Annotated in this window: 39 protein-coding genes and 1 pseudogene (1 of these 40 only partly in view); 24 read left to right on the top strand and 16 right to left on the bottom strand. The window is 71.0% G+C overall.

Annotated features, from left to right (window positions below):
• Together P3T34_RS39825 and P3T34_RS39820 are read right to left on the bottom strand one after the other, a co-directional pair.
• Positions 1-486 (bottom strand): hypothetical protein (locus tag P3T34_RS39825; RefSeq protein WP_280664039.1); only part of this gene is annotated, 486 nt, incomplete at its 3' end.
• Positions 487-523: 37 nt separating this feature from the next.
• Positions 524-2314, bottom strand: a complete 1791-nt coding sequence (locus P3T34_RS39820; RefSeq protein ID WP_280664040.1) for a hypothetical protein — start codon at positions 2312-2314, stop codon at positions 524-526.
• A gap of 288 nt (positions 2315-2602) precedes the next feature.
• On the opposite strand from P3T34_RS39820, the gene P3T34_RS39815 reads away from it, so the two are divergent.
• Both P3T34_RS39815 and P3T34_RS39810 read left to right on the top strand, forming a co-directional pair.
• Positions 2603-2848 carry a dTMP kinase gene (locus P3T34_RS39815; RefSeq protein ID WP_280664041.1) on the top strand — a complete coding sequence of 82 codons (246 nt, stop codon included), beginning with the start codon at positions 2603-2605 and terminating at the stop codon, positions 2846-2848.
• Between the two features lie 69 nt (positions 2849-2917).
• A pseudogene (locus tag P3T34_RS39810) lies at positions 2918-3767 on the top strand (transposase); the annotation flags it as partial.
• Here P3T34_RS39810 and P3T34_RS39805 read toward each other — a convergent pair.
• The gene (locus tag P3T34_RS39805) at positions 3746-4045 is read right to left on the bottom strand and encodes a transposase (RefSeq protein WP_280664042.1); all 300 of its coding nucleotides are present in this window, start codon (positions 4043-4045) and stop codon (positions 3746-3748) included. The pseudogene P3T34_RS39810 and the gene P3T34_RS39805 overlap by 22 nt on opposite strands.
• 1391 nt (positions 4046-5436) lie before the next feature.
• On the opposite strand from P3T34_RS39805, the gene P3T34_RS39800 reads away from it, so the two are divergent.
• The 3 genes from P3T34_RS39800 (at position 5437) to P3T34_RS39790 (ending at position 7427) form a co-directional block, all read left to right on the top strand.
• Positions 5437-5826: a transglycosylase SLT domain-containing protein gene (locus P3T34_RS39800; protein WP_280664043.1), complete on the top strand. Its 390-nt coding sequence runs from the start codon at positions 5437-5439 to the stop codon at positions 5824-5826.
• Positions 5827-5901: 75 nt separating this feature from the next.
• Entirely contained in the window at positions 5902-7200 is a 1299-nt protein-coding gene (locus P3T34_RS39795; protein WP_280664044.1) for a helicase associated domain-containing protein, read from the top strand.
• Entirely contained in the window at positions 7197-7427 is a 231-nt protein-coding gene (locus P3T34_RS39790) for a helicase associated domain-containing protein (protein WP_280671762.1), read from the top strand. The genes P3T34_RS39795 and P3T34_RS39790 overlap by 4 nt, the downstream gene beginning before the upstream one ends.
• Before the next feature lie 67 nt (positions 7428-7494).
• Here P3T34_RS39790 and P3T34_RS39785 read toward each other — a convergent pair whose 3' ends face one another.
• The 3 genes from P3T34_RS39785 to P3T34_RS39775 form a co-directional block, all read right to left on the bottom strand.
• Positions 7495-8133, bottom strand: coding sequence for a hypothetical protein (locus P3T34_RS39785; protein ID WP_280671760.1), 639 nt, complete (start codon positions 8131-8133; stop codon positions 7495-7497).
• Positions 8130-8264: a hypothetical protein gene (locus P3T34_RS39780; protein WP_280671758.1), complete on the bottom strand. Its 135-nt coding sequence runs from the start codon at positions 8262-8264 to the stop codon at positions 8130-8132. Before P3T34_RS39780 ends, P3T34_RS39785 begins: the two co-directional genes overlap by 4 nt.
• A gap of 230 nt (positions 8265-8494) precedes the next feature.
• Entirely contained in the window at positions 8495-8980 is a 486-nt protein-coding gene (locus P3T34_RS39775; RefSeq protein ID WP_280671756.1) for a ricin-type beta-trefoil lectin domain protein, read from the bottom strand.
• Between the two features lie 200 nt (positions 8981-9180).
• On the opposite strand from P3T34_RS39775, the gene P3T34_RS39770 reads away from it, so the two are divergent.
• From P3T34_RS39770 to P3T34_RS39760, 3 genes are all read left to right on the top strand, one after another.
• Positions 9181-11535 carry a tetratricopeptide repeat protein gene (locus tag P3T34_RS39770; protein WP_280671754.1) on the top strand — a complete coding sequence of 785 codons (2355 nt, stop codon included), beginning with the start codon at positions 9181-9183 and terminating at the stop codon, positions 11533-11535.
• A gap of 510 nt (positions 11536-12045) precedes the next feature.
• Complete coding sequence (locus P3T34_RS39765; RefSeq protein ID WP_280671752.1) at positions 12046-12735, top strand: helicase associated domain-containing protein; 690 nt, start codon at positions 12046-12048, stop codon at positions 12733-12735.
• Between the two features lie 685 nt (positions 12736-13420).
• On the top strand, positions 13421-14338 hold the full coding sequence (locus tag P3T34_RS39760; RefSeq protein WP_280671750.1) for a hypothetical protein: 918 nt from the start codon (positions 13421-13423) through the stop codon (positions 14336-14338).
• Between the two features lie 304 nt (positions 14339-14642).
• Here P3T34_RS39760 and P3T34_RS39755 read toward each other — a convergent pair whose 3' ends face one another.
• From P3T34_RS39755 to P3T34_RS39735, 5 genes are all read right to left on the bottom strand, one after another.
• Positions 14643-15539, bottom strand: coding sequence for a PIN domain-containing protein (locus P3T34_RS39755; protein WP_280671749.1), 897 nt, complete (start codon positions 15537-15539; stop codon positions 14643-14645).
• A gap of 322 nt (positions 15540-15861) precedes the next feature.
• Positions 15862-16254: a hypothetical protein gene (locus tag P3T34_RS39750; RefSeq protein WP_280671748.1), complete on the bottom strand. Its 393-nt coding sequence runs from the start codon at positions 16252-16254 to the stop codon at positions 15862-15864.
• Positions 16251-20786 (bottom strand): DEAD/DEAH box helicase, encoded by a 4536-nt coding sequence (locus P3T34_RS39745; RefSeq protein WP_280671747.1) that lies wholly within the window; start codon positions 20784-20786, stop codon positions 16251-16253. Before P3T34_RS39745 ends, P3T34_RS39750 begins: the two co-directional genes overlap by 4 nt.
• Positions 20787-21091: 305 nt before the next feature.
• On the bottom strand, positions 21092-21511 hold the full coding sequence (locus P3T34_RS39740; protein WP_280671745.1) for a hypothetical protein: 420 nt from the start codon (positions 21509-21511) through the stop codon (positions 21092-21094).
• A gap of 288 nt (positions 21512-21799) precedes the next feature.
• Positions 21800-22678: a hypothetical protein gene (locus tag P3T34_RS39735; RefSeq protein WP_280671743.1), complete on the bottom strand. Its 879-nt coding sequence runs from the start codon at positions 22676-22678 to the stop codon at positions 21800-21802.
• 698 nt (positions 22679-23376) lie between these two features.
• Here P3T34_RS39735 and P3T34_RS39730 point away from each other — a divergent pair.
• Positions 23377-24975, top strand: coding sequence for an IS1634 family transposase (locus tag P3T34_RS39730; protein ID WP_280671741.1), 1599 nt, complete (start codon positions 23377-23379; stop codon positions 24973-24975).
• Between the two features lie 320 nt (positions 24976-25295).
• Here the strand turns inward: P3T34_RS39730 and P3T34_RS39725 are convergent, their stop codons facing one another.
• The 3 genes from P3T34_RS39725 to P3T34_RS39715 all read right to left on the bottom strand — a co-directional run bounded on the left by P3T34_RS39725 (position 25296) and on the right by P3T34_RS39715 (position 29005).
• Entirely contained in the window at positions 25296-26894 is a 1599-nt protein-coding gene (locus P3T34_RS39725) for an IS1634 family transposase (protein WP_280671741.1), read from the bottom strand.
• A gap of 307 nt (positions 26895-27201) precedes the next feature.
• Positions 27202-27756 (bottom strand): GNAT family N-acetyltransferase, encoded by a 555-nt coding sequence (locus P3T34_RS39720; protein WP_280671739.1) that lies wholly within the window; start codon positions 27754-27756, stop codon positions 27202-27204.
• A gap of 10 nt (positions 27757-27766) precedes the next feature.
• Positions 27767-29005, bottom strand: a complete 1239-nt coding sequence (locus P3T34_RS39715; protein WP_280671737.1) for a hypothetical protein — start codon at positions 29003-29005, stop codon at positions 27767-27769.
• 351 nt (positions 29006-29356) lie between these two features.
• Between P3T34_RS39715 and P3T34_RS39710 the strand changes: the two genes are divergently transcribed.
• The 12 genes from P3T34_RS39710 (at position 29357) to P3T34_RS39655 (ending at position 42904) form a co-directional block, all read left to right on the top strand.
• On the top strand, positions 29357-30835 hold the full coding sequence (locus P3T34_RS39710; RefSeq protein ID WP_280671735.1) for a DNA polymerase subunit beta: 1479 nt from the start codon (positions 29357-29359) through the stop codon (positions 30833-30835).
• Between the two features lie 5 nt (positions 30836-30840).
• On the top strand, positions 30841-31914 hold the full coding sequence (locus P3T34_RS39705) for a hypothetical protein (RefSeq protein ID WP_280671731.1): 1074 nt from the start codon (positions 30841-30843) through the stop codon (positions 31912-31914).
• Positions 31915-32281: 367 nt separating this feature from the next.
• Positions 32282-33172 carry a hypothetical protein gene (locus P3T34_RS39700; protein ID WP_280671728.1) on the top strand — a complete coding sequence of 297 codons (891 nt, stop codon included), beginning with the start codon at positions 32282-32284 and terminating at the stop codon, positions 33170-33172.
• A 34-nt stretch (positions 33173-33206) separates the two neighbouring features.
• Positions 33207-33827: a hypothetical protein gene (locus tag P3T34_RS39695; protein ID WP_280671726.1), complete on the top strand. Its 621-nt coding sequence runs from the start codon at positions 33207-33209 to the stop codon at positions 33825-33827.
• A 38-nt stretch (positions 33828-33865) separates the two neighbouring features.
• Complete coding sequence (locus P3T34_RS39690) at positions 33866-34126, top strand: hypothetical protein (RefSeq protein ID WP_280671724.1); 261 nt, start codon at positions 33866-33868, stop codon at positions 34124-34126.
• On the top strand, positions 34123-35205 hold the full coding sequence (locus P3T34_RS39685; protein ID WP_280671722.1) for a conjugal transfer protein: 1083 nt from the start codon (positions 34123-34125) through the stop codon (positions 35203-35205). The genes P3T34_RS39690 and P3T34_RS39685 overlap by 4 nt, the downstream gene beginning before the upstream one ends.
• Before the next feature lie 27 nt (positions 35206-35232).
• On the top strand, positions 35233-35535 hold the full coding sequence (locus P3T34_RS39680; protein ID WP_280671720.1) for a hypothetical protein: 303 nt from the start codon (positions 35233-35235) through the stop codon (positions 35533-35535).
• The gene (locus P3T34_RS39675) at positions 35532-36155 is read left to right on the top strand and encodes a hypothetical protein (protein ID WP_280671718.1); all 624 of its coding nucleotides are present in this window, start codon (positions 35532-35534) and stop codon (positions 36153-36155) included. Before P3T34_RS39680 ends, P3T34_RS39675 begins: the two co-directional genes overlap by 4 nt.
• 3 nt (positions 36156-36158) lie before the next feature.
• On the top strand, positions 36159-38705 hold the full coding sequence (locus P3T34_RS39670) for an ATP-binding protein (RefSeq protein WP_280671717.1): 2547 nt from the start codon (positions 36159-36161) through the stop codon (positions 38703-38705).
• Entirely contained in the window at positions 38702-41098 is a 2397-nt protein-coding gene (locus P3T34_RS39665) for a hypothetical protein (RefSeq protein WP_280671716.1), read from the top strand. Before P3T34_RS39670 ends, P3T34_RS39665 begins: the two co-directional genes overlap by 4 nt.
• Positions 41098-42258, top strand: coding sequence for an NlpC/P60 family protein (locus P3T34_RS39660; protein ID WP_280671714.1), 1161 nt, complete (start codon positions 41098-41100; stop codon positions 42256-42258). The genes P3T34_RS39665 and P3T34_RS39660 overlap by 1 nt, the downstream gene beginning before the upstream one ends.
• A 301-nt stretch (positions 42259-42559) precedes the next feature.
• The gene (locus P3T34_RS39655) at positions 42560-42904 is read left to right on the top strand and encodes a hypothetical protein (RefSeq protein WP_280671712.1); all 345 of its coding nucleotides are present in this window, start codon (positions 42560-42562) and stop codon (positions 42902-42904) included.
• A gap of 152 nt (positions 42905-43056) precedes the next feature.
• Here P3T34_RS39655 and P3T34_RS39650 read toward each other — a convergent pair whose 3' ends face one another.
• Both P3T34_RS39650 and P3T34_RS39645 read right to left on the bottom strand, forming a co-directional pair.
• Positions 43057-44265, bottom strand: a complete 1209-nt coding sequence (locus P3T34_RS39650) for a pentapeptide repeat-containing protein (RefSeq protein WP_280671710.1) — start codon at positions 44263-44265, stop codon at positions 43057-43059.
• A gap of 266 nt (positions 44266-44531) precedes the next feature.
• A complete protein-coding gene (locus P3T34_RS39645; RefSeq protein WP_280671709.1) occupies positions 44532-44711 on the bottom strand; it encodes a hypothetical protein in 180 nt (59 codons plus the stop codon).
• A gap of 351 nt (positions 44712-45062) precedes the next feature.
• Here P3T34_RS39645 and P3T34_RS39640 point away from each other — a divergent pair, with 351 nt between their 5' ends.
• The 3 genes in view from P3T34_RS39640 to P3T34_RS39630 are tightly spaced (at most 12 nt apart) and all read left to right on the top strand, a layout consistent with a single transcriptional unit that may run on beyond the window.
• Complete coding sequence (locus tag P3T34_RS39640; protein WP_280671707.1) at positions 45063-45527, top strand: hypothetical protein; 465 nt, start codon at positions 45063-45065, stop codon at positions 45525-45527.
• A complete protein-coding gene (locus P3T34_RS39635) occupies positions 45524-47716 on the top strand; it encodes an ATP/GTP-binding protein (RefSeq protein ID WP_280671705.1) in 2193 nt (730 codons plus the stop codon). The genes P3T34_RS39640 and P3T34_RS39635 overlap by 4 nt, the downstream gene beginning before the upstream one ends.
• Before the next feature lie 12 nt (positions 47717-47728).
• Positions 47729-48377, top strand: the 5' portion of a protein-coding gene (locus tag P3T34_RS39630) for a replication-relaxation family protein (protein ID WP_280671703.1). Its footprint extends 302 nt past the window's final position; 649 of the gene's 951 nt are visible here — the first part of the coding sequence; the start codon lies at positions 47729-47731; the stop codon falls past the right edge of the window.

The raw sequence follows: 48377 nt of genomic DNA, 5'->3' as shown, positions 1-48377 counted from the left end.
GGCACCGCGCGGCGCGACGGTGATGACCACCTCTGAGCCGCTGATCGCCATCGTCGCGCTGTAGTCCTGGACGTCGCCGCCGTCGCCGGGTGTGTAGGCCCCGAGCAGGGAGCCGAACAGCAGCGGGTCGCCCGGCTCGGTCGGCAGCACCTCCAGTGCCCGCTCCGCCGCCCTGTGCAGGGCCTGAGAGTCCAGGGAGCGGCAGACCTCGTGCAGGTCCTTCAGCTCGCGGGCGTCGAAGCCGTTCTTGAACGTGCTCTGCGAGTAGGCCCGCACCAGACTGCGGTAGCCGACGTCGCCGCGCTCCAGCATCTCGACCGGGAGGTCGTTGAAGACCTCCATCACCTGGCTGCAACTCCACAGCGCCAGCGCGGCCACCGTGGCCGGGTCCTCCCCGAGTTCCTCCAGCAGCTCCTCACGGCATCCTGAGCCCCGGAGTCGGACGTGTCGGCGGACCCGCTGCGTTCCTGGGTGCGGCCGCGCCACGGACCACCCCGAGGCCGGTGGGACGGAACCAGTCGTTCTAAGGGCGCAGCTTCTCCAGCGCGGTGTTGATCAGGCGTGCCCTGGGAGCGGGCAGGTGGGTCGTGGCGTCTTCGCTGGCTGTCGGGTAATCGCGGGCTTGCAGGGCGGAGATGATCTCGGCGGTGGCCTTCACATGGAGGTCCCTGGCTGCGTAGCCGAGCACAAACGCCCCATGGTCAAGGTGGCCGGTTTCTCTCAGGTGTGTGATCAGCTCGACGAGGTCCCAGGGCTTAGCTCCTGCGGTGGCGCCGTTGAGCAGGGCGCGGGCCACGTCGTTGTGACCTGCCGCCAGTGCTTCGTTGACGGCGTCGGTCACTTCGTGGAAGGGCCGCTTCATGCCTACATGGGTCAGGAGAATTCGTGCTTCGGAGGAGTAGCCCTCGGCTTTGATGCGTTCGGTCAGCTGGACGGTCTCCGCGGTCGGCCAGTCGGATGCCGCCCTACGCAGGAGGTCACGGGCTTCGTCGTCGTGGCCGCTTTCCCGCAGCTGTGTGGCGATCTGCTCCGCTTGATCCAACCGCATGTGCCGGAGCAGGAGCAGCATTCTGTTGCTGGCGCCAGCGCCGTGCTCGCTGAGGTGTGCGATCAGAGTCGCGACCTCTTTCGGAGGGCGTGCTGCCGTGCTGAGCAGCAGATGGTCATACGGGTTACCGAGCTTGATCACTGTTTGATCGGTGGCCAGTTCGAGCAGCTGGCTCAGCGGCAGCTGGAGGGCAGCCTGGTCCAGGAGCTCGGTGAAGTCGTTGGGACCGAGGGGAGGGTCGAGCGACTGGATTCGCCGCACGTATGCCGCTGCCGACGGTGCGGGCGGTGCTGTCCTGGTCGCGCGCTGGGCGAGCCAGGCTCCGAAACGGCTGGCCTGCACGGCGGTGTTGTCCGGTTCTGCGTCGCTGGTGGCGGGGTTGTTCGGGTTGTCCGATACGGCTTCCACGACAGCGGGGGCGTGCATCACGTCCCAGGATGTGAAGGCGGGCTCACCCAGGGCGCCACGGGCGTCCTGGGTGAGTTGGTCGCCGGTGTCGTTGACGTGGGCGGCCTTGTCGAGGGACTGGGCGATGTCGTCGAGGAAGGCGATGTCGTTGTCAGGGGTGACCAACGCGCTGAGTTGACCCGGTTCGGGTTCGTCGGCCCCGGCGGTGGACTTGAGGTGGTGGACCTCCGCGCGCAGCCGGTCGATCTCACGGCTGGCCTGGTCGACGAGGTCGAGCGCTTCGCGTTGCTTGGCCTCGGCCCGATCCTTCTCCCGCACGGCCCGCTGCCGGTGCTCCTCGGCCTGGGCGAGGCGGCGGCGCACGTCCTGCTCCTGCCGCTGAGGGGCCGTGGGGTGGGTGTGCAGGCGGTCGGCCTGGCGGGCGAGTTCGCCGATGCGCAGGTTCAGCCGGCCGATCATCTGCAGGAGCAGGATGACGAGGTGGCCGGCGTTGGCCTCGGCCTGGCGGCTGCTGGCCAGGGCCTGTTGGGCGTGAATGAGCTGGTTCTGAACGTCGATGGTCTGCTGCTGGGCGAGGACCAGTGCGCCCTTGTCGCCCGCCGGGGGGAAGGCGGTGCTGACCGGGGTGGGGGTGCTGCGCAGCTTGTCCCACAGGGGTCGGGCCTGCTCAGTGAGCCGTGCTGCGGCTTGGGAGTCGTGGGAGCAGATGTCTGCGACGGCTTCGACGAAGTCCCAGCGTGGGGTTCGGCCGGCCAGCCAGTCGGAGACGGTGGACTTGGCGGGTACCCGGTGGTCGGCGAAGTGCTCGGGGGTGAGGGCGTCGAGGAGTTCGTCGACCCTGAGGCTGGCACCGCGCACCCAGGTCCGCAGGAGTTCGGCGATGGCGTTCGCCTCGGTGCTGGTGCCCTTCAGCGGCCCCCAGGGCCGGCCGCCCGCCGGTGCGCTCTGTTCTTTGGGCAGGGCCCCTCCTCTCCTCAGACCGCGTCATTCGTCGGTCAACCCGGCTTGTTCGGCTCCGGTCCGGTGGACAACCCTCCGGCGTGGCTGTGGCCATCCCATCAGAGGCATCGTCGTGATGCCGCCGGTTTCGCGGCATTGGCCGTGCGGGGTGCGTACGGGTCGACTTCCCCTGATTCGGAGCGGTACATGCCGACATTCCCTTTCCCGCTGGGCGGCCGGGCACTGGGGCCCGTGCAGCGGGTCCTGCTGGTCGCGTTGACGGTGCCGGTGCTGGCGGTGGTGACCGTGGCAGCGGTGCCCGCGCTGGTGGTGCTGCCGTTCCTGCCCGGCGGCACCGACCGGGCGGTGCGGCTGATCCGCTCTCATGTCGCCTACGCGCGGACGCTGCTGATGTGCAGCGGACCGGCCCCGGCGAAGCCGGGCCCGGGTTAGGCGCAATGCCGGTGACTTTAGGTTGCTCCTGGCTGGGTGATGGTGGTTCTGGTGGTGGCCAGTTGCGGGTCCGTGGCCGTCCTCGCACGTGCCCAGCAGGACGCCGTCTGGGACCGCACCCAGGCCGGCAACAAGCTCACCGCGCACCTGCGGGCGTACTACCCCGGCTATCTGACCGCTGTCGGCCATCGCCGCGAGGGGATCTTCCACCCCATCGCCCGGGTTCTGCTTGCCGCAGCCCCTACTCCTGAACGGGCCTCCCGACTCACCCGTCCACAGCTACGAGCTCTACTGAAGAAGGCCGGCCGCAAGAACACCATCGAAGCAGAAGCCGACCGGCTCCACGCGGCCCTTCGCATTCCCTAGATGCGCCAACTCCCCCTGGTCGAGCAGGCCATGGGCCGACAGGCGCTGGCCCTGCTCCGTCAGTTGGAAGCCGCTTGCGAGCGCCGAGGACCTCGCCGAAGCGTCGACGCTTGCCTTCGAGACTCACCCCGACGCAGAGATCATCACGAGCTTCCCCGGCCTCGGCCCGCTCAGCGGCGCCCGCGTCCTCGCCGAAATCGGTGACGACCGCTCCCGGTTCACGGACGCCAGAGGGCTGAAGGCGCACGCAGGCGCGGCCCCCGTCACGAGGGCCTCAGGCAAGAGCATGGCGGTCCTGGCCCGCAGGGTGAAGAACCAGAGGCTGGCCTCCGTCGGATACATGTGGGCCTTCGCCGCCATGGCCCACTCAACCGGCGCGAGGGCCCACTACGACCGCAGGCGAGCAACCGGGGAGCGGCACATAGCCGCCCAACGCAACCTCTTCAACCGCATGATCGGCTGCCTCCATCACTGCCTGACCCGACGAGTCCCCTTCGACGAGGCTGTCGCCTTCCCTCCTTCCCCAGGGCCTCACCTGGCACTGGCTGCTTGACACCTTTTCGCATCGGATGTCTTCTTCCCGCCGTCGAACCCCCGGCTCGCCGCTGGCACGGACGCCGCCCCCTTCACCGACTGGGAGTCGATGATCCCGGCGGTCGGCTCCGGATCACGGCCCGCCTCCTTCCGGACCCGGTCGCGCAGCCGGTCGTGGAACTCGGCGACCAGGCCCGTGTCACGCCAGCGCCTGAAGAAGGCGTAGACGCGGTCCCACGCGGGAAAGTCCGCAGGCACCGCCCTCCAGGCGATGCCGCCCGCGACCAGGTCGCGCACAGCGTCGACCAGCTGCCGTGGCAGTAGCCCTCAGGCTGCCCGCCGCGGCCCTCCAGCCAGGCGGGCACGGGCATCGCGTCGCGCACGACGGCCCATTCCGCGTCGTTCATGTCCGAGGGGTATCTCGGACGCCTGTGCGTGCGGTCCCCGGCATTCCCAAACCGGTGAGCGAGGCAATCACACGACAGGGGTGCAGAGTTGGACGACAACGGCGTAGACACGGGAGACTGCAGCACCAGGGGCCTCCTGTTGCTCGGCTGGATTCGACACCCACGAGCTGTGCGGGAGGCCCCACTTTCATGCCCTGCTGATCAGAGAATCACCCGACCGAGTTGGCAGACTCGAACTCACGCCCACGAAGTTCGATAGAGCAACGGCTAGTTACTCCTGGTCAGGCTGGCCAAGCGTCCAGCCGCTGATCGCGGTGATCGGCCCGCGCCAGGTCGCCAGGGGTGTGAGTGGTGCGGCCGGACCGGCGAACTCCCCGTTCACCGAGTGGGACAAGACCCTCGGGGACGCCCGCCTCTGCGCGGCCATCGCCGACCGAATCACCTTCCACTGCACCGCCGCAGACCATCAGCAAGCGGCGCGCGCCCAAGAACCGATGCGCGCGGCAGGGCGCCCCGAGGATGCTCACGCGGATCCGGACCGGTTCCCGGCCGCCGGGGCCATAGCCGGCGGCCTGCCGGTCGTCGCCGGCCAGGGACATCGAGGCCGGCGCGGGTCGAGAGCGATGCGCAGGGGCGGGTCCGGCCGGGCGGCGGCGAGCCGCTGGTCCGGGGCCTTCGCGGGCGCGCCCGATCAGCGGTGCGGGTCTTCGGCGACCGGGCTGCGACCGAACACGTGTCGGCGCCACCACACGGTCACAGACAGCCATCACGATGTGAGCTGGATCCCCTTGAGGGGGCTGCCGGATCGGGGTGGCCCGTGACGGTGCTCACGCGTCCCGGGCGCCCCCTACCCTCCCTAGTAGGCCACCCGTCGGCTCCGGCCACCGCACCCGCCCGGCTGCTCGCCGCCCCCGCCGCGCTCCCGCGCCTACGGCCGAGCCTCCACTGTTTTCGCAGCTCAAACCGGTACAAAACGCCCAAAAAAGCATGCCCTGCCAGGTTTGACCGCCCGGACGACGAGCAGCCGGCCCGCGCGCGAGCGGCGTGTTCGCCCCACCCCGCTACGACGCCGCGTCGTAGCGGGCACCCCTTGGAGCCAGCCGCCGACCCCGCTAACAATGGCCCAGTCGCCAGCTGCGGCGGTGGTCCGATCCACTCCCGCAACTCCCGTACGGCAGTCACCACCCGTGACCGCCCCGGTGCCGACTCCCGCCCGCCGGGCCCCACCGGGCCCGCCGAACCGCGGGGCGAGGCGCCCCCACGATTGAGGTCGAACTCCACATGCCCGTGATCTCCACCCGCATGCGCAAGTCCGTCGCCCTGCTCACCTCCGCCGTCGGCATCGCCGCGATCGGCGCCTCCATCGCCCCGACCGTCGCCTCGGCCCAGACGCCGCAGTCGCTGGCCGCGAACATCGTCCCCGCCGGCCAGCTCGCCTCCTTCGACCAGATCATCAGCCACGAGAGCGGCTGGAACGTCACCGCGACCAACCCGTCCTCGGGCGCCTACGGCCTGGGCCAGGCCCTCCCCGGCAACAAGATGGCCTCCGCCGGCTCCGACTGGCAGACCAACGCGGGCACCCAGATCAAGTGGGCCTACGACTACATGAACAGCCGCTACGGCAGCCCGAACCAGGCCTGGGCCTACTGGCAGGTCCACCACAACTACTGACCGGCCACTCCCACCGATCCGCCGCTCAACCACCCACCCCACGACCCACGACGGACGCCACCGCGGCCGAACAGGGTGCTGTGGGAGCAGGCCCCGGCGCTGCACCCGCAGCCGGAGCTGATCGGGACGACGTGGCTGGAGGCCGAGCACACCTCCGCCGAGCGGCGGGCCTTTCTGGCCACCTTCGCCTCGTTGGTCGGGGAGGACGGGTGGCGGCTGCTGCGGTACATCCTCGCCTCGGTCAAGGTCTTGAGCGAGGGCGTGGACACCTTCGACTGCGACGCGGTGTTCTTCGCCGACGTGCGCGGGTCCATGGTCGACCTGGTCCAGGCCGTCGGGCGGGCGCTGCGGATGCGCCCGGGCAGCGGCAAGATCGCCACCATCGTCGTGCCCGTCCTGCTGGGGGCCGGCGAGAGGGGCGACCAGCTGCTGACCTCCCGGGCCTACGACGGGCTGTCCAAGATCCTGATGGCGCTGCGCTCGCACGACGCGGCCGCCATCGAGCGCCTGGCCATGCCGCAGTCCGAGACCCGGCCGCCCAGGGAGCCGAAGCACGCCGGAGAGCCGGAGGAGCGCCGCTCCGCCGCCGGGGAGGCGCAGCAGCTCCAGTTCTCCACCCAGCGCGACCCCGCCGTGATCGCCGCGTTCATCCGCACCCGGGTCTTGGAGCCGGAGCGGGCCGAGTTCCGGCGGGGGCTGGAGGAGCTGCTCGCCTACCGGGAGAAGTTCGGTGACGTGAAGGTGCCGTACGCCTACCGGGCGCCGTCTGGGCACCGGCCGGGCGTGTGGGTGGCCGATCAGCGCCGGTATCGGGCTGCCAATGTGCTGGATGCCGAGCGGGTCGCGCTGCTGGACGAGCTCGGCATGGTGTGGTCGGTGTTCGACACGGCCTTCACCTGCAACTTGACCGCGGTGGCCGGCTACGCGGCCGAGCACGGCCACGCCTGCCCGCCCAACGAGGCCGTGTGGGGCGGGCGCCCGGTCGGGACCATCATGAAGAACCTGCGCACCGCCCAACGCCGCACCGAGACGCTCCAGCGCCGGGCCGAGGCCGGGGAGGAGGGCCTGGACTGGGCGGGGGCGCTGACCGCCGACCGCAAGGCCGCCCTGGACGCCATCGACCCGGCGTGGTGCCCCACCTGGTCGGTGGAATGGCAGCGGAACTTCACCCTGGCCTGGCGCCACATCCAGGACGGCGGGACGCTGGCGGGCGCGGAGCCGGGCGGCATCGTCGCCCAGGGCGAAAACCTCGCCGCCTGGGGCCGCGCCCAGCAGACCGGCTGGGACACACTCGCCCCCGCCCAGCAGTGGGCGCTGGAGCACGTCTCGGACTCGAGCCGCTGCCCGCCGAGCAGCTCTCGCCCGCCAAGGTGACGCATGCCGAGAAGGAGGCCCGGAACCTCGCCACCGCCGCCCAGTACCGCGAGCGTGAGGGGCACCTGAACGTACCCCGCACACACAAGGAGACCATCCTCCTGGACGACGGCACCACCGTGCAGATCGGGCTCGGGCTCTTCGTGGAGAACTCCCGACGCAGGCGCGCCGACATCCCCACCGACCGCACCACCCGACTCACCCAACTTGGCATGCGCTGGGAGTAGCCGGGCGCAGGAGCAGGCCGGGTTCGGTGTACGGGTCGGTCGCGTGGGTTCTCCCGCAGGCGGGCGGTCAGGAACGGCGGAACCAGCGGCGGCACGGCCGCGGAACGCCGAGGGCGGTTGTCTCGAACGGGTCGGGCCTGGCGTCGTTGCGGACCGTTGCCAGGCCGAGGTCGTCCAGCTCGGCGATGGTGTGCGCGTGCGCGACGGGGTGCAGCGGGACGACGGCGACCTCGGGGTAGGACAGGTGGCGCAGAGCCTCCTCCCGCAGCAGGGCTCGCAGCAGGTGGTTCGCGACCGGGCCGGGCGGATCCTCGTTCACGGCGACGTGCAGCAGGAGTTGAGGTTCGGGGGAGTCCGGCCAGTGGGCCAGGGATAGCCAGGCGGCGCATACCGCTGGGAACCCGGATACCCGGCGGGTCAGCGCTTCGTGCAGGGCCTGGGCATCCGGGCCGGTGGCCGGGGCGAGCCGCAGCCGGTCGTTGGGAAACTGTCCGCCCAGCGTTCCAGCCGCCAGGCGGGGCAGGCGGGCCTCACCGTGCCGGGAGCGGAGCACCAGTTCGACGGCGCCGGTTCCTGCCAGCATCATCATCAGCCCGGCCGCGTCGCAGTACGAGGTGCCGACGGCCGCCGGCACGTCCCGGCCCAGTCCCGCGTCGGCGAACCCGAGCAGGATGCGCTCGCCTGCCGGGTTGCTGCCCGTGATCACCTGGCCGGGGGCGGCGATCGGACGTACATCCCGCCGTCGAACAGCGCAATGAACACGTCCATGGCGACGGAATCCTCCTCGGCGGACTGGTCGAGGAGCTGGGCGAGGTGCGGGTTCGACGGTGCGATCACGGACGGAGTCCAGGTGCCGTCCGGATCCGGCCCGGCGCTAGGTTCGCAGTGCCGGGCCGGATCCGCTGTCAGGGCGACTGCTCCCGCATGCGGGTCAGGCCATCGGTGGTCCCCAAGCTGCCGAAGCTAGGGCATCGCGGCTGCCGAAGCGCTCCGCCGAGCCCGCCGCACGGTCGAGTTCTCGGCTCTGCTGACCGCCATCGCCGCCCCCGGTCACCTCATGACCTCAATCAGTGGATCAGCGCCCAGGTCTGGTAGTTGTTATTGAAGTTGCACGGCGATCCCCAGGCCAGGTTTGTTTGCCCAGAGTCCAGACACTGCCCCTCGTACTTGTTGTAGAAGTAGTTGTTGCCGTTGGGGGAGATCGACCACTGCCACAGCTGTTGAACGTTCGAGTCGTCGCACCCCTCGGTGCCCGTCACCGGTCCGGAGGAGAGGTCGTTGACGGCGAGGCACCGGCCTGTCTGGACGTCAACGAGCTGGTACGAATCGTTGTAGGGCGCGATGTGCCACTGCTGGAACCCGCCGCCGTTGCAGGGAATGTGGTAGATCTGCCCCCCGTAGTTGGAGTCCAGACAGGTGGTGCCCCCGGTGGGGGTCCAGTTCAGCAACTCTCCGGTTCCGGAGTTGGCCTGAGCCTGGCTTGCCATGCCCATCATCGTGCAGGCGGTGATCACAGCCAGGGCGGCAGCCTTGAAGCCGATTTTCTTGATCACAGTCGTCCTTTCGATCGTCGGGGAGTCGGGAACGGGCTCGCTAGATGGCAGTACGCGCCATGACTTCGGGCACTTGCGACCTGCGGCCCGCTCATTACGGTGCCGCGTCGGCGACGATGGTGGCCAGCTTCCCGGACTTGTCCGGACGCTAGACTCGCTCACGCCGACCAGGGGGGTGGCAGAGATTGCCGGGGGGAAGCATGGCCGAGCTGCAGGTCAGTGGGATTCCGGATCCCGCCATGGCCGCGGATCTCGCGGAGTTCATCGGGCTGTTGGACCGGCTGCGCGTGTGGGGCGGCAACCCCTCGTTCCGGACCGTGGCCAGCCTTGTCGGGCCACTGCTGCGCCCGCCGCAGCCGGTGTCCAAGTCGACGATCGCCGACATGTTCCAGCCTGGCCGGCGCCGCCTGAACCAAGACCTGGTGGTCGCCGTCGTCCGCGCCCTGGGCCTGGACGAGCGCGCCGTCGACCAGTGGCGCAAGGCCTACGTGCGAGTGCACGCCCAGGCCAAGACCCGGCCCCGCGGGCACCTGGCTCCCGCCGAGCTGTCAGCGGACCTGATCGACTTCACGGGCCGAGCGGCAGTGGTCGAACGCCTGCTGGCCCTGCTCGATGAGAGACCTGCGAGACCGGTGGGGCCGGTCGTCCTCACGGCGATCAGCGGCCAAGGGGGCGTGGGCAAGACGTCCTTGGCGATCCACGTCGCGCACCGCGTCGTCACGCGGTTCCCCGACGGGCAGTTGCAGGCCGACCTGCAGGGCGCGGGTCCCGTGCCCGTAGCCCCTCACGACGTCCTCGGCCGCTTCCTGCGGGCTCTGGGCATGGCGCCGGAGAGTATCGCCGGTGCCTTGGAGGAGCGCGCGGCCCAGTACCGGAGCATGCTCGCGAAGCAACGTGTGCTGATCCTGCTGGACAACGTCAGGGACGCCGCGCAGGTGCGCCTGCTGCTCCCGGGTGCCGGTTCGTCGGTCGCGCTCATCACCAGCCGCAGCTCGCTGGCCGGCCTCGACGGTGCGAACCGGGTCACCCTCGGGGCCATGGACGAGGAGGACTCGCTCCGTCTGTTGACCCGGATCGCCGGAGAGTCGGCGGTGAATGCCAGCCCCGAGGCCACCGACGACCTGTTGCGCCTGTGCGCCGGCCTGCCGCTGGCCATCCGGATCGCCGCGGCCCGACTGGCGACCGAACCGGCTCTGACCGCCCGCCGGTTGGTCGCGCGTCTCCACGACGAAAGCGCGCGCCTCAACGAGCTCCAGGTCGAGGACCGGGCTGTCCGGGCCACCTTCGCAGTTGGCTACGACAGCCTAGGCCCCGCAGCCCGGAACGCGTTCGCCCTCCTGGCCCTGGTTCCGGGCCAGACGGTCTCGCTGCCCGCAGCGGCAGCCCTGCTCGACGGCAGTCCGCAGTCCACCGAGGAGGTACTGGCCGAACTCCTCGACGCCGCGCTACTGGAACCGGCAGGCCCAAAACGCTACAGGTTCCACGACCTGATCAAAGTCTTCGCGGTGGAGTGCGCCCACGATGCCTTCGCGGACGCCGACGGCAACCTCCGCAGCCACTCCGAGGCGGCCGTGGACCGACTACTGGAGTGGTACCTGCACACCGCCGTGGAAGCCGCCACCGCCATTCACCCCAACCGCCGCGCTGTAGAACGCGACCCGATCCCGCCGGGCCGCGTCAGCCTGACCTTCACCGATCCCGCGACAGCCCTGGACTGGGGGGACCGGGAGCAGGCCAACCTGACCGCCGCCGTCCACCACGCCCGGAGAACCGGACGCCACCGGCAGGCCTGGCAACTGGCGATCACACTGTGGAGCCAGTTCCAGGTGCGCAGCGCCTGGGCCGACTGGATCGCCACCCATGAACTGGCCCTGGAGAGCGCCGCGGAACTCGGCGACACGGCCGCGCAGAGCTGGATCCTCAACTGCCTTTCCCCTGCCTACCAGGGAGTAGGCCGCTACCAGGACGCGATCGGCAGTCTGGAGCGCGCCCTCGACATCCGGCTCCAGACCGACGACCTGCGAGGCGCGGCATCCTGCCTCATCAACATCGGCTTCATCCGGGGCGAACTCGGCGAACACGACCAGGCGATCACCGCCACCCGCCGCGCCCTGACTATCTACCAGGAGCTCGGCTTCCGGGCCGGGCAGATGCTGGCCCGGATCAACATCGGCGAGCTCGACTCCCGACGCGGCAAGCCCGAAGACGCCGTCGAGCACTTCCAGCGCGCGCTGGCGGACTCCATCGAGATCGGCGACCGCTACCAGCAGGGAAAGATCCTCGCCAACCTCGCCGCAAGCCAGCTCGCTCTGGAACGTCACGGCGAAGCAGCGCAGCACGCCACGCAAGCAGCCGCCCTCTGCAAGGAACAGGGGAACCGCTTCGACGAAGCGACCTCCTATCGCACCCTGGGACTCGTCGCAGCTGCAAAGGGGCAGAACCGGCTGGCAACCACCGACTTCAACAGGGCCATCGCCATTTTCACCGAGCTCGAGGCACCGGAAGCCGAGGAAACCCGACGCATTGCCGATCGGGTCACCGGTCGGCAATCCTGACAGCGATACCGGTGTGTGGCCACCGGCCCTGGTGACGCGGCGGATGGAAATCAGTCCGGCCTCCGCTATCAGCATCGGTCTGCTCTGCTCAGGAGGTCGCGAAGCCGAGCACGGCACGCTCCTCACTGAGGCGAAAGTACAGCCGCACCGCGCGCTGAACGTCCTCGCGCACAGCCCGGCTCACAGCCCAACCTCCCGGGGGGGCTGCCCCGCAACACCCGCAGCGGCGACCGGTCCAGAACCACCCAGTAGCGGCGAATGTAGCCGTCCTCCACCTGCCGGACCCGGTTCACCCGTGCCCGCCAGAGCGCGAACGCCGACGTTGAGCGGGAGGAGTTCCGGCGGGGCCTGGAGGAGCTGCTCGCCTACCGAGAGAAGTTCGGCGACGTGAAGGCGCCCTACGCCTACCGGGCGCCGGCTCGGGGTGTGGGTGGCCGACCAGCGCCGCTACAAGGCCGCCGGCGTCCTGGACCCGGAGCGCGTCAAGGAGCTGGAAACAACGTCGCCGCGGTGGCCGGGTACGCCGCCGAGCACGGGCACGCCTGCCCGCCCACCGAGGCGGTGTGGGGTGGGCGCCCGGTCGGGGTCATCATGAAGAACTTCCGCACCGCCCAGCGGCGCACCGAGGCGCTGGAGCGCCGCGCGGAGGCCGGCGAGACGGGTCTGGACTGGGCGGGGGCGCTGACCGCCGACCGGAAGGCCGCGATCGACGCGATCGACGCGGCGTGGTGCCCGGCCTGGTCAGTGGAGTGGCAGCGGTGCTTCGCCCTGGCCTGGCGTCACGTCCAGGGCGGCGGGAAGCTGGCGGGCGCGGAGCCGGGCAGCGTCGTGGCCCAGGGCGAGGATCTCGCCGGGTGGGCTCGCGTGCAGCAGGTCGGCTGGGACCAGCTCGGCCCCGCCCAGCAGTGGGTGTGTGAGCACGTCCTGGGGCTGGAGCCCCTGGCGCCGGAGGAGAGGCCGGTGGGGAAGGTGACGCACGCGGAGAAGGAACGGCGGAACTTGGCCGCTGCCGCCCAGTTCCGGGCTCGTGAGGGGCACCTGACCGCCCCTCGCAAGCACAAGGAGTCCTTGGCCCTGCCGGACGGCAGCACCGTGCTGCTGGGGCTGGGGCTGTTCCTGGAGAATTCCCGGCGCAGGCGCGGTGACATCCCCGCCGAGCGCGCCGCACGGCTCACCGAGCTCGGGATGCGGTGGGAGTAGGCGGGCGCCGGGGCCGGGCGGCGGCCAGGGGGGCTGGAGCCCCGGCCGCCGCGACCGTGGCCACAGTCATCACGCGGCGCGAACGGACCTGTCCGGCGACCCCAAAAGGTCTTCCGGCAATGCGCTGGAGCTGCAACCCTTGGTCCATGACTGACCAGAATGATGCCTCGCTGGGGCTCTGCAGCTACTGCGACGACGACGCTATCGAGGCGCTCCCGCAGCTACGGATGACCGCCCAAGACCCGGTCCCGCCTCGACTTCCGGTGTGTGTGCTCCACCGGCGCCTAGTCATCGACGGTCACCCCGGCCCACGCGTGCGATGACGGTCCAGTGATCAAGGGCTGGTTGGCTCAACACAGGCTGAACGGACTTGCACTCAGATCGGCTGGGACAAGATCGGACCCGCCCAGCAGTGGGTGTGCGAGCACGTCCTGGGGCTGGAGCCGCTGCCCGAGGAACAGCGGCCGGCGAGAAAGCTGACGCACGCGGAGAAGGAACGCCGCAACCCGACGGCAGCACACCGTACAGGGCGGGCGCGGGCTGATCCTGGAGAACCGTCGGCGCAGGCGCAGCGACATCCCCACCGAACGCGCCCAGCGCCTCACCGAACTCGGGATGCGCTGGGAGTAGCGGGAGCAGGTACGCGCCGTCGGCAGTTGTCAGCGGCGGAGCATACAGTCCCGCCATGAGTGCCGCGCGTCCCCTCCCCCACTACCTGCCAGCCGCTTTCATCGGGGGGTTCGGCATTCCGAACCCTCGTCGCCCCGGCGGCCGTTATGCCGGCGTGTGCATGCGACGGTGGGACGCGGAGACCGTGGTGGGGCCGCTCCCGGCGGAGAAGGTCGCGGCCGAGTTCGGCCTGTACGACGTCGAACGACCAACTCCGTCGCTGCCCGCCGACTTCGCCGACAAGCTCTGGGAGCAGTACGAGGGGGCGCTGCCGGCAGCGGCCGTCGCGCTGGAGTCGGACGGATTCACCGCGCAGCACTGGGAGGCGATACTGCTGCATGTCCAGGCGCAGTCCATACGCCACCCCGACTTTGACCGTGTCGCTACCGCGCACCTCGGGGCCGGGGTGGCCCGGGACGTGATCCAGGAACAGCGGCAAGTCACACACCGCGAGTCTCGGCAGTTGATGAGCCGGGCCCGGTTCGCGGTGGTCCGCCGGGGTAGCCGCGCGCCGCGCTTCCTGATCAACGACAAGGGCTTCACCTCGTTCCTCGACTTGGAGTTCGGAGCGCGCAGTGTGCTGTTCCCGCTGACGGGCAACGTCGCCGTTCTAATGGTCGTTGACGCGGCCCGGAAGGGCGATGACTACGAAGCCGGACCGTACGCGGTGCGTCGGCTCAATCCGAAGGCGCTTAGGTTCGTCAACGGGGCGTCGTGGGGCCAGACGAACACGAGGGCCGTCTTCGGTCACCCCGACGATGAGCAGACGCTCATGGGACTGCGGCGCACTGGTCAGCTGGCCCGGCTTCCGCTTCTCGGCCCGTACCAGGGGAACCGCGAACCGGGCCTGCTGGACTGGGCCTTCGCTTCCGCCGAGATCCGCATCCTGCGTGAGCGCTGGCTTGCAGGCTTGGGCCTGTCTCCCTCCACCTGAGTAGCCAGCGCCGCATGCCTCAAGAGTCAGCACGCGAGCCCGGCGGCCGCGCCCAGGACCCTGCCGCGCCCAGCAGTCGCGCCCCGACCACACACCGGGCAAAGCACCCATCCGCCCCATCCGCCCACGCCAAGGCACACGACGGCACCCGCGACAGCCACCAGCAGGCCGCCAGGGCGGGAACCAGGACTCCCCAACCACCGGGGCTGGGAGTCAAGACGACCGGTCACCCACCAGGCAGCCGCCAGCCCCGACCAGTGGGCCGGCCTTCACTGCCTGACCGGCGGGCGCCCTTGGCGTCTGGTCAGATCTGGGTGGGCGGCACGGTGGTCATCGCGGTGCCGGGCTTGCGGTAGTGCTCGGGCAGGCCGATCACCGTGAGGTTCATGTGCTGGGCGCGCAGCCGCATTCCGATGTCGTCGGTCAGGACCCGGGCCTCGCGGTGGAGGTTTTCCAGGTCGGCGGCGCAGCGCAGGATCGCCAGGTCGGCGTCGGTGTCGCGGTGGTCGGTGTCGAGCCAGACCTCCAGAGTCGCCTCCCCGGGGCGCAGTTCGACCGGCGTGCCAGGCTGGCTGTTCTTCAGGACGCGCTCCAGGTAGCGGATGGCGGTCGCCGCCTTCTTGGCGAGCGGCCCGTCGCCGTACTTCTGGCGGTCCAGTTCGTCCAGGACCCGTAGTGGCACGACGAGGCGGGTGAGCGGCACGTCCTGGCCGTCCTGCTTGAACAACTCCCGCCATCGCACGTCGCCGGGCTGGGCCCAGTGGTTGAGCATGTTGGTGTCGTACACGACGGGCAGGCCGGGGCGGCCGGCGAGCTCCTTCAACGCGCGCAGTTGCTCCTGGGCGTTCTCCAGTATCTGGATTTGCCGGTCGACCTCCGCGGCCATCGCCGTGTTCCGGGCTCGGATTTCGGCGGTCAGGGTCTCGCGCATGCCGGTGGTCTGGTTCAGCAGGGGGTTCTGGGCGAACTCCAGCACCTTGGGGCTTCCGAGCTGCAGGAGGTGCCAGTACGTCTCGGACCGTAGGTCTCCGGCGAGGTCGGGTTCCGCGAACGCGCAGTTCAGGGTCGAGTGGGTGTCCTCGACGGCCTTCGTGTAGTCGCGGAAGTAATCCTGCGAGCTGCGGGCGTTGGTCCAGGCGCTGTGCGCGTCCCGGAGGGCGTTCTCGGCGTAGTCCAGGGAGATCCCCGGCTTCAGTCTCATGCCGAGATCCTTCCAGGGCAGGGTGCCCGGGGCCGCCCGTTTTTCGATTGCGGGAGCGGGGGGTGCAACGCGAGCGCGTTGCAGCCCCGTGTGGCGCTCTGAGTGGGCTAGCGGTGCAAGGTCAGATGTGCAACGTGCCTTCCGCGTTGCAGCGCGTTGCACGGGCTCCGGCATCTGACGGTGCACCAGCGACCGGGGAACTTTCGGCGTGGAGCAGCCGGATATACCACCAGGGGTCGTCGGGTTCCCGGCCTTGGCCAGACGGCGCTCGCGGCCGGTGGGCTTGGGCAGGGTGATCGCCGGGCGGCCATTCGTGCGGCGGCTATCCGGGCACGGTGCTATCGGAGGTCTCTCGGGTTCGGAGCCGGGTGCGGAGGTCGGCGATGTCGAGACCGAGCCGTTCGGCGATCTCGGGCAGCCGGGGCTGGGGTACGAGGGCGGCGATGCGGATGGCGTCGTCGGTCCGCACGCATTCGAGGGCCTCGCCTGTGAGGAGGTGGCTTCGTGCCTGCGTTGCGGCATCGCGGATGAGGGCGACGAGCTGCTCCTCAGAGGGCGCCGGGGTGGGCGGCGGTGGCGATGGAAGTGCCGCCGGTCGCTGGTTGTCGGGGATTTCGGGGGTGCGGTCGGGGATGAGCGGGGGCTCGGCGACTTCCCGGTACCAGGCCCAGGCGTGGTGGGCGGTGACGTGGTGTTTCCCGGCGGGTGTTGTCATCGGTGGGCTCCCAGGGCGATCAGGTCACAGATCTGGTCGTCGGTCAGCTCGGTCAGCGCCGAATAGCCGTCGGCGAGGACGGCGTCGGCCAGGGCGCGCTTGTGTCGAAGCAGATCGTCCACCCGGTCCTCGAGGGTGTTCTCGGTGATGAGGTGGTGGACGGTGACCTGGCGCTGTTGGCCGAGCCGGTGGGCGCGGTCCACGGCCTGGCTCTCCTTGGCGGGGTTCCACGGGCGGTCGTAGAGGACGACGTGGCTGGCCTGGGTCAGGGTCAGACCGCTGCCGCCGGCCTTGACCGTCATGACCATCACCTTGCCCGAGCTGGCCTGGAAGGCGTCGATGATCCGTTGGCGTTCCCGGCCCACGGCGAGGTCCCCGCTGAAGTACAGGGGGTCGAGGCCGTGTCCGCGCAGGTGATGGACGAGGTGGCGGGCCATGGTCCGGTACCGGGTGAAGACCAGGGTGGACTCGTGCGGGCTGGAGAGCAGGGGGAGCAGGTCGTCCAGGGCCGCGAGTTTGCCGGAGCGGGCCGCCGCTTGCTGCGGGTCGTAGTCGTCGCCGTCCGTGGCCTCGCCGAGGAAGTGGCTCGGGGCGTTGCAGATCTGCTGCAAGTTGTTGAACAGGGCCAGCAGCAGGCCCTTGCGGGGGGCGCCCTCGGCGGAGCGGATCTCGCGGAGTGCGGCGGCGGCGGTCTGCTCGTAGAGGTCGATCTGCTCGGGAGTCAGGCTGACGATCCGGGAGCTCACGGTCTTCGGGGGCAGCTCGGGCAGGATTTGCGGGTCGCTCTTGAGGCGCCGGAGCATGAACGCCTGGAGGAGGGCGGTCAGGCGGGAGGAGAGGGTTCGGTCGGTGATGTTCTCCTCGATGGGGATCGCGAACTGCTCGCGGAAGGCGCGGAAGGTGCCGAACAGCCCCGGGTTGAGGAAGTCCATCAAGGCCCAGGCGTCGCCGAGATGGTTCTCGACGGGGGTGCCGGTGAGGGCGATGCGGCGGGCGGTTTTGATGCGCCGGATCGCCTGGCTGGTGCCGGCCCGGTGGTTCTTGATCAGCTGGGCCTCATCGGCGACGAGCAGGTCGAAGGGCTGCTGGGCCAGGAGGGGGGCGTCGCGGCGCAGGGTCTCGTAGGTGGTGATCACAATGGTGCGGGAGGTCGCTCCGGCGAGGGTGCGGTCCGGGCCGTGGTAGCGCAGGGTCGGGACGGAGGGGGCGAAGCGGTTCACCTCACGTTCCCAGTTGATCATGACGGAGGCGGGGCAGACGATCAGGGTCGGGCCCTGAGCCTCGCGGCCGAGGTCACGCCGGTACAGGTGCAGTGCCAGGGCGGTGAGGGACTTGCCCAGCCCCATGTCGTCCGCGAGCAACGCGCCGAAGCCGGCGTTGGTGGTGTTGGCCAGCCACGTCAAGCCCTGGCGCTGGTAGTCGCGCAGTGTGGTGGTCAGCCCGCCGGGCGCTGGCACCTGGCCGCTGCGGGATCCGCTGCGCAGGAACGCGACCAGGTCTGCGAGCGCCTCCTCGGGTTCGCATTCGAAAAGCTGCCCGTCGACGTTGATCTGCCCGGTGAGCGAGGCCCGCAGGGCCTCGCCGGAGGAGACCGGGGGCATCTGCCGGTCCGCGGCGCGCTTGGCGCTGTCCTCGTCCACCAGGACCCACTGCTCGCGGACCTTGGCCATCGGCACCATGGATTGAGCGAGGGCGTCCATCTCGCGGCCCGTCAGGTCGGCGCCGTCCACCGACAGCTGCCACCGCCCGTCCAGGACGTCGTCGAAGGAGAAGCCGGGCCGGGCGGATCCCGGAGGGCCCGGCCGGCGCTGCCCGAGCACCACCCGGGTGCGCAGCCGCTCGCTCCACTCGTGCTGCCACTCCACCGTGAGTCCGAGCCGCTCCAGCTGCTTCTTCGCCGCGCCCCGCAGCACCACCGCCTCGGCGGCCCGCAGCGTGAACGTGTCCGGAACCGGGCGTTCCAGCAGCCTCCCGATGGGCGGCCACAGCTGGGTCAGGCGCCGCAGGCGCCGCCGCAAGAGTGCCTTCAGCTTCGGGTCGGCCACCGCAGCCGCGGGCGACCAGGTCCGCGTCAGCCCGTCCGTGGGGTCCCGCCGGCGCAGGCTCAGGTCGGCCCACAGCAGCTCCGTGTCGCCAGGGCTGTCCTTCTTCGGTGCCCTGACCGTCAGCACCATGTCCAGGACCTCGGCCTGCGACCGGCCTTCCTCGGCGTCATCGGCCCACTGGGTGAGCGCGCTGGTGTGCTGCTGCTGGGGCACCGCCGCCGTGAACGGGCCACTGCCCAGGACGGCCGGGGTGCCCGGGCCGCGGAGCATCGCCTCGGCGACCGCGTCCAGGCCCGCGCGCACCGCCGTCCTGGGTGCCCACAGCCGCTGAGGCTTGATGTCGGCGACAGCACCGCAGTGCGCGGGCGGGACCATCGCCTGCCGCAGCTGCCGCGCCCGGGCCTTCTCCTGCGCGGTCAGCGGGCCCGCCCGCCACACGTCCGTCCCGTCCGCGTCCAGCGTCGGGTAGACCCGGCCTTGGGCCATCACCTCCAGTCCGAGCCGGATCACCTGACGCCACACCGTCACCGAGGGCGACTCCTTCTCCCGGCCCTCCTCAGCGGTCAGGACGTTGGCCAGCAGCCGCACCGGCACCTGCCAGCACTCCACCTGCACCGGGCCGATGGCCGCACCCTGCTTCGGCAGAACCAGAGTGGCCGTGCACACCTGCATCGGCCGGGAGCAGGAGGCGCCCACCGGCAGGCCTTGCGGCCGGTAGACCAGGAACCGCGCGGCGGCCCCCTGGAGATCGACCGTCAGCTCCGCCCCCTCCCGCAGCACAGTCGCTAGCTCCGCCCGGGCTTGCCCGACTTCCTCCGGCAAGGCGACCGGCCCCGCCGGGCCGCACCGCAGCCGCTCGCCCGGACCGGTGGCCGCCTGCGCGGGCGCAGCGGTGGCTACCGTCGGCGCCGTCGGCTCGTGCGCGGTGGCCAGCGCCTCCACGAGCGCCGCGGCTGCGGTCTGCTGCGCCGCGCGCTTGGACGCACCCGCCCCGTCGCCAACGATCTCCTCCCCGAGCACCCCCAGCGTGCTGCGCACCCGGCAAGTGATGCGAGCGGTGAACCCGGCCACCGGGTCGTGCACCGGATCGCTGATGTCCAGCCTCGCGATGGCCCCGGCGGTCTTGAGGTCGTTGAGGACCATCAGCGCGGTCTTGCCCGGGCCCGCTTGCACAGGCACCCGGCCGTACCGGACGGCGGTGCGGCCACGGATCGCGGCCACGAGCTCCTTCGCGGCCTCCGCCCGGGCGCTGGCACGCCCCAACGCCCGCCCGGTGCCGGAGAGGACATGTCCGTTGCTGGTGCAAGCCGCTACACACACGTACTGAGGCTCCAGCCCGGTGATGCCGGGCCCCTCCTTGAACACCAGGTCATGGATCACGCCCGCCTTCACCATGTCCTGCAGCTTCTCGGCGGGACCGGGCTCCTGCGGTGTGGCACCGCCAACGGCCGGTGCGGGCACCAGGCCCCGTGGGGCCTCCAGCGGCAGTTCGGCCAAGTCAGCCAGAACCTTGAGCGCCAGCGCGGTGCGCGCCTGACGCTTGTTCGGGTACCAGCCGCTGTAGAGGTCGAGGGCCTCATCGTCGATCACCGCACGCAGCCGAGACCGGAACAATACGGACCCGCCCTCCTGCTGATGCTCGGTGAAGCGCGGGGCAGGCAGGCCCCGCGCCGCTTGGTAGAGCGTCAGCAGCGTCACGGCGGCCCCCGCCTCAGCGGCGGCCGCCCGCAGCGCCGCCTTCCGGGCCGGCTCCCACATCGGCGACACCGCGGTGAACAACACGGCATACAGGTCACGGGGGATGAGCGCCCCGGCAGTGATCCGCGAAGCGACCTCCGCCACCTCGGCGGGCGCCACACGCGGCTGCGCCAGGGTGTGCTGCAGCCGGGTCGCGAACGACTGGTCAGCGGCTTGGGCCGGCGTTCCGGCGGAGTACCGGGCCGCAGGTACCCATGCCCTCGCGGCAGGGGTCTGGACGACAGGCTCAAGGCCGCTCATGTGCCCGAGCAGGCTCACAGCGGCGTACTGGTGAGCGGCCTTCTTCGTCGTCCGGCCCGCCACAGCGCCGTAGACCCTGCCCTCGGGCAGCTCCCATCCGGCCTGGGCTGTGAACACCCCTGACTCCGCAGGCTCCACATCGCCCACTACCAGGGAACCACTGCCGGGGGTCTGACCGTGCGCATGCAGGACGGCGGTCGCGACCTCCGGACGCGCCCGCACCAACGCCCACGCGGCGGCCACGGCACCGTCGGCCGACGCGAACAGGGGAACCTGAAGGAGCAGCATCCGCAGCTCCTTCACCCCCAGGCGCCCGTCACCGGCCCGGACGGCTGCCTCAGCCGCCACCTCTACGGACAACATCCGGACAGCGCACGCCTTCTCCAGGATCCGCGCGAAGACCAGGGGGTCAAGCGCAGCGAAGTCCACCCGGGCCCCGGACGCCGGGCGCGGGACGGAGGCAGACTGGGTGGGGGACGGAGTCGTCATGGATAGCCTTCGAACAGACCGGGATGCGGCCAGGACATGCCAGATCAGCACCTGATCGTGGCAAACCACGCCCGGCCAAGTCGCCGACACGAACCCTCGACCCCGGGGAAGTACCTGAACGTGTCCCCCTACCGCCGCGTTGTTGACGTCTCGGTCAGCCGGCACGGAGCGCCTCGCGCCTCAGGCCCGTACGAGGCACCGCTGCCACAACTGCTCGCCGCCTACGCGGAGCAGGTGACGGTCCGCTTGACCTGTCCCGCGGTCGGCGGCCTACCTCTGCGGCGATGCCTGGTGGGGCCCCCGGCCTACACCGCAGAACTGCCTGTCATCATCGCCCGCATCTCGTGCAGAGTGGCGGCGGTACGGGTGTAGGCGGCAATCAATCGGACGACTCGCTCGGGGTCATGGATTTCGAAGCGCTCCTCGAGCACGTCTGGAGAGCAGACAAGGAAGGCCGGGCCCGGGGTGCCATCGGCCAACGACCGGGCGGCCAAGTCGATGGTGACGTCCAACGCGGGCCAGCGGTAGGAAGGCCCAGGTCCGGGCCACTCGGCCAGGGTGAAGCCGGCGGTCGGCCCGTGGTGAATCACGTCAGCGAGGGTCCGGCGGTCGCCCATGTGGTCGGGATGGGGTGGTGCGTCGTTGCACCATGACGGGCAGGTGAATAGCCGCTGTCCGTCCGGGCCCGTCGAGGGCGCTTTCAACGTGGCGATGTCGATCGTCATGGTGGAAGCATCGGCCAGGGTGGCGCACCCCGCGATGCCCGGTACGAGTGAAACGAGTCCGCCGATCCCGCGCCGATCGGCCCAGTTGGTGGTCGACGGTGGCCGATGGTGCGGCACCCGCCCGCCGACCTGCTCTTCCGATAGCTGAGTCAAAGCGAGTGTGAGACTCCAGCCCGTTGTGCCAGCGGCGGGACAGCCGCTGGCGTCGGAGCGGCACTGGCGGGTGGACGTGCCGATTGCGTGGGCAGGGGGATCCCCGCCATCGCTGCCAGTCGCCCGCAGTGCTGTTCAGCGGCGACGGCCAGGGCAACCAACGCCAGCACGTTGTTGCCCTCGAAGCGCCCCGAGGCGTGGGCGGCATCGGCCAGCGCTCGCGCGCCTTCGGCGGCCTGGTGGTAGGGCTGTACGCCCGAGGTGGGGCCGGCCGGGGGGGTCGGCTGGCGGCAGCGACTGCCAGGCCCGGCGCAAAGCGGCGACCCGCGGGTGCTGGGAGCCGATCAGCTCCCGTCCCATCGCGGAGCCGCTCCAGACGAGGAAGGCGCTGACGATCCGTCGGGAACCGGCGACGGCCGTGCGGCGCCCGGAGTAGCGGGGAGCGATCCGTTCGACCCGGTCCTGACGGGCGGCGACGACGACCGCGGCCTCCCGCAGGTCCTGCTGCCGGACGGTTGCCAGGTCTGCCGGGCGGCCCAGCGCGCTGGACGCCAGCCGGTCGGCCTGTCGACTGAGGTGTCGCAGGCCGCGCCAGGCTGGCGTTCCTCCGGCCCCACGGCGCGTCAGTTCGGCAGCCATGTGGGATGCGCTGCGTGCGATTGATCGGCAGGCCGCTGCTGACAGGGCCACCCTCCAGTGGGCCGCCGCCAGGCGGGTCTCCGCTCCGATCGCGTCGCTGACGGCGGACCACACCCCCAGCGCCGCAGTGTGAACGGACTGGATGCGGGCCCAGGCCGGCAGCGTCAGGTACCACCCGGCGTGCTTCTCGATCTCCCGAATCGAGCGGGTCAGCTCGTCCAGGCGCTGCGGCTCCGCCTCGCTGAGATCGGCGGCCGAGATCTCCTCCGCAACATCCAACGTCTCGCCGAGCGCCGTCAGGCTCAGCGCTACCTTGCGGGCGGCTTGGTCATCAGCACCTGCCTGATCGCGCAGTGCGGCTTCAGCGTCTGCCACGGTCTGCCGCCACAACTGCCGAACGGACCAAGTGGGCGCCGGTGCCAGCCGGGGCGGGATCGTCGGCGCAGTCGTCGGCATCGGGGGGATCACCGGCTTCGGCAGAGCTGGTGCTGTGCTTGCGGCAGGCGCGGAGGTACCTGGCAGCTCGGCGACTTCTGCGACGTCCTGCTCGCCGTGGGCGCCGTCCGGACCCGTGTGGGTGGCGAGCAGGTAACCGTCGTTCAGGCTGGTCAGGGCTGTCCAGGCCGCGCGCCGGGATCCCCATGGCGCCAGAGGTCCCCGGGCCCGCCGCGCTGGCAGAGAGCAGCCGCAAACTGCGCGTCGCCCGGTGGCCGCAAGGCCAGAGCGAAGCGCCGCCGAAGGCGCCCTTGACTGACCGGACCAGCCGCACACTCAGCCGTCGGGCGGCCCGTCACGTCCCCGACCCGGGTGGGGAATTAGGTGATACTGATCATGCAGATCGTGGGGAATTGCATGACCGCTGACACGACGGGCTCCACCGGGCTGTCCGGCCTGCCGAGCAACACGCGGGGCTGGCGAGACTAGCCCCATCCTCCGCACATGACACGTTCGGGTGAATGGTCGGTATGACCGGTGCTTGGGGGCTGGTTGTTCGCTTTGATGGGGGCGTGCCGATATCTCGTTCGCGTCGTTCCCGGGTTCAACGTCCTCGTCTGACGGTGGAGTTGGCTCCCGTGGTGGAGAGGCGTCTGGGCGCTCTGCCTGCCTCTGCCGAGTTTCTGCGCCGGCTGGACGTGGCCGGGATCATCGACGAGCTGTGCCCGATCCGGGATCTGGCCCACCTGACGCACGGGCAGGTCATCGAGGTCCTGGTCGCCAACCGGCTCTCGTGCCCGACGTCGATGGTCCGGGTGGGCGACTGGGCGCGCAAATGGGCCGTCGAGGAGGTCTTCGGCGTGGAGCCCGCACTGCTGAACGACGACCGGCTCGCCCGGGCCCTGGACGCCATCGCACCGCGCCTGGAGGAGATCACCGGCTCGGTCGGCGCGCAGGCCATCGCGGAGTTCGGCATCGACGTCGGGCAGCTCCACTGGGACATGACCTCGATGTCCATGTTCGGCGCCTACGAGGACCAGGAGGACGGATTCCCGCAGGTCAAGTACGGTCACCCCAAGGACCGGCGGGTCGATCTGAAGCAGATCCAGGCCGGGCTGGCCGTCACCCGCGACGGCGGCATCCCGGTCTTCCACCGCGCCTACGACGGCGGCGCCGGCGAGGTCGCCCAGGTCGTCGGCGCGATGAAAGCCCTGCGGAAGATCGCCGACCGCAAGGACTTCCTCCTCGTCGCGGACTCCAAGCTGGTCTCCCACCCGAACATCACCGCGTTGCTGGACGCGAAGGTCGACTTCATCGCCCCGCTCCCGGCCGCCCAGGTGGACGCCGGTGTCTACGCCGCTCTGGACGTGGACCGCGCCGAGCCGGTCAACTACGTCAACGACCGCGACCGCGAGCGGAACACCCCTGCCGACCAGCGCGAGTCTTACCGGGTCCTGGAAGACGTCCACGTCATGGCCGGGCCCCGCAAAAGCGATCCCGTGCACCGGCTGCGCAGGGTCCTGGTCCACTCCACCGGCAACGCCAAGGGACAGCGGGCCGCCCGCACGAAACGCCTGGCCAAGGCCACCGAGGACCTGGACAAGCTGCAACGCTCGGCCGGCGGGCGGTACTACAACACCGCGGCCAAGGTCGAAGCCCGGATCGGTGTCATCGCCAAATCCCGCCGGGTCGCGAACTGCCTGCACACCACCGTCACCACCGACGAGGACGGGCGTCCGTCGCTGGGCTGGACCTTCGATCAAGCCGTCCTGGATGCCCAGGCCGCCGCCGACGGCTGGTACGCGCTGGTGACCCGGCTCACCGCCGAGCAGGCCGACGCCGCCGAAGTGCTCCGGCGCTACAAGGGCCAGGGCGTGGTCGAACGCCGCTACCACGACTTCAAGGGGCCCCTGGCCGTCGCACCGATCTTCCTCGAGAACAACCGCCGCATCACGGCCCTGATCACCGTGATCTGCCTGGCCCTGCTGGTCTTCTGCCTGATCGAACGCCAGGTCCGCCAGGCCCTGGGCCCCGAGCAGACCATGTCCGGCCTCTACCCCGACAACCGCAAGGTCCGCCCCACCGGCCGCATGATCTTCTACCAGCTCGACAGTCTCATGCTCCGACCCGGCACCGCCACCAGCCCACCCACCATCCTCATCAGCCGAGGAGTCGAAGCACACCTGCTCGAACTCCTCGGCATCGACGAAACCCGCCCCCGCTGGCTGGAGACCTAAAACCCCACGTGCGAAGTCACCGACTAGCACCAGCGGGTCGTGGAGGCCGTACGAGCAGGCGGCGAGACCGAAGCGCCCTGAGCGACGGGGTTGGTTTCATGGTGTGGTGAACCGTTGGTTTCATGGTGTGGTGAACCGTTGGACCGAGGGTTGGTCCGAGAGTTGGAGCCCCCTCTCGACTGGATCGCTCAAGTCCGCAGGTCGCGCCGGGTGGGCAAGCCCTCCCGGCGCGACGACACCTCTTCTCCGCGCGATAGCCGCGTGACAGAGGGCCCCATGGAGGACAGCAGCGGCTAGTCGGTGACTTCGCACGTGGGGTTTTAGGTCTCCAGCCAGCGGGGGCGGGTTTCGTCGATGCCGAGGAGTTCGAGCAGGTGTGCTTCGACTCCTCGGCTGATGAGGATGGTGGGTGGGCTGGTGGCGGTGCCGGGTCGGAGCATGAGACTGTCGAGCTGGTAGAAGATCATGCGGCCGGTGGGGCGGACCTTGCGGTTGTCGGGGTAGAGGCCGGACATGGTCTGCTCGGGGCCCAGGGCCTGGCGGACCTGGCGTTCGATCAGGCAGAAGACCAGCAGGGCCAGGCAGATCACGGTGATCAGGGCCGTGATGCGGCGGTTGTTCTCGAGGAAGATCGGTGCGACGGCCAGGGGCCCCTTGAAGTCGTGGTAGCGGCGTTCGACCACGCCCTGGCCCTTGTAGCGCCGGAGCACTTCGGCGGCGTCGGCCTGCTCGGCGGTGAGCCGGGTCACCAGCGCGTACCAGCCGTCGGCGGCGGCCTGGGCATCCAGGACGGCTTGATCGAAGGTCCAGCCCAGCGACGGACGCCCGTCCTCGTCGGTGGTGACGGTGGTGTGCAGGCAGTTCGCGACCCGGCGGGATTTGGCGATGACACCGATCCGGGCTTCGACCTTGGCCGCGGTGTTGTAGTACCGCCCGCCGGCCGAGCGTTGCAGCTTGTCCAGGTCCTCGGTGGCCTTGGCCAGGCGTTTCGTGCGGGCGGCCCGCTGTCCCTTGGCGTTGCCGGTGGAGTGGACCAGGACCCTGCGCAGCCGGTGCACGGGATCGCTTTTGCGGGGCCCGGCCATGACGTGGACGTCTTCCAGGACCCGGTAAGACTCGCGCTGGTCGGCAGGGGTGTTCCGCTCGCGGTCGCGGTCGTTGACGTAGTTGACCGGCTCGGCGCGGTCCACGTCCAGAGCGGCGTAGACACCGGCGTCCACCTGGGCGGCCGGGAGCGGGGCGATGAAGTCGACCTTCGCGTCCAGCAACGCGGTGATGTTCGGGTGGGAGACCAGCTTGGAGTCCGCGACGAGGAGGAAGTCCTTGCGGTCGGCGATCTTCCGCAGGGCTTTCATCGCGCCGACGACCTGGGCGACCTCGCCGGCGCCGCCGTCGTAGGCGCGGTGGAAGACCGGGATGCCGCCGTCGCGGGTGACGGCCAGCCCGGCCTGGATCTGCTTCAGATCGACCCGCCGGTCCTTGGGGTGACCGTACTTGACCTGCGGGAATCCGTCCTCCTGGTCCTCGTAGGCGCCGAACATGGACATCGAGGTCATGTCCCAGTGGAGCTGCCCGACGTCGATGCCGAACTCCGCGATGGCCTGCGCGCCGACCGAGCCGGTGATCTCCTCCAGGCGCGGTGCGATGGCGTCCAGGGCCCGGGCGAGCCGGTCGTCGTTCAGCAGTGCGGGCTCCACGCCGAAGACCTCCTCGACGGCCCATTTGCGCGCCCAGTCGCCCACCCGGACCATCGACGTCGGGCACGAGAGCCGGTTGGCGACCAGGACCTCGATGACCTGCCCGTGCGTCAGGTGGGCCAGATCCCGGATCGGGCACAGCTCGTCGATGATCCCGGCCACGTCCAGCCGGCGCAGAAACTCGGCAGAGGCAGGCAGAGCGCCCAGACGCCTCTCCACCACGGGAGCCAACTCCACCGTCAGACGAGGACGTTGAACCCGGGAACGACGCGAACGAGATATCGGCACGCCCCCATCAAAGCGAACAACCAGCCCCCAAGCACCGGTCATACCGACCATTCACCCGAACGTGTCATGTGCGGAGGATGGGGCTAGTCGGCGACGCTTTGGCCGTGGAGTGGGTGGGGGTGCCCGTGAGCGTGTACCGCTCGTCGGCGCGGCGGTACTGGACAGCCACCCAGACCTGATGGCCCGGGAAGTCGGTGGTGATGACGGTCAGCTCACCGGTGCCGACGCCGCGCTCACCTGGCTAGAAGGCCGTGCGAAGAAGTAGCAGGTCTAGCACCGGCCCATCCGATCCAGCTTGGTACGGTCCGGCGTACTGATAGCCAAGGCGGTGGTAGAGCCGCTGGGCGGGCCGGTCGCCGGGCATGGCCAGCAGGGAAACCCACTGCGGCCGGAGTGCCTCAAGCAGGGCGCTGTGCAGTCGGGTGCCGACTCCCTGGCCCTGCCATCCAGGCCGGACCGCGAGCTCGCAGATCCCGGCGAGTGAGTCGGTGGTGCGCGCCTCCAGGGGGATGGACGGCAGCAGTTCCTCGCCGTACCAGTACGCCGGGGCGCAGCGGAAGCCGTAGCCGAAGCCGACGATCTGGCCGTCGACGTAGGCGGCGATCAGCGTGAATTCGTCCCGCCGGGCGTGGCCGGCGATCTGGCGGCGCAGTGTCTCGGACGTGAAGCCGGCTTGGGCGACGTCGTCGTGGTCGGCGTGGGCCTCGGCCCAGATGTCGGTCAGTGTGTCGGCCAGCACGGCGGCGTTGCCGGCGCCGTATCGGCGTAGGACCACGGGTGTGGCGGGGGCGCTCATGGCTTCCTCTTCAGGCAGCGGGGACGGCGGCGCGGTAGGCGTCGAGGTAGTCGGCGACGGTGGGCACCTGGCGGTGGGCTTGCAGTGTTCCGGCGATGTCGCGCAGGGAGCGGATCAGGCGTGCGGATTGGACGTCGGGCAGGTAGGCGAGGGTTCGGCGGGCGGCGTCGGTTGCTGCGTCGAGGTCGGGGTTGGGCTTGTTCGCATGATGGAGTGCGATGTCGGCCGTGTATAGGGAGCGGTTGCGGGTGTGGTCGGCGCCGAACAGCAGGACGGCCTGTTCGGCTCCGGCGCAGGCCCGCTCGTGCTGGCCGAGGTCGGCGCGGCAGAGCGACTCCAGGCCGGCCAGTTCGGCGGGGACGTAGAACTCCAGCCAGTCGGGGTCGGAGTCGCTGGGGCCCTTCGAGTAGAGGTTGTAGGCCCGGACCAGGGCGTCTTCGGTGAGTGTGCGGTCTCCCTGCAGCGCCCAGCCGCGGGCCTCTCGCATCGCCAGCAGTGAGGACCAGCGGGGGGAGCCGAGGCGTGCCGCTGCGCGTTGGGCGACCTGGGCGGTGCCGACGGCTTCGCGGGGGCGGCCGGTGGCGTGGGCGAGCAGGGACAGGCAGGCGAAGGCGTGGGCCTCCAGGCCGGGGTCCTCGGCCTGGCGGGAGCTGGCGAGCGCCTCGGTGTACAGGGAGCGGGCGTCGTGGATGCGGCCGGAGTCCAGGGCGAGCCAGCCGGCCGCGACGGAGAGAGCGCCGGTGGCCGAGTGGAGGTTGCGGCCCATGTCCTCGCTGTAGCGGCCCTGGCGAAGCCAGGTGTGCGCGGTATGCAGTGCGGTGGCGGCCTGGCGGCCCAGTTCGGCGGAGCCGTGCTCGCGGTCCTGCGCGTACAGGGCGCGCTCCGCTTCGAGGACGGCCTGCAGGTGGTCGCCGCCCAGCGCTGGGCTGGCGCTCGCGGTGTCCTGCGCGACGGCTGCGAGCAGGGCGGCTCCGGCACTGAGAAGGAGGCTTCGTCGCCGCATGTCCTGGTCGCCTCCCGTCGTCTGATTGGTTGTCCGGGTCCGTGCCCCGCGTGGTGCGGGCGGTGTGAAGCCGAGCTCGGTGATGGTCCGGCCGGTGACCTGGTGGAGCAGACGCCGGTGCTTGGGGCGCGGGCAGGCGGTCGTGCCGTCCTCCCAGGTGGCGATGGTTCTGGGACCGAGCTCGGCGGGGTCGCCGAACTCGATCGACTTCTTCACGAGGAATTCGGCGGCTTCGCTTCGGCCCATCTGCCACTCGTCCTCGCGAAGTCGCCGGAAAACGTCGTTGGGTCTTCCCATCCCGGGGCCCCCGAGCTGCTGGCGTGCCTGACCGTCATCCCTGACGGTAGCGAAGCGGACACGCTTGGCAACAGGGTTGCGGCATCGGAAATTGCCGGTCAACTCGCCAGTTTCATCCCAATTTCCAGTCCCTCTGACATCGCTTCAGCTCGCCGGACAGCGCTTCTCTGATGCCACGTACCCGGCGGCGATCCGCCGGTGCCGACCGCCATGTCGGGCGGTCACCCATCGGAGCGTGACCCGCCTGCCGTCTGATCGGCTGCCATCACGGGCGGGTCGAAGAGACCCTGGGGGATCTCGATGCACAAGCACGTCGTCATCGCGGGCGCCGGACCGGCCGGGCTGGCCTGCGCCCGCGCCATCGTCTCCGCGAACTCCGGCACGGACATCCTGCTCCTAGAGGCCGGCCGCCCCTACGATCACCGCCCATGCCCCGTCGACAGGGGCTTCAAGTGCACCGGATGCGCCGGGCTGTGCAACGTCGTCAGCGGATTCGGCGGCTCCATGCACTACGGCGACGGCGCCAAGCTCAGCCTGCTGCCGTCCGGCAGGCGCCTCGTCCCGCACCTGGGCGCCGACCGCGCAACGGAACTGTGCGACACCGCGTTCTCCTGGCTGACCGAACCGCTGGCCACCAAGCCCCCCTTGATGGGTGAGAACCTCACCGACAGGGCGATCCACGCCTTCGCCACGAACCACCTGCGCATCCGCGAGTACCCGGTCGCGGTCCTCGGCGAGAGTGACCTGCGCACCGTCATCGGAGGCTGGCACGACCTGCTGGCACCCGCCGTCGAGCTGTGGCACAGCGCCGAGCTGGCTGCCGCGAGGCCCAACGGTGACGGCCTGGCGCTCACCGTCCGCACCGCCCGCGGCGAGCAGCAGGTCACCTGCGACCACCTGGTGCTGGCCACCGGAAGGCGCGGCGTCACCTCCACCACCGCCCTGCTGCAGAACCTCGCAGTGCCGACCGATCTGCCGGACATCTCGATCGGGGTGCGCCTGGAGATGGCCGCCGAGCTGCTGGAGGCGATCGGCGAGGAGCACCCCGATCTCAAGGTCTCCCAGCTCGACCACGCCCAGAAGATCAAGTCGTTCTGCTTCTGCGGCGGCCCCAACGGCGGGCGCATCAAGCTGACGAACTACCAGGACGCCTTCGGGGAGTCGATCATCACCCTCGACGGACACGAGACCACCGAGCGCGAGCGCGGCAACCGGTCGCTGGCGTCGAACTTCGGTCTGCTCTGCCAGGTGCAGGGCCGCGGCAACGCCCTGCAGGCACGGGACTCCTTCATCGCCACCTACCGCCGGCTCGCCAGTGGCCGTCCGTTCGCACAGAGCCTGCGGGGCTTCCTACAGCGCACCGGCGACCGCGCCACCTGGCTGGGGCTGGAGAGCCGGATGCCGTTCCAGCCCTCGGTGATGGACCTGTCGGTCGGCCGCGTCGACCAGCTGTTCACCGACGCCGAGCACGCCAGTCTCGTCGCGGGCTTGCGCCGGTTCATGGACTCGATCCTCGCCCACTCCGGCCGCGAGCTGGCCGTCGACGACCTGGTGGACGACGTCCTGGTGGTCGGGCCCGAGATGGAGTTCCTCTGGGAGAAGCCGAGGATCGACGCCGACTGCAAGGTGCCTGACCTGCCTGTCTACGTAGTCGGGGACTGCGCCGGCATCGCCCAGGGCGTCGTCCAGGCCGCCATGATGGGCATCGCCGCCGGCCGGGCCATCGCCGCCACCGGCCGGGGCCAGCGCACCACCCTCGCCGACACCGCCCGCAGGTGACAGCGATGACGACCACACTCCCCCGCCCGGCCGTGTCCTCCCGGACGGCCACCCTCGACCACCTCTACCCGGACGCCGCCTGGGACCTGCCCGTGAACCCCGGCCTGCCCGCGCCCCGCCTGCCCGACCCGCCCGAGGAGCTGCGCAACCTGAGCGGATACCGGGAGCACTACCGGCCGTTCATTCTCCGTGAGATCCCGGTGGCCGGGCAGGTCGAGCGGCTCGCCGCGATCGACAAGGCGTTCCCGCACGCCCTCTACGACCTGATGCTGCTCGTCGCCCGCGACGACGTGCTGCGCACCCACGTCGCCAACACCCCCGACGCCGTACTCGCCGCCCTCCTCGCCGCAGCACGCGCCTTCGCCGACTTCACCCACAGCCCCGCCGCCCAGAGGCGGTTCGGCCTCACCGGCAGCCAGCTCGGCATCGGCTGGAACCACGACCCCACCATCGACCGCGACAACGGCCAGTGGTGGGACAAGCGCCTCCACCTGCACCTCAACTGCTGGACCGCCCCTGTGCGCGCCACCGTCCACCCGGTGCGCCTGGCCGAGATCACCGACGCCACCACCCGCCGCTCCCTCATCGACCCCGTCGCGCACCTCGCCCACCGCGTCATGGCCGACGCCCTGCACACCACCCCGCTCCCACCCGGCTGCCAGCTCCTGGCACCCAACCTCACCCGCGACGCCGCCCTCGGCCTGCCGATCGGCCTCAAGCTGACCTTGCCCGGCTGGGACTTCCTCACCACCGCGCACTGCCGCGCACTGCTGCGCTCCCTGCACGCCACCGCCGACGCCGCCTACCGCGACCTAGCCACCGCCTTCACCGGCAGCGCGGACACCCCGCCCGCCTGGACCCGCCCCCGCCTGCTGGCGAGCGCGGACGTCCACGGCAGCCTCGACGCCCTCCCGTGGCTCTCCGATGGCGCTCGCACCGACCTGCTCCGCCTGCGCGCCGCCCTGCGGAACCTGACGGACCGGCAGATGCGGCTGCTCGCCGAACGCCTGGAAGCCGGGCTTCTCGGCCTGTGCCAGGGCCGCCCGGTCATCATCACCACCACCGTGCCGGAGATCTGACGGGCGCAACGACCCCATGCCCACGCGATACGGCCGCCGCCGATGGTCACGCTTCAAACAGCGGCACCAAGATCCCCCCGACAGCGTCAGGTCCTCACGACGGCATTGCCGCAGACAGCTTGGTGCGGCACCTGCTCGTGAAGCGCCGCTCCACCCTGCCAACCGGGGTGGAGCGGCGCTTCGCTGTTGTCCGCGGAGGTTCGGCCCGGGGCTTGCCCACCAGGTGATGGGCTTGCCCACGGGGGCTTGCCCAGCCAAAATTTGAGATGGGCAAGCCCACCACCTGGTGTTTTCGGGGGTTGGGCAAGCCCCCGGGCAAGCCCGGGTGAGGAGAGTTCACGGCACGAGATCCGAGAGGAGATGTGCCGTGATCGACCTGTACCCCCGCTGCGCCGGTGGGATCTTCGACCGCCTGGACGCCGACTGGGCAGCGCTGTGCGCGGACGTCTCCGTGAGGGCAGCGGTGTCCGGCTGGCTGGCAGCCGACCACCTGGACGCCGGTGTCGCCGCCGCGACCGGCTCCTGGGTCAGTGCTCTGGGTCCCGAGCTGCTGCTGGCCGCCCTGCGGCCCGGCGGCGGCGCCCTGTCCGACGCGCTGGCCGACGCCGTGCTGCGAGCGCTCCTGGAGCGGGCCGCCGGCCGCGGCCCGGTGGCGGCGCTGGCCGCGCGGATCGTGGTGCAGGCCATGGTCCCGGCCGCGGTCCGCATGACCCGCAGCCAGGCCCTGCCCTTCGGCGGGCGCACCTTCGACGACGTCGCTGTCCTCGTGGTCTCCGCGCTGTACGAGCGGGCCTGCTCCGGCCGGATCCACCCCCGTCCGGGGCGGCCCGCCGCCAACCTGCTGCTGGACGCGCTGAAGCAGGTCTGCCGCGAGCTGGCCGCCGACCGAGAAGAGCGGGGCGAGGATCTCGCGCTCGGCGAGTACGTGGCCGACGTCGGGCCCGGCCCGGCCGGCCTCGCCCGCCAGCGCGACGTTCTCGCTGCCGCGGCGGCGGCCGGCCTGGACCCCGTGCCCGGCAGTGAGCAGGAGGCGGCCGGTGCCCGGCTGGAGCTGCTGGAGCTGCTCTTGGAGGCGCTGGAGGGCGGCACCATCTCGCCCGCCGACGCCCGCGCCGTCGCCTGGCACTACACCACCACTCCCTTGCCGGACGCTGCGGCCGCCGCACGGGCCGGCACCACCGCGGGCGCCTGGCAGCGCCGCCGCTCGCGCGCCGTCCACGCACTCAAGAACAGGCCGCGCCCGGCCACCAACGCCTGACCGCCCCTCACCCAACTCATCGAGGAGACCTCGGATGCTGCTGCTCCATCTCGCCCTGAGCCCTGCGGGGCGCCTGCTCGCGCTCGGTGTGCTCTGCCACCTTACGGCCGGTACGACCTACCTGGCGCTCACCGGGATCAGCGACACCCGGGTGCCGATCCACCACCGGGAGATCGGCACCGGCCCTGCCGCCGCGGTGGCGGCCGCCGCCGTGTGGAGCGCGGTGGTCGTGCTATGGCCGGTCCCACTGGTCTGCCGGACCGTCCGGGCGCTGCGCCGTCGCCCGGACGCAGCGCAGCTGAGCGAGGAGCGCATCTGGCGGGCCCGGCCCGCCGCCGTGGTCGCCATCTCGGTGCCGCCTGAGTGGTACCGCCGGGAGTACGAGGCCGCCCGCGCCGCCCGCGCGGACAGCGCAGCCGCTGGCGCCGCCCGGGCGGCGGTGCTGGTGGAGCGCTCCGTACTGGCCTTCGGTGCCGGCCACTCGTACAGCCGCGATGCGTGGGAGCTGCTCGCGCACGCCGCCCGCCTCGGCCTCGCCGAACCCGCACCCCGTTTTGCCGCGCTGGCGGTCCCGCGAGCCTCTCGTCCGCTGGACGACCACGCCGCAGGCGGCGACCGCGTCTACCTCCCCCATTTCCCGTATGCGGGTGCCTGATACCCCATCACCCCGACCGGAGAAGGAGAACCCCGGACATGACGACCGCGAGCGCCACCGCGCGCCTCGATGCGGACGAGGAGCGCGTCACCCGCGCCCAGCGCCTGCTCATCGGACTGGGCGCAGCCCTGGTCCACCGCCCCTTCGACACCGACACCCACGACCGCCTGCGCGTCTTCCTCGACAACGAGGCTGCCCCGGTCCTCGCCTCCCTGCTCGTGCTGCAGCAGCGCGGTGAGGCGCAGTTGCGTCGGCGGATCGCCGAGCTGACGGGCCGACACATCGCCGGTGCGGAGTGAAGGGCCTGCTGAACCGCTGGCAGCCGAGCGCCCCGGCGGATGCGGCAGAGGACGAGGACGAGCAGGGGTGGGAGGAGGAGGGTGCGGGTGGCTGGTCGTGGTCGACCGGCGCGACCGCGAACGCGGCGGTGCTGCTGCGCTGGGCGGCGTGGGGTCTGATGCTGCTGGGCCCGTTGCTCGGCTCCGCCGCCCTGCTGTCCCGCCCGGCCTCGGCCGGCCCGGGCAGGCCGCAGTCCCCGGCGAGCGCACCGACCGCCGGCTCGCAGGGAGCGGCGGGGTTCGCCCAGCTCTTCGTCGCCGCGTTCATCTCGGCGGGCGACGGCGACCAGGCCAAGCTCGCCGCCTTCTACCCCGGCGCCACCGACCTGCGCCTCGAAGGCGCACCTGGCCGGCGCAGCGGCGACCAGCTGGCCGTGGTGCGGCTGCGTCAGACCGACCGGGACGTGTGGTCGGTGACGGTCGCCGCCCGCATCACCCCCACCGCCGGCTCGGCCTCCCCGGCGGTCGATGGTACCGGCACGGCGACGACCCCGCCCGCGGTGGCCGGGTCGGTGCACTACTTTCAGGTGCCGGTGGCGACCGCTCCCGCCGGGGGCGGGGCGCTGGGGTATGTGGCGCTGGCGATGCCGGCCGAGGTCGCCGGGCCGTCGCTGGTTCAGGCTCCGGCGCTGGTGTACGGGCCGATGCGGCCCGCACTGCCCGGCGACCCGCTGACCCAGGTCGCCGCGGCGGGTCTGGCGGCCTACCTGACCGGCGCCGGCGGGCTGGAGCGCTACCTCGCCCCGGGCACCCGGCTGACGGCGATCAGCCCGGCCCCCTATACCGCGCTGACTGTCGACCAGCTGGCCGTCGAAGGCGAGCAGGACGGCGATCCGGTGACGGGAGTGCCGGGCGACGGGACGCGGCTGCGGCTGCTGGTCGTGCTGCGTGCCGCCGGGGCGGACGGGGTCCGGGTTCCGCTCACCTACGCCCTCACCCTGCGGGCCCGGGCCGGCCGCTGGGAGATCGCCTCCCTGGACGGCGCCCCCGCCGAGGCAGCCACCCACGGGCTCGTCGCTCCTGCCTCCCCCTCTTCCTGACCCCACCTCACATCGAAGGAGATCGTCATGAGCACCACTGTCCTGGCCGTTGGCGCCACGGGGTGGATCGCCACCTTCACCGGGCTCGGCAACGACACCAAGAGCCTGATCTTCACCGTGCTCATCCCGGTGCTGTGCGGGATGTTCGTCCTCGTTGTCGGCGTCAGGACGAAGAGCCCTGGGCCGACGATCGGGGCGGTCATCCTGGCCGCGGTCGTGTGGGGGCTGTCGGCCAACATGGGCGTCCTCAGTAGCAAGGCGACCGTCGACATCACCCAGTACAGCGGCGGGACCACGTCGGGGCCGGCGCAGACGGGCGGCGACCAGTGAGCGCGGGGGCCGCGCCGGTCGACGTCGAGCCCGAGCTGATCGGACGCTGCTACACCAAGGCCCGCAGCAGCCCGCTGGTGGTCGGTGTCGTGCGCGGCGGCGACGGGCGCAACCTGCGCCTGATCGGCGGCCCGTACACGATCACTCAGCTCGGCGCGATGGTCGCCACCGTCGTCCTGCTCGTGCTGTCCCGTCCGGTCTGGGGCGGGCACGGCCTGGCGGATGCGGTCGTGCTGGTCGGTGCGCCGTTCGGGTCGGCCTTCGCACTGCGGCACCTGCACATCGACGGCCGCAACCCGCTCGCCGCAGCCGCCAGCGTGCTGGCGATGCTCGCCGCACCAGGAGCGGGCCGTCTGCACGGCCGGCCCGTGCGCCCGGCCCGGCCGGTGCGCTGCCACGCCCTGGTCGGCATCGGCACCACACCGGCCCGCAGCAGCACGACCGCCGAAACCACCGAGGTCCCAATCCGCGCCGTGGCCGGAGGCACTGTCCAGGTCGGGCAGGCACCCGGTTCCGCGGCGCCCCGGGCCGAAGCGCGTCCCGCCGCACCGGCCGGCGCCCCGGTCGCGTCCGGGGTGCAGGCCCTCCTCGCCCGCCGCACCACTCACCTGGGGGACTGAGCCATGAAGCTGCCCGTCCGGCACGTCGCCGGCAACATCGTCTGGACGACGCACGGGGCCTGCTGGGCGATCTGGCGGGTGGCCGCCAGCAACTACTCCCACGCCCCCTCTGCCGCGAAGAGGGCCCGGCTTCAGGCGTTGGAGTCGCTGGTCAAGGCGCTGGTCGGGGAGCCGATGCTGCTGAGCCTGTGCCCGCAGGTCGACCCCGTCGCCGTGGTGCGCGCCATGGTCGCCGACGTCGACCTCGCGGCGAGCCCGCGCTACGACCGGCTCGGCCACGCCGTGCTGGACGAGCTGGAGGCGATGGAGCTCACCGGCCGCACGGACTGGCTGGCCGTCCCGCTGCCCGCGCTCAACCGCCGTGACGCCGTGGCCTCGGTCTGGTCCGCCGCGACGGCGGAGCTGGACCTGCAGTTCGGTCTGCTGCCCGCCGCGATCACCGCCGCCGAGATCGAGCGGCGCACCGGGCAGGCCCGCCGGATGCACGCCCAGTGGCCCACCGGGGTGGCCATGCGCCCCGCCACGGAGGCCGAGATCCTGTGGATCTACGGCCACAGCGCCCGGCGCGGCCTCATCGAGCCGCTGCTGCCGGACGGCACCGAACCGGCGATGCGCGGTCGCGGTCGCACGGTCGCCGCGCTGAACGAGGTGGTGCTCGCCGAGGGCTGCACCGACGGCGCCGGCGGTCGGCGCGCTGCTCCCACCGGCCCGTTCAAGCGGCGCTTCCTGCAGGTGTCCAGCGAGTGGGGCGACTCCTACCAGGCGCTCCTGGCGTTGTCCGAGATGCCGGAGGCCTTCGCGCTCCCGGGGGCGGCCTACCTGCAGCAGCTCGACGACCTCGCTTACCCCGTCGACTGGGCGGCCCGACTGGTCGTCACCCCCGGTGTGAAGGCAGAGGCGAAGACCCGCCGCCGGGCCCGGCACCTGCGCGCGCAGGTCGCCGAGTACGAGGGCGACCCGGCCGGCCCCCCGGCGACGGTGACGCAGCACGTGGCCGACAACGACGAGTACCGGGAGCGGCTGACCGCCTCCGCGCGCGAAGTCGAGGTCCGGGCCATGGTCACCCTCGCTGTCTGGGGCGCCGCTGCGGACGAGGCGCAGGAGCGCGCCGCCCAGCTGGCAAGCGACTTCGGCGCCACCGACTACACGTTCTCCCGTCCGGTGGGCGAGCAGACCAGCCTGTGGCAGGCGATGCTGCCCGGCTGCCGCACCCCCAGGGTGCTGCTCGGCTACGCGCAGACGCTGCTCGCGCGGGACTTCGCGATGGCCATGCCCTGGTGCGGCTCGCAGCTGGGTGACGAGCACGGCCCGCTGTTCGGTCTGCAGCTCGCCTCCGGCGGCGCCCGCCCCGTGCTGGTCGACCCGGCCCGGGGGCCCCGGGAGAACACGAGCGCGTCGATGGCGTTCCTCGGCGAGCCCGGCGCGGGCAAGTCGGTGGCGATGAAGGCTGCCGTCTTCAACGTCCTCGCCACCGGTCGCCGGGCCGACCTGTCGGGCTCGCGCGGCCGGGCGGTGATCGTGGACCGCACCAAGGAGGAGGAGTGGGTGCGCTTCGCGCAGTCCTGCCCGGGCACCACCCAGGTCATCAGGATCGATCAGCGGGCGGAGGTCAGCCTCGACCCGCTGAGGCTCTTCGTGGCGGACAGCCCGAAGAAGGCGGCCCGATTCTGCGAGAGCTTTCTGACGCTTCTGCTGGGTGTGCGGCCGATGGAACTGGAGGGGGTCGCGCTGTCGGAGGCGGTCCAGGCCGTGCTGGAGCGGCCGGCGCCCTCGATGCGGGCGCTGGTGGAGGAGCTGACGGTGCGTGGTGCTGATGATGTGGCCGCGAAGACGCTGGCCCGCAAGTTGAACGCGGTCGCACGCAAGGACCTGTCCCGGGTCGTCTTCGACGATGCACTGCCGGTCGTCGACACCCGCAGGGCCGACAGCGTGGTCTTCGCCGTCAACGCCCTGCAGCTGCCCAAGAAGGCCGAACTCGCCTCCAATCACCGCATCGAGCGCCTGGAGTTCGAGAAGGTCATGGGCCGGGCGGTCATGTACCTGGTCGCCGCCGTCGCGCGAGAGAGCGTCATGGAGGACCAGCAGGAGTTCGGCGTCGCCGTCTTCGACGAGTGCTGGTGGCTCACCAGCAGCGACGAGGGCCTGGACCTGCTGCTGGAGCTGATCCGCGACGGCCGCAAGCACCGCGCCGCCGCCTACCTCGCCTCCCACGACCCCTACGACATCGGCCCCTCCGACAACGAGAAGGGCGCCGTGATCAGGGGCCTTATCCCCCACCGGTTGGTCTTCCGCCAGACCAACCGCGACCTGGCGCAGCGGGCGTTGGCGTTCCTCGGCGCCGATGCCAGCGACCGCGGCCTGCTCGACCTGGTCACCACCGGCCTGTCCCCGATCGACCTGCCAAAAGAGGAAAAGCTCGCCCGGGCCGGCGAATGCCTCTACCACGACCTCGCCACCCGGATCGGCCTCATGCGCGTCCTCATCCCCCTCGACGAAGCCATCACCCAGACCATCCACACCACCCCCGGCGACTACCAGGCCGCAGCATGACCAGGATCCGGACCTGGTGGTCGCACCTTCGCCAGCTCGGCCCCCGGCCGCTGCGCACGGCCGTGCTAGTGGCCGCGCTCGCGGCCACCGCCGCCACCCTGCTCACCTCCCCGCCCGCCTGGGCCGACCCCGCCCCGCCGGCCGCCGCCGCGTCGTCCTCGCCGAACCCGACGGCCCCGGCCACCGTGCCGGCGCCAATGCCCGTGGCGGGCAGGCAGGACACGCCCAGCCCCGAACAGCAGGCACTGCTCCAGGAGATCCTGCGTGAGCAGGGCGAGAAGCTGACCGCAGAGCAGCAGGACGCGGCGCTGGCCGCCAGGACCGAGCAGCTGCGCAAACTGCTGCCCTCGCAGGGCGGTGTCCTGTCCGCTTTCAACGTCACGGACCGCGCCGGGATCCCGATCGAGGCCTACACCGTCAAGAGCGACACCGGCGGCATCACCGACTGGGACCTGGGCATCTACAACCTCCTGACCGAGTTGTGCTTCATGGCAACCAAGTGGCTGATCGCCTTCAGCTGCTGGCTGATCGCCTGGTCTCTCTCCTTCGGCTTGGCCAAAGTCCTGCTGACGCCGGTCCTGTCGGTCGCCACGTCCCTGCACACCCGCGTCGTCGTCGAGATGGGCCTGCCCTCGCTGGCCATGGCCGTGTGCGCGCTCGTGTGCGTGGCCAGGGTCTTCTCCGGTGACCGGGCCCGCGGCTGGGGGGATGCCGCGCTGTCGATCCTCATCGCCGCGCTCACCACCACGCTGCTCGCCTCGCCCCCGGCGCTGCTCCTGGGTACCGACCACGGGGCGATCGCCGCCGCCCGGGGACTCGCGCTGGAGGTCGCCGACGCGATCCTGCAGGCCAACCCCTCCGCCCAGAACAGCGTCCCCGCCCAGGCCACCGGCGCCGACCTGGCGCGCCCGCTCACTGACGCGCTCACCGACTCCTTCATCGTCCAGCCCGCGATGCTGCTCCAGTACGGCCAGGTCTTCGACGGCGACTGCGCGACGGCCTACACCACCAGCAGGATCTCCCAGCTCGCCTACGACCAGGCCGTGGCCGACCAGAACGCCAAGGTGAAGAAGGCCACCAGCGGCATCGGCGACTCCGTGCCGCTGATCGGTGGACTACTCGTCTCCGGGAGCGGCTCCCTGCTCAACCTCACAAGTTCCTGGGCCGCCGACCACTATGGCGACCCACCCATGCAGGCGTTCGAGAAGAAGTGTGTGAGCGGTGACGTCACGACCGCGAAGACGGCCAGCCTCGACAAGGTCGGCGGTGCCCTGTTCCTGCTGATCGCCGCCCTCATCGTCACCGCCCTCATCACCGCGCTCGCCGGATCCTTCCTCACCGCCCAGGCCCGCATCGCCTGGGACGCCATCCGCGGCGAGACCGCCCTGGTCGCCGGCACCATCCCGGGCGCGGGGCGCAGCTGGCTGTGGAACTGGTGCTCCTCCGTCCTGCGCTCGCTGGCGCAGATGCTCACCAGCGTCATCGCGCTGGCCGTCTTCATCGTCATCGTCCAGGCGGTTCTCACCCCCACCCAGGACGACGGGGGCAAGGAGCTGACGCTGCGATTCCTGGCGGTCGACGTCGTGGCCATCGCCACGTTCCGCCAGCGCCGCAAGCTCGCCGACCGCTCCCGCCACATCGCCGCCGCCTGGCGCACCAAGATGTCCGCCGGCCGGATCGGCGGCACCGGCGGCAGCGTCTTCGCCGCCCCGGCCTCCGCCACCGTCGCCAAGCACCCCCACGTCGCCCGCACCGCGGCCCGCGTCCTGGTCCGCTCCGCGATGGCCGGCGCCTCCCTCGCCGCCGGAAACCCGCTGGCCGCGATCGGCTACGCCATGCCCCAGTCCATCGGCGCCACCGCCCTCATGTCCCGCCTCGCCACCGGCGGCCGAACCCGCCACGCCCCCATTCCCACCGCCCGACCAGCAGGCCGCCCCCGACCGACACCGACACCAGGTCCCGGGCCCGGGCCCGCGGCGTCGGCCCCGCAGACCCCGCCACCGCCCGCCTACCCACCACGCCCCGCGCACCCGCCCCAGCCGACCGCACCCGCCCAGCCGACCGCGGCGCCGAACCCGCGTCAGGTGCCCGCCCAGCCGGCCGCATCCGCGCGCCAGCAACAGCTGCGCCGGCGGCTGGACCGCGCCCTGCAAGCCGACACGTCGGGTCAGGCAAATCGACCCGGCCGCGTGAACCGGCCCACCCCCCGCACCACCCCCGTCGTCAACCGCCGCACCCCGCCCCCGCCCCCGGCCCGCGAACCAGCACCAGCACCGGCACCGGCACCGGCACCGGCACCGGCACCGGCACCGCGCGCGAGGATGGCCCTGGACTGGGAGAACTTCGGCCGCGTGCCACTCCCTCCCCGCCGCACCCCGCCAAGGCGCCGATGATGATCACGCGCACCGGCCGCCTGCTCGGCGGCGCAGCCCTCCTGCTCGTCCTCGGCCTGGTCCTGACCGCCGTGGTCGCCGCCCACGCCGCCGGCCTCGCCCAGGACCAGGCCGACAAAGCCCGGCAGGCCCGGGCGCCCTGCCCCGGCGCCACGCTGACGGATGCCGACACCGCCCAACTCACCCAGCAGGTCGGCCAGGCGCTGAACGGCTCCCCCGCCAGCGTCCAGGTGCCGGGCCTGGACGTGCCGGGCGAGCAGCTCCCCAACGCCAAGACCATCGTGGCGACCGGCGTCCAGTTGGACGTCCCGGCCCGCGGCCAGATCATCGCGCTCGCCACCGCGCTCCAGGAATCCGACCTGCGCAACCGCCCCAGCGGGGACCGGGACTCCGTCGGACTGTTCCAGCAACGCCCCTCCCAGGGCTGGGGCACCGCGCAGCAGATCAACGACCCCGTCTACGCGAGCACCAGGTTCTACACCGCACTGCTCGCCGTGCCCGGCTGGGAGCAACTGCCGCTCACCGACGCCGCCCAGAAGGTGCAACTCTCCGGCCACCCCGACGCCTACGCCCCGCACGAGCCGCTCGCGACCGCACTGCAGCAGGCCATCGCCCCCACACTCGGCCAGCCGGCTACCGCACCGCCACCCGGCGGCACGGCCCCGTGGAGTGCTGGCGGGTGCACTACGCCGGACCAGGCCGCCGCCGGGACGATCCCACCCGGCACACTCCCGGCCGGCTACACCATCCCCCAGGACACGCCTGTCGCGGTGCATACCGCGATCCAGTGGGCGCTCGGCCAACTCGGCACGCCCTACCAGTGGGGCGGGCAGTGCACCAATCCCCACGGCAGCGATCCGGCCGGGCGGTGCGACTGCTCGTCCCTGGTGCAGCGCGCCTACGGCGTCGCCGGCATCACCCTGGAACGGACCACCTACGACCAGGTCAATCAGGGGACCGCCGTCCCGGTCGACCCCGCCGCGCTGCGCCCAGGCGACCTCGTCTTCACGGAGGGAACAGTCGCCCAGCCCGGGCACGTCGCCATGGCCATCGGCCAAGGACTTCTGGTGCAGGCGCCGCACACCGGAGCGGTGGTCGACGTCGTCGAGGTGGCCACCCACGGCACTGTCCTCGCCGTGCGGCGGGTAGTGGCGAGCTGATCGGCCTGTAGGTTCCCATTTCACTTTGCGCTTTCCCACTGATTCTGCGCCTAAGTTGCGCATGCGCAAGATCAGTGGGACTGCGAGTTCGTCTATTGTCCGGTCTCACGGGACCTGGTGGCTTCTCACCTGTCTCAGGCGGTAGTCGACCGATTCCCGGCGAGCGTGGCCGGCTGTGCCCGGTTTTCACCTTTCATGCTGGATTGAGTCTCATCTGATCTGGCCGGTCTCACCAGACCCGTGACGGTCGTTCCGTGATCTCACTCCCTGCTTGTCAGCGGTGATCGCCATCATGGGGGGTATGACCAACCCGAACCTGGCCACCGGCAGTATCTGGCGGCTCCACCACGGTGGCCAAGAGATTGCCCGGCTGGCTGTGACCGGCGCCGATTGGCCCTGGATACACGCCGACGTCGAGACACTTCCCGGCTTTGAAGAGTTCCGTCCGCTCTTCGCGGAGCAGGAACGGGCTGTCGACGAGGAAGACTGGGAGCAGATCGACGCGTGCTACTTCCGAATGCGCAGTGTGCTCACCATGACGTTTCCCGACGGCAGCCCGGTCGCTGAGTTCATGCTGCACATCCACGACGGCGGCACAGCCGGCTGGCGCTGGCACGACGAGCCCTTCGACACGGTGAACCAGTGACACGCTGGGTTCGCTGCTTCTGGGACGAGGACGCCGTCTGTTTCTGCATCCCCGGCCCGATCCCACCGAACACCACCCGGTTCACCACCACGCTCTGAAGCTGAATCAAGATTACGAGTGGAACCCACTACATGGAGCAGGAACACCCTCGGTTATTTCGGAAGCCCATCGGGCTGGTCCGTTTCTACCTCCGCCACCCGTGCCATGACCCGACGATCGGCCGCCAGATCCGCTGGCAGTCGGGTGTTCTTGAAGGGACGTGCAGCCACAAGTTGGTCAACGGTCAAGGAGTGGTTGTGGGTCCTCCCGCCCAAGTACGCGCTGGGCTGGTTTGGAATCGTCAGGTCCGTGTCCTCCAGATGGGCCCCGGTCAGGTCCGCGGCCTTCAGGTTGGCAAAGCGGAGGTCCGCTCCTCTCAGGTAAGCCTCGCTCAGGATCGCGTGCTCCAGATGGGTCCCGCCCAGGTCCGCGTGCTCCAGATGGGCCTCGCTCAGGGTCGTGTACCGCAGGTAAGCCGCGCCCAGCGTCGCATGCTCCAGGTGGGCCCCGTCCAGCGTCGCGCCCTCCAGGTGGGCCCCGGTCAGGTCCGCGGCCTCAAGGTGGGCCCCGTGCAGGACCGCGCCGCGAAGATCTGTGTTTCTTAGGTTGAGGCGGAAGAGCTCGGGCCGATCCGGGGGTCGGCGCCCGAGCACGGTCAACGCCGCTTGTACCGGCTCGGTGATGGTGTGCCAGATGGGAAGGGGCATGAAGTCTGACAAGGCAGGGTCCGTCCGAGACGTGATCGGCGAAACGGTCCGGAACAGCCGTGACAGGCTCGCAGGGAGCAACCGAGCAGGGCGTCGGCTCGATCCGGTGGCCTGCTCAAGGGTTTGCTCGAATGCGGCGGACTCCTCTGGCGCAGGGGATTGCCCGCGGACGAATGCCGCGAGCACTTCCACGATTGTCGAGTGGTCCTCGGGCGAGTCCCACATGATCCGTTCCAGTGCGTAGATGCCGCCAAGCTGTTCGACTGGCTTATCCGAGGCCATCTGGCCGATCGCTTTGCCGAACCGGTCTGTGAACTGCCCCGATTGGGCAAGTTTTGCCTCGCTGCGGTCCCTGATCCGGGTCTGCTGCAAGGTGTGGTGGGTGTAAAACAATCCGGCGACGGCCAGGATCCCGGCTCCGAGTGCCACCAGTGCGGTGCGCAACCCCGACACCGTAGTCGCCTCGGCCGGCGTGAGTCCGGCCTTCAGATATTGGTGGTCGAGCCACCAGGGGGCCCGCCACAGCGCTACGACGAATGCCCCCACCACCAGGATGAGGGCGGCCGGTGCCAGGTATTGGCTTGGCTTCCAGTCTTCTGACCGCTTGATGTGCATATCGACAGCACAGCGCAGGGGTTGTTTGCGCTGGACACTTCGACACCATCCCGGCGTCGTTTCGCGGGAAGACCACTCGGATGCACTCAGGCGGGGGACCGGCGCCGAGGGAAGTGCAAGATCAGTGGAACGCGGCATGCGCAATCTCGGTGGGACAGCGGGCATGACTGCTGGTCAACTGAGCCCCGCGCCCAAGATCGAACGGGAACCTACACTCACCCGCTGATCTTGCGCCCGCCGTACGCGTGCGCAAGATCAGCGGGTCGTCACTCCGACGCGGCTTCGCTACCCGACATGGGCGTGAGCAGAGGGCGCCGGAAGACGATGCCGCCTGCGGTCCCGACATCCACTCGTTCTTCGATCATCCGCCCAGCGATGGCATCTTCCAGGATCCTCGCCTGCTCCTCAGCTTGGAGGCCGACCAGTGAGATCACGTGCTTCGACATTCGCATCCTCCGTGCGGTCGGGTGGCCAGGGAGCCTGCCGTCAGCACCAGCTTAGGGAAGCGGGAGACCGGTGCCGAGGGAAGTGCAAGATCAGTGGAACGCGGCATGCGCAATCTCGGTGGGACAGCGGGCATGACTGCTGGTCAGCTGAGCCCCGCGCGCAAGATCGAACGGGAACCTACACGGCTGTCACTGGACATCCTTTGATAACGGCTTGATAACGCCTTGGTCGGCCGTGTCTGAACCGGCCCCGTGCGACGGCTTGGGCCAGGTGAAGGGATTTTCCGCCGTCATCGACCAGGAGGCCGCCGTGCTCCCACCCAACCGCTTCGACCTCCAGGCGGTACCGGCATGAGGGCCGACTCGCTGCCCGGGATGCAGCCGCTCCTCGACACCGCCCACCAGGCGGTGCTGCTCTCCCCGTACCTGGGAGCCACCGGCCTCGCCACGGCCGGCGTCTGGGCCGTCGTGGTTCGGTGGCGCATCCGCAAGGCCCGGGCCGCACTCGCCGACAGGACCAGCGTGGAGGTCGTGCCGACGTCCAGCTTCGACCCGGGCGAGTCCGAGGTGGTGCGGTTCAGCCACCACCTGGCCCGGGTGCGGCACGCCGTCGGTAGCGTCCCGGCCCGGGGAGCGGCTGTCCGGCTGCGCTACACCGCCGACGGCGGCCGGATGCGCTGCCTGCTCGAAGGCCCCGCCCAGGCCGCGGCGATCCTGGGCATGCCCGGCTTCGCCGAGGTCGAGGTCCGCTCCACCACGCCCGGCCAGGCCATCCAGCCGGTCCGCTTCACCGAACCCGCCCAGGCGTCCCAGTGAGCGCGGCAACCATCAGCCTCGCCAAGCCCAACGGTGACGAGGCCGCCAGTGACGATGCCGCCCGGCCGACGCGGCCGGTGTACGTCGAGCGGGCCGAGCTGGTCCTGGCCCTGTCCGACCACCAGCCGCTGGCCGCGCTCGGCCTGACGCCCGATCCGCTGCAACAACTCGCCACCGCGCTGTCCTCCGTGCGGACCCAGGACGGTGAGGCAGCTGACGTCATCCTCGACCTGGTCCCCGTCCCCCAGCGCCGCCTGGCCCGCCGACGCCGACGCCTGCTGGCCCGCTCCAAGCGCCGCGGCCCCACCGCCTACGGCGAGAAACTGACCGGCAGCCTCTGGGGAGCGGGGCTGGTGGAGTCGTTCACCGCCGCCTGGTCCGGCGGCTCGTCGAGCGGCAGTGCCGGGCGCGGTGCTCGATTGCCGCGGATGACCGACGTCCGCGACGCGGTGGGCAAGTTCGAGCCCGGCGGCGCGGTCTTCGCCGTCCAGCTGCTGCTGCGCACCCAGGCCGCACACCCGCAGGCCGCGCTGGAGCGCATGCACCAGCTACTCGCCGTCTTCGCCGCCACCAGCGGCGAGAACTACCTGAAGGCGCACCGGCCCCGCACCCGGCGGGCCATCGCTGCCTTCGACCAGCGGTTCGACAGCGGGGAGTTCGCACCGAAGCGCCGGCAGTGGCTGACCGTGCCCGAGCTCGCCGGGTTCCTCAAGCCACCGACCGTCCGGTGCCACGCCTCCGGGGTGGTCCGCTCCGGCGGCCTGGTCCCACCCGCGCCGGCGACGCTGCCCGTCTACACCGGCCAGCGCGACCTGGTCCCGCTCGGCGCGGTCGTCTACCCCGACGGCGTCGAGCGGATCGGCGCCGCCCGCGTGAAGGACCTGCTCTTCGGCCTAGCCCTCGGCAAGTCCGGCCACGGCAAGACCGAGGCCGCGCTCGTGCAGTGCATCGCACTGGCCCACAACGGGTACGGCACCTGGTTCCTGGACCCGCACAGCGAGGCGTGGGTGCGGGCCAAGCCCTACCTGGCGCACCCCCACATCGCCGAACGGGTGTGGGAGATCAACCTCGCCAAAGCGACACCGGACCAGATGGTCGTGTCCTGGAACCCGCTCTCGATGGAGGGCCGCACTGTCGCGGACGTGCAGGACACCGTGCGCTCAGTGGTCGAGGGCATCGCCGCGGCCCAGGAATGGGGCGACCACGCCCCACGTGCCCGCACGATCCTCGCCCGCACCGCTCAGGCGCTGGCCCTACTCAACCTGCAGGCCGTCGCCGCCGGACGGCCCGAAGCGCAGTGCACGGTCTTTCAGATCAGGAGCTGGCTGACGGACGAGGAGTGGCGCTGGGCACTTCTGCCGAAGCTGCCCCGACGGGTCCGGGACTACTGGGAGCGCACGTTCCCCACCCTGGCGAAGGACTCGGTGCCGACCGTCACCTACGCGATCGACCGCCTCGACACCTCCCAGTCGCTGCAGGCGTTCTTCGGCTCGCCCCGTTCCGGCTACGACATCCGCACCGCCATGGACGAGAACAAGGTCGTCTTCGTCTGCCCGTCCGGGTCCGAGTCCGACGCCCTGGTCTCCTGCCTGCTCATCCACGACCTGCACCGCGCCGGCCTCTCCCGTCAGGACACCCCCCGCGACCAGCGCAGGACGTTCTGGGCCTGGGGCGACGAGCTGACCGCCCTGGACTCCTCCTCCAAGGGATTCCTCGCCGCGATCGCCGAGCAGCTGCGCAAGTACGAGGTCCGATTCGTCGGGATGACGCAGATGGCACTACGCCTGAGCGCGGTCACCCGCCAGGCGCTGCTGCAGAACCAGTCGCTGCTCGCCACATGCGCGGCGGACTACGACGAGGCCGCGTTCGTCGCGCGCCGCTGGAACAGCCACCTCACCCCGGAAACGATCACCGAACTCCCCAAGTACCACTACGTCATGTCGATCAACCTCGACGGCCAGCGGACCACCCCGTTCCGGGTCCGCGGCCTGCCCGTCGAGGAGGTCTTCGCCCACTACGACAACCCCGACGGCATCCCCGACCTCGATGCGGCCATCGACGCCAACATGCGCCGCCGCACCGTCGGCGAGATCCTCGCCGACCTCGAAGACCTCGACACCGAGATCCTCGTCCACCACCTCGGCCTGCCCGCCGGCCATGACGGCGACCCCACCTCCACCCTCGGCTGAAGGAGTACCGCGATGCCGTACCAGCACCCCGCACCCAAGGGCATCGGCGTGATCGGCCAGCAGGCCATGACCGTCCTCTACCAGCACCGCCTCGTCTCCACCGACCAGCTGCACCGCCTCATCACCCCGCACCACACCGGGCCCGAGTACCTGCGCCGCCAGCTCCACGTCCTACGCGACGCCGGCCTCGCCGACCGCGTCGGACGCCGAACCCACGGGCAGACCAGCCTGCTGTGGTGGCTCACCGAGAAGGGCGCAGCGGCGGTCGAGGCGGTCGGGCTGCTGCCGCAGCGCCCGTACCGGATGAGCCCGGAAGCCGCCGCCGGACCACTCCAGGAACACACCCTCGCCACCATCGAAACCGGCTGCGCCTTCGTCGCCTGGGCCCAGCGATTGGACCACGAGTGCGGGCCCCTCGACTGGTCACCCGAAACCGCCCACCACTACCGCGACGACACCCGCCCCGGCGAGGACCTGACCCTCATCCCCGACGCCGTCCTCAACTACGTCCACACCGACGCAGCCGAGCGCACCCGCACCCTTCTGACGTTCTTCGTCGAACTCGACCGCACCACCATGACCATCGCCCGCCTCGCCCAGAAGCTGCACGCCTACGCCCGCTACCACCAGTACATCCCGCAGCCGCCCGGACCGCGCACCA

Origin of the sequence: Kitasatospora sp. MAP12-44 (assembly GCF_029892095.1) — a bacterium.
Classification (GTDB): Bacteria; Actinomycetota; Actinomycetes; order Streptomycetales; family Streptomycetaceae; genus Kitasatospora.
This window is presented reverse-complemented; position numbering and strand designations above follow the sequence as displayed.

Bases quoted from the DNA above. Each gene is read 5' to 3' on its own strand.
- P3T34_RS39645 (WP_280671709.1), bottom strand. From the start codon at position 44,711: ATGTCGAAGCACGTGATCTCACTGGTCGGCCTCCAAGCTGAGGAGCAG.
- P3T34_RS39705 (WP_280671731.1), top strand. From the start codon at position 30,841: ATGACGACCACACTCCCCCGCCCGGCCGTGTCCTCCCGGACGGCCACC.
- P3T34_RS39720 (WP_280671739.1), bottom strand. From the start codon at position 27,756: ATGAGCGCCCCCGCCACACCCGTGGTCCTACGCCGATACGGCGCCGGC.
- P3T34_RS39755 (WP_280671749.1), bottom strand. From the start codon at position 15,539: ATGAGACTGAAGCCGGGGATCTCCCTGGACTACGCCGAGAACGCCCTC.
- P3T34_RS39760 (WP_280671750.1), top strand. From the start codon at position 13,421: ATGAGTGCCGCGCGTCCCCTCCCCCACTACCTGCCAGCCGCTTTCATC.
- P3T34_RS39660 (WP_280671714.1), top strand. From the start codon at position 41,098: ATGATCACGCGCACCGGCCGCCTGCTCGGCGGCGCAGCCCTCCTGCTC.
- P3T34_RS39770 (WP_280671754.1), top strand. From the start codon at position 9,181: ATGGCCGAGCTGCAGGTCAGTGGGATTCCGGATCCCGCCATGGCCGCG.
- P3T34_RS39800 (WP_280664043.1), top strand. From the start codon at position 5,437: ATGCCCGTGATCTCCACCCGCATGCGCAAGTCCGTCGCCCTGCTCACC.
- P3T34_RS39665 (WP_280671716.1), top strand. From the start codon at position 38,702: ATGACCAGGATCCGGACCTGGTGGTCGCACCTTCGCCAGCTCGGCCCC.
- P3T34_RS39650 (WP_280671710.1), bottom strand. From the start codon at position 44,265: ATGCACATCAAGCGGTCAGAAGACTGGAAGCCAAGCCAATACCTGGCA.
- P3T34_RS39815 (WP_280664041.1), top strand. From the start codon at position 2,603: ATGCCGACATTCCCTTTCCCGCTGGGCGGCCGGGCACTGGGGCCCGTG.
- P3T34_RS39710 (WP_280671735.1), top strand. From the start codon at position 29,357: ATGCACAAGCACGTCGTCATCGCGGGCGCCGGACCGGCCGGGCTGGCC.
- P3T34_RS39680 (WP_280671720.1), top strand. From the start codon at position 35,233: ATGAGCACCACTGTCCTGGCCGTTGGCGCCACGGGGTGGATCGCCACC.
- P3T34_RS39640 (WP_280671707.1), top strand. From the start codon at position 45,063: ATGAGGGCCGACTCGCTGCCCGGGATGCAGCCGCTCCTCGACACCGCC.
- P3T34_RS39750 (WP_280671748.1), bottom strand. From the start codon at position 16,254: ATGACAACACCCGCCGGGAAACACCACGTCACCGCCCACCACGCCTGG.
- P3T34_RS39740 (WP_280671745.1), bottom strand. From the start codon at position 21,511: ATGACGATCGACATCGCCACGTTGAAAGCGCCCTCGACGGGCCCGGAC.
- P3T34_RS39745 (WP_280671747.1), bottom strand. From the start codon at position 20,786: ATGACGACTCCGTCCCCCACCCAGTCTGCCTCCGTCCCGCGCCCGGCG.
- P3T34_RS39655 (WP_280671712.1), top strand. From the start codon at position 42,560: ATGACCAACCCGAACCTGGCCACCGGCAGTATCTGGCGGCTCCACCAC.
- P3T34_RS39670 (WP_280671717.1), top strand. From the start codon at position 36,159: ATGAAGCTGCCCGTCCGGCACGTCGCCGGCAACATCGTCTGGACGACG.
- P3T34_RS39695 (WP_280671726.1), top strand. From the start codon at position 33,207: ATGCTGCTGCTCCATCTCGCCCTGAGCCCTGCGGGGCGCCTGCTCGCG.
- P3T34_RS39690 (WP_280671724.1), top strand. From the start codon at position 33,866: ATGACGACCGCGAGCGCCACCGCGCGCCTCGATGCGGACGAGGAGCGC.
- P3T34_RS39715 (WP_280671737.1), bottom strand. From the start codon at position 29,005: ATGGGCCGAAGCGAAGCCGCCGAATTCCTCGTGAAGAAGTCGATCGAG.